This window comes from Pseudomonas sp. WS 5532, from assembly GCF_012985445.1.
Classification (GTDB): Bacteria; Pseudomonadota; Gammaproteobacteria; order Pseudomonadales; family Pseudomonadaceae; genus Aquipseudomonas; species Aquipseudomonas edaphica.
Window position 1 is genome coordinate 454,960 of sequence record NZ_JAAQWK010000001.1, and the last position, 57,142, is coordinate 512,101.

Genomic DNA, 57,142 nt, shown 5'->3' on the forward strand with positions numbered 1-57,142 from the left:
CCTGTTCTTCCTGATCGGGCCTTACTCGGCGGCACTGTTCTTTATCAGCGAGAGTTTCCCGACCAGCATCCGTGCCACCGGCGGCGCGATCATCCATGCCATGGGCCCGATTGGTGCAGTGGTCGCAGGGTTTGGCGCCACCCAGGTGTTGTCCGCCGGCAGTGACTGGCAGACCGCCGCGCTGTGGTTCGGCGCGCTGCCGTGCTTCTTGTCCGGTGCGCTGATGTTTGCCGCACGCCATGTGCGTCCGGAAACCGTTCAGTAAGGAGTGTTAGATGAGCCGTAAAGTTGCCTTGATTACCGGTGCCGCCAGCGGCATCGGCCAAGCCCTCGCCGTGGCGTATGCGCGCAGCGGCGTGGCGGTGGTCGGCGGGTATTTCCCGGCCGATCCCCATGACCCGCATACCACCGTGGCCCTGGTGAAAGAAGCCGGTGGCGAATGCCTGATGTTGCCGCTGGACGTGGGCAATAGCGCCTCGGTAGACGCCCTGGCCGAGGCCGCCGTGCAGCACTTCGGCCGCCTCGATTACGCCGTGGCCAACGCCGGTTTGCTGCGCCGCGCGCCGTTGCTGGAGATGACCGATGAGCTGTGGGACGAGATGCTCAATATCGACCTCACGGGGGTGATGCGCACCTTCCGCGCTGCAAGCCGGCACATGAAAGAGGGCGGCGCGCTGGTGGCGATTTCATCGATTGCCGGCGGTGTGTATGGCTGGCAGGAACACAGCCATTACGCGGCGGCAAAAGCCGGCGTGCCGGGGTTGTGCCGTTCGCTGGCGGTGGAGTTGGCGGCGTTGGGGATTCGTTGCAATGCGGTGATTCCGGGGTTGATCGAGACGCCGCAGTCGTTGGATGCGAAGAATTCTTTGGGGCCGGAAGGCTTGGCCAAGGCCGCCCGGGCGATTCCGTTGGGCCGGGTAGGGCGGGCGGATGAGGTGGCGTCGCTGGTGCAGTTTTTGACCAGTGAGGCGTCGAGCTATTTGACTGGCCAAAGCATCGTCATCGACGGTGGTTTAACCGTGCGCTGGCCCGACTGACGGTACTCGATCTAAACATGTGGGAGCTGGCAAGCCAGCTCCCACAGGAGACCGTGTTTGCCTTAGGAGATTTGTGTATGTCTCAATTGAACAACCGCCGCGCCGTGATCACCGGTGCCGGCAGCGGCATCGGTGCCGCCATCGCCCGTGCCTACGCCGCTGAAGGCGCACGCCTGCTGCTGGCCGACCGCAACGCCGTCAGCCTCGCTGAAACCGCGATCACCTGCCGCAACCTCGGCGCCGAGGTAGTCGAGTGCCTGGCCGATGTCGGCAGCGTTGAAGGCGCCCAGGCCAGTGTCGACCGCTGCGTCGAGCACTTCGGCGGCATCGATATTCTGGTCAACAATGCCGGCATGCTCACCCAGGCACGCTGCGTCGACCTTTCCATCGAGATGTGGAACGACATGCTGCGCGTCGACCTCACCAGTGTATTTGTCGCCAGTCAGCGCGCCTTGCCGCACATGCTGGCGCAGCGTTGGGGCCGCATCATTAATGTGGCCTCGCAACTGGGTATCAAGGGCGGCGCCGAGTTGACCCACTACGCCGCGGCCAAGGCTGGGGTGATCGGCTTCACCAAATCCCTGGCGCTGGAAGTGGCCAAGGACAACGTGCTGGTCAATGCCATTGCACCCGGCCCGATCGAGACGCCGTTGGTGGGCGGCATCAGCGAAGACTGGAAACGCGCCAAAGCTGCCGAGTTGCCCCTGGGCCGCTTTGGCCTGGCCGATGAAGTGGCGCCGACCGCTGTACTGCTTGCCAGCGAGCCGGGAGGCAACCTGTTTGTCGGCCAGACACTCGGCCCGAATTCCGGCGATGTCATGCCATGAGTGAGGTGTAGGCATGTGCGGACTCTGCGGCTTGCTCGGCGAAGACTTGCACTGGAGCGACCCCTTGGGCGATGAACTGCCCAGGCGCCGTGAGCGTCTGCGCCGCATTGCGGCGATCAATCAAGTGCTGGCGGTGTTCCGACTCAAGGTCGAAGACTTCCAGGGCGCGTCCTACCTGTTGTTGGGCGCGACCGGCAAACAGGCATTGGCCAGTGGCCTGGATCAACTGTGCCAGGCGGCGGAGACCATGCTCGGGCGCCCGCTGGACCCGCTGGACCCGCGTTTGCTCGATCATCTGGAGTCGTCATGAGCATCGCCCTTAATGTCATCACCGGCTTTCTCGGCAGCGGTAAAACCACCTTGCTCAAGCGTTTGCTGCAAGGCGAAAGCCTCGGTGATACGGCCCTCTTGATCAATGAATTCGGTGATATCGGCATCGACCATCTGTTGGTGGAAGAGGTCGCGCCAGACACCGTGTTGCTGCCCAGCGGCTGCGTGTGCTGCTCGATTCGCGGCGAGTTGAAAGACGCGCTGCTTGGCCTGTTGCAACGCCGTGAGCGCGGTGAGATCCCGGCGTTCAAGCGTGTGATCCTGGAAACCACCGGCCTGGCCGACCCGGCGCCGATCCTCGCCACCCTGAATAACGATGTGCAACTGCGTGGGCGTTTTCATATTGGCCTGGTGATCACCTTGGTGGATGCCAGCCACGCCCAATTGCAAGAGCGCCTGCACCCGGAGTGGCTGGCCCAGGTGGCGGCGGCGGATCGTTTGCTGCTGAGCAAAACCGACCTGGCCGGCGATTGCTCCGCGCTACGGGCGCACTTGCGGGCATTGAATGCCGGCACGCCAATCCTCGATACCCATGCGGTTCACAGCGGCGACCAACTGTTGCTCGGTGAGGGGTTGCGCAGCGCCGAGCCCGCGGTTGAAGTCAGCCGCTGGCAACTGCACCACACCACCACGGCGAGCCACGGCGCTGCCCAAGTCTGCTGCCTGACCTTTGAGCAGCCGCTGGATTGGGTGGGCTTCGGGGTGTGGTTGTCGATGCTGTTAAGATGCCACGGCGAACGAATCCTTCGCGTCAAAGGACTGCTTAACGTGAACGCAAGCTCGGCCCCCATTGTTATCCATGGCGTGCAGCATTGCCTGCATGCTCCGGTGCATTTGCCTGCATGGCCAGGCACCGACCGCCAGTCACGCCTGGTGTTTATCCTGCGCGGTCTCGACCCGGCGTTGTTGCAGCGCTCCTTTGACGTGTTCTCACGGCGGTTCGCGGCATGATCACATTGCGTGTCCTCGGTACTTCCGTGACCTTGCTGGAATGCCTGCGCGTGCGCGCCGAGCAAGAGCTGGGCATTCGCCTGGTGTACCAGGTACACGATGTGGAGCAGGCCCAGCGCATTGCGGTGATGCAACCCGAGAGTTACGACCTGTACGACCAGTGGTTTCACAACGTCGACTTCGTATGGCCGGCGCGGGCGATCCAGCCCATCGACACACGGCGTATTGCGTTGTGGCATGAGATCAATGACCTGCCCAAGCGCGGCCGGCTGTCGGCCAGCGACCGCCTGGGCAGCGGCAGCGTGCCCAGTGAGCGCCTGTTCGTGCAGCACGACGGCAGCCTCGGCAGCACGGTGACCGAGCGCATCAGCATGCTGCCGCTGACCCACAACGCCGATAGTTTTGCCTACCGCCCCGAGCGTTTGCCCGATGGCTTCAGCCACGGCAATGAAAGCTGGGGCTGGCTGCTCGACCCGGCCTGGCGCGCGCGTACCGCGTTGCAAAGTGACGCGGCGATTGGCGCGCTGGATGCCGCGCTGGCCGTGCAAGGCGCGGGGCTGGCGCAGTTCAAGGACATCGGCAATATGAGCATCGAAGAGATCGATGTGCTGGCCGACATCCTGGTGCGCAAGCAGAAGGAAGGGCACTTCGCCGCGTTCTGGTCCGATGATGAAGAAGCCGCGCAGTTGATGCTCAGCCCAAGCATCGATATCCAGAGCCTGTGGTCGCCGACCTTGATGCGCCTGCACCGTGCGGGGGTGAAGTACCGGTTGGCGGTGCCGCGTGAAGGCTATCGCGCCTGGTTTGGCGGCTTGTCGTTGTCACGCCATGCCCAAGGCCCGGTGTTGGATGCGGCGTATGCCTATCTCAATTGGTGGTTGTCCGGCTGGCCGGGCGCGGTGATGGCGCGCCAGGGTTACTACATCGGCAACCCGGCGCGCACCCGCGACCATTTGAGCAGCGCCGAGTGGGATTACTGGTACGCGGGCCTTCCGGCCCGCGAGGAGTTGCCGGGCAGCGATGGGTTGCCGTTGATCGACATCGGTGACGTGCGCGATGGCGGTTCCTACGAGCAACGCATGGGGCATATCGCGGTGTGGAACTCGGTGATGGATGAGCACAACTACCTGGTGCGCCGTTGGGGGGACTTTATGCGCGCGCGCAGCATTTAAGCCGGATATTTCCCACGCTCCGCGCGGGAGTGCCGCCCCGGACGCTACGCACGCCTTTACCGCCAATAAAATGACATTAAAGTCCCCGCTCCAATTGGGTGTACTTATCCCAAGTCCCAGCTAATCTGCTAAAACCAAATATTCAGTTTAAATGGATGTTTTTTTGACGCCAGATCAGCTTCGTCAGGGATGCGTATGACCAAGGAACCCAGTGGCACAGAGAGGCGAACGCGGCCGCAGGGTTCGGCCATGCAGTGGCGCCACACGTTCCAGACCCGTATCGCCGGGGTGCTGGCGCTGTTGTTGCTGGTGGTGGTGGCGGCCACTTACTTTGCGGTCAAGGCTGCTACCACTCGTGCCGTGGAGAACCAGGCCCAGGTTCAGCTCAGTACCGGCATCCAGGTCTTTGAGCGCCTGTTGGACCTGCGCGGGCGTCGCCTGCAATACGGCCTGGACTGGCTGACGGCGGACGGCCCTTTCAAACACGCAGTGATCGACGCCAAGGCTGATTCGATCCTGACTGCGCTGCGCCGGCATGGCACCGGTATCCACTCCACCGAGGTGTTTGTCCTCGACCTGGATGGCAAGGTGATGATCAGCACCTTGCCGGTGTTGGTACAGGGCGCGGTGTTTCCTTATGAGCAGGCCTTGCGCCATGCGCGGCGCAGTGGCCAGCAAATGTTCATCGTCGCCATGGACGGGCAGCCGTATTTGCTGGTGCAGGATGAAGTACTCGACCCGGAGCCCATTGCCCGCGTGGTCATGGGTTTCCCCATGGACAAGTTGTTCGCCAATGAATTGCGCTCCATGAGCAACCTTGAAGTGTCGTTCCTTGGTGAGCAGGACGGCCTTGTCGGCCAGTTGTTCAGCACCCAGCCTGAAGCCTATCAAGACACCGTCATCAGCCTGATGCGCGAAAGCCCTCCCAACCCTGAGGCGCAGATCAATGTGTTTCACGGGCAACGTGCACTGAGCCAGGTGCTGCCGCTGGCCAATACCGGCGATGGCGATCAAGTACGCGTGTTGCTGCAAAGCCCGCTGGACCATGCGCTGGAATCCTTTGCGCCGCTGGACCGGCAGTTCCTCGGGATTGCCCTGGCGGTGCTGCTGGTGTCATTGGCGGCGGCGTTGTTGCTGGCGCGCCGTGTGTCGCGCCCGCTCACTGCCTTGGTGGAGGCCGCTGAACGCATTGGCGCCGGTGACTACCGCACGCCAGTGCGGGTGCGCAGTCATGACGAATTCGGCTTGCTGGCCCGTGCCTTCAACGCCATGCAAAGCGGCATCGCCGTGCGCGAGCGGCAACTGGCGCATAACGCCTTGCATGATCCGCTCACCGGCTTACCCAACCGCGCCTTGGCCATGGAGCGCCTGGGCAGTGCGATCAGTGCGCGGCGGCCAGTGGTGTTGCTGTACGTGGGGATCGAAAACTACCGGGTGATCAACGAAGGGTTTGGCCCTCAGGGCGTCGAAGAAATGCTGCGTGAAGCCAGCCGGTGTTTGTCCATGAGCCTGTTGGCCAGCGACACCGCGGCGCGCATCGCTGGCAGTGAGTTCCTGCTGTTGCTGGAAAACACCGAGATCGACCGCGCCGTGGCCCGCGCCGATCGCCTTTACGGGCTGCTTACCGAACCCCAGCGTATCGGCAATGACGAAGTGCGCCATGAAGTCAGCATCGGCATCGCCGCGTACCCCACCGACGGCCAACAGGTCGAAGAGTTGATCAGCCGCGCGGCCATTGCCCGGCATGATGCGGCGAGCCTGCCGGGGCATTTGCAGATCTACCAGCAAGACCGCGACCTTGCACACCAGCGCCAGATCACCCTGATCCGCGACCTGCGCCGGGCGGTGGTCGAGGGCGAATTGTTCCTGTGTTACCAGCCCAAGCTCGACCTCAGGCACGGCCATGTGCGTCAGGCAGAAGCCTTGCTGCGCTGGCAGCATCCGACCCTTGGGCAGGTGTCGCCCACCGAATTCATTCCATTGGCCGAGCGCACCGGCAGCATGGGCAGCCTGACCTTGTGGGCAATCGAGGAAGCCATCCGCCAAATGGCCGAGTGGGCGCAACGGGGTTTGCACCTGCAACTCTCGGTCAATATCTCGGTGGATGATTTGGCTGATGATGACTTGGCCATACGCGTCACCGCCTTGTTGATGCAGTACAAGGTCTCGGCCGACCAACTGATTTTCGAGATCACCGAAAGCGCGATCATGCATAACCCGCAACAGGCCCTCAGTGTGCTGGAACAACTGCGTGGCTGCGGCATCAGCCTGTCGGTGGATGACTTCGGCACAGGCTATTCATCGCTGGCGCAATTGCAGCGTTTGCCGGTGCAGGAATTGAAGATCGACCAGTCGTTTATCCGCAACCTCGACAGCGCCAGTGGCGACGGTGTGATCGTGCGTTCGACCATTGAAATGAGCCACAACCTGGGGCTCAAGGTGGTGGCAGAGGGTGTGGAGTTTGAGCCCAGCTTGAAGTTGCTCAGGCAGTGGAAGTGCGACACGGCGCAGGGGTACTTGATCAGTCGGCCGTTGAATGCCATGGCATTTGAAATGTGGATGCGGCGCGAGCGGATGGTGTTGTAAATCGTGATCTCCAGGCATTCCTGTGGGAGCTGGCTTGCCTGCGATGGCGGTTGGGCAGACGACCTGAGTGTTGAAGCCGTGCTCGGTCAAAATGGTTTCCAGCAGGGCATAAAAAAGGCGGCTACCCATCAGGTAGCCGCCTTTGTTTTACCGCCGGTTCAGCTTAATCCGGCAATTTGAACGCCATCACATAGTCACCCTGTTTGGTGCCCAGCGAGCCGTGACCGCCGGCCATGACCAGCACGTACTGCTTGCCGTCCTTGCCGGTGTAAGTCATCGGTGTGGTCTGCGCGCCTGCAGGCAGGCGGCCTTCCCACAGTTGCTTGCCGTTTTTCACGTCATAGGCACGCAGGTACTGGTCGAGGGTGCCGCTGAGGAACGCGACGCCACCGGCGGTGGTGAACGTACCGCCCAGGCTAGGCACGCCCATGGTCAGCGGGATCGGAACCGGCGAGCTGTCGCGCACGGTGCCGTTCTTGTGCATCCAGATGGTCTGGTGGTTGGTCAGATCGACCGCCGCCACATAACCCCACGCTGGCGCCTGGCACGGCAGGCCTAAAGGCGACAGCAGCGCTTCGAGGATCACGCCATACGGCGCGCCTTTGTTCGGCTGCACACCTTCGGTTTCGCTGACGCGTGGGCCTTGCTTGGCAATGTCGGCCGCCGGGATCAGTTTCGATTTGAACGCCATGTAGCTCGGGTTCACGAAAGCGATCTGGCGAACCGGGTCAACCGAGATGCCGCCCCAATCGAACACGCCGAAGTTACCCGGGTAAACGATCGAGCCTTGCAGCGAAGGCGGGGTGAATGGGCCGTCGTAGCGCATGGATTTGAAATCGATACGGCACAGCATCTGGTCAAACGGGGTCACGCCCCACATGTCGCGTTCTTTCAGCGGCGGCGGCATGAAGTTGAGGTCGGACTTCGGCTGGGTCGGCGAGGTGTGATCACCGGCCACTGCGCCTTGCGGTACAGGGATTTCGTTGATCGGCACCACCGGCTTGCCGTTGCTGCGGTCCAGCACGTAGATGCTGCCTTGCTTGGTCGAGGCCATGACTGCTGGCTTGACGCCGTCAGCGGTCTTGATGTCGATCAGCGAAGGCTGGCCGCCCACGTCCATGTCCCACAGGTCATGGTGAGTGAACTGGAAGGTCCACTTCACGTGGCCGCTGTCGATGTCCAGAGCGGTCAGGCCGGCGCTGTATTTTTCCGAGTCTTCGGTACGGTCGCCGCCGTATTGGTCAGGCATCTGGTTGCCCATCGGCAGGTAGAGCATGCCGAGTTTTTCATCGACGCTGAACATGGACCACATGTTCGGCGAGTTGCGGGTGTAAGTCTTGCCCTCGGCCAACGGCGTGGTGTCGTCCGGGTTGCCGCTGTCCCAGTTCCACACCAGTTTGCCGGTGTGTACGTCGAACGCGCGGATCACGCCGCTAGGCTCGTCGGTGGAGACGTTGTCGGTCACGTGACCGCCGATCACGACCAGGTTCTTGGTCACGGCCGGTGGCGAGGTGGAGTAGTAACCGCCTGGAGCGAAGCTGCCGATGTTGGCACGCAGGTCGACCTGGCCTTTGTCACCGAAGTCTTCGCACATCTTGCCGGTGTCGGCGTCGAGCGCGATCAGACGGGTGTCGGCAGTCGGCACGAAGATGCGTTTAGGGCAGACAGCGCTGACAGGTGCAGTGCTGGCGCTGCCGGTAGGGCTTTGCGCGGAAGCGTAGACGGCGTCATCGTGATACGACACGCCACGGCAGGTCATGTGCGCCCAACCTTTGAAGTTCGCGGCACCCTGGCTGCTGATCTTCGGGTCGAAACGCCAGATTTCCTTGCCGGTGTCCGGGTCCAGGGCAATCACCTGGCTGTGCGGCGTGCACACATAGAGCATGCCGTTGACTTTCAGCGGGGTGTTTTCTGCGGTGGTTTCACCGGGATCGCCTGGGCCAGGGATGTCACCGGTGCGATAGGTCCACGCCGGCACCAGCTTGTGGGCGTTTTCCGGGGTGATCTGCGCCAGAGGCGAGTAACGATCACCGAAGGCCGAGCGGCCATAGGAATTCCAGTCGCCATCAGCCTGGGCCGGTGCAGCGCTGGCCATGCCAGGCGCGGCGTCGCGGTCCAGTTGGCCGGTCTTGACCATCTCACCCGGGTTGGTGAATTGGCTGGCCAGGGCCGCAGCGCCCGCCAGCACCACGGCTACGCTCAGCGCGCCAGTGCCCAGCGGCGCAGGTTGGCCACGCAGCAACGGACGGCGAAACCACGGCAGCAGCAGGACGATGCCCAAGGCGAACAGCAGGGCCAGGCGCGGCACCAATTGCCACCAGTCCAGGCCGACTTCCCACAGTGCCCACACGGTACTGGCGAACAGCACCAGTGCGTACAGGCCCAGCGCTGCGCGGCGGGTGGCCAGCAGCAACACGCCGGTGAGGGCGATGCCGATACCGGCCAGCAGGTAGTACAGCGACCCGCCGAGCATGCTCAGCTTGACGCCGCCAGCCAGCAAGGCCAGCCCCATGATCAGCAGCAAGACGCCTAGCAGCCTGGGCAGCAGGCGGCTTGGGCTTGAAGCACCATCAGTGCTCATAGTGTGTTTCTCCGTGACGTTGGAATTATGTAACCCCGTGCTTCACTGTAGATGACGATTCGGCGCGGGCTTGGTTCAGCGTTAAATTGGGTTTTTCTGGGGATAAGTCGGTTATCCACAGGCGGGCGATTGAACCCCACGCGCGGGTCGGTTTAAGACAGCGCTGTCTTTAAGGCAGGGAATATTCGGCAAGATGGGATCGACCGCAGGCGTGAAACGTTTCAGTTTGTTGCGGCAAGGATAAAGCGCCTTCTCATTTTGAGAAAGCGTAATTAGAGAGATGCATCATTTCAGATCTGGTAACAGTGACAGAACGTCGCTGCAGGAATGCCTGTAAAGCCTGGCTTCTGTGGGAGCTGGCTTGCCTGCGATAGCAGTTGTGGCGAGCAGGCTTGTCCTGCGTTGGGGCGCGAAGCGGCCCCGGTAAAGGCACTGTAACTTTCCTGAAGGAACTCAGCGTCTGGGTCTGGGGGCTGCTTCGCAACCCAACGCAGGACAAGCCTGCTCGCCACAGGAGAAATTGGCAGCCTTAAAAAGTGTGTAGATACCTATGGCTATCGCGGGCAAGCCCGGCTCCCACAGAAGCCGGCTGCCACAGGGGATTTGTGCTGCTGTTTAGAAGGTGGTGCGCACGCCGAACTGTACGCTGCGCCCAGGCGCCGGGGCGATATCGCGCAGGATCGAACTGGCATAGCGCACGGTCTGGTTGGTGAGGTTTTCGCCATTGACGAACGCCAACCACTGGCTGCCACCCACATTGAAGTGATAACCGGCGCTGGCGCCCAAGGTGGTGTAGCCGTCGGTGCCGCTTTCGTTATCCGGCACACGCCCTTGGCCCGCTGCGTGTTCCACGTCGATCCGCGCCTGCCAGCGGTCCAGTTCCCACAGTAAGCCGCTGTTCAAGCGCAGAGGCGCAATACGCGGCAAGGCTTCGCCCGTGTCCAGGTTGGTGGCGCGGGTGTAATCGCCCGACAGCTCCAGGGCGAACTTGCCGTAGGCGCTTTCGCCCAACTTCCAGTGATCCTGGGCTTCGAAGCCGGCGAAACGTGCGCGCACACCGGAATATTTGTATTCCGGGATACCGCCCGCGTCTTCTTCGCCTTCATCGTTCAGCGTGCGCCCTGTGCCCAGCAAGCCGATGTAGTTGGAGAAGCGGCTGTAGAACACGCCGAAACTGCCTTTGTGCGTGCCGTTGTCAAAGCGCAGTGCCAGGTCGCTGGACACGGCTTTCTCTTTCTTCAGGTTGGCGTCACCCAACTCGTAAGTGCCGGTGGCGACGTGGGCGCCGTTGGCGTACAGCTCGTAGAAAGTCGGTGCGCGCTCGGTGTAGCCCAGTGTCGCGGCCAGCGACCAGACCGGCGTGAGGCTGTATACCGCGCCGGACGACAGGCTGCCGGCGGTAAAGTCATTGGATTTATCGGCACCGGCAAAGCGCGCATTACCCTTGGCATTCGGGTCGACATTGGTGTGTTCCACACGCCCGCCAAGGCTGAGCTTGAGACGCTCGGTGGCCTGCATCTCTTCGAGAATAAACAGCGCGCCGGCGTTGGTGTCGGTCTGCGGTACAAAGGCCTCTTCACCCAGTGCCGAGAACTCATTGCGCGTCACTTGGGCGCCGACCACACCCTCGAACGGGCCGAGCGGCTGGTGGCGCGCTTCAACGCGGGCTTCATAGCCCTTGTTCTTGAAAATGGTGCCGGTTTCGCCGCCTTCGATTTCACGGTGCTCGTAATCGGTGTAGCCCGCGTCAAGTTTCACCGAGCTAAACGGGCCTTGCAGGTTGCGGATCTCGGACGCAAAGGCGTAGTGATCCTGCTTCATGCGGATGCGCACATCTTGCTCGGCGGGTGAACCGTAGTTGCTGTCATAGTTGCTGTAGGACAGCCCGGCATAACCGTCGTCCCAAGTGTAGGAACCGCCGACCGCGCCGCCATCCTGACGCCCGTCGCTGTTGCCCAGTCGACCATTTTTGCCGGGGCCATCCTCGGTCTCCGGGGCATGGCGGCTGCGGGCCTGGCCTGGGATTTTGAGGTCGTTGAATTCCCGCGCGTTCGCGTCCAGGTGCAAGGCGAAGGTGCCGTTGCCGGCTTCCAGTTTACCGGCGCTGCTGCGGGTGGTGTCGGCGCCGCCGTAGCGCAGTTCACCGGCACCGTGGATGCCTTCGATGGCTTCTGTGGGAATGCGGTTGTCGAAGGTGTTGACCACACCACCGATGGCGCTGCCGCCGTAGAGCAAGGCTGCCGGGCCACGTACGATTTCGATGCGGTCGACGTTGATCGGGTCCAGGGGCACGGCGTGGTCATAGGACAGCGACGAGGCATCCAGTGCACCCACGCCGTTGCGCAGGATGCGAATGCGGTCGCCATCCTGGCCACGAATGATCGGGCGGCTGGCGCCTGGGCCAAAGTACGACGACGACACGCCTGGCTGCTTATTCAGGGTTTCGCCGAGGCTGCCTTTTTGTTGCAGGGTCAGGTCATCGCCTTCCAGCACCGTGGTGGGCGAGGCGAGTTGTTCGCTGCCCAAGGGGTTGCCGGTAATGACTTGGGGTTGCAGTTCCAGGGCGTGGGCTTCGGAGCCGATCAACAGGGCGGCGGCAAGCGGGGTCAAGCGCCACAGAGTAGAGAGGGACATCAAACATTCCTTGGTAAAAGGCACAGAAAAGAGAAGGCTTAAAACGGTATCGATCTTGATAAGTATCGTTACAATATAACATCACTTTTTTGCCTGAAAAGGGGAACTTTTTTCCAGGGGCTATATTCAATGCAGTGCTTCCACCTCTACGCCCCGTCGGCTAAGGTGCGCGGCTGTGTTTCCTCTTTTTGCAAAAGGCCTGGCATGACCGCGACAAGCAACGACCCACTTCACGGCGTGACCCTGCAGCACGTGCTCACCACTTTGGTGGAACACTACGAATGGAGCGGTCTGGCCGAACGCATTGATGTGCGCTGTTTCAAGAGCGACCCCAGCATCAAGTCGAGCCTGACCTTCCTGCGCAAAACGCCGTGGGCGCGGGAGAAAGTCGAAGGTTTGTACGTCAAGCTGATGCGTACCAAACGCCCGCTGGATTGAGGCCATGAAGCGGTATGTGGCCACGGCGGCGCTGGCTGGCTGGACAGGGCTGGCGATTCAGCAATACTTGATTTTCTATTCGCGCTGGGAGGCCGGCGCGAGCCTGTTGGGCGGGCTGATCAACTTTTTCAGTTTCTTCACGGTGCTGACCAACACCCTGGTGGTCGTGGTGTTGAGCTATGCGCTGGTCAATCGCGAGTCGGCGGCAAAACGTTTCTTCCTGGCGCCCGCTGTCAGTAGCGGTATTGCCGCGAGCATCGTGGTCGTGAGCCTGGCCTACAACCTGTTGCTCCGACATTTGTGGAGCCCCACCGGCTTTCAATTTATCGCCGACGAGTTGTTGCACGACGTGATGCCGCTGCTGTTCGTGATCTATTGGTGGCGGTGTGTGCCCAAGGGCACGTTGCACTTCAAGCACATTGGCGGGTGGGTGATTTACCCGCTGGTGTACTTCGGCTATGTGCTGCTGCGCGGGCATTTGCTGGGGCAGTATCAGTACCCGTTCATCGATGTGGACAGCCTCGGTTATCCACAGGTGTTTGTGAATGCCGGGGGGATTTTGGCGGGGTTTGTTGGGATTGCGTTGGCGGTGGTGGGGTTGGACAAAATCTTGAAGACACCGGCGAACTAATGTGGGAGCTGGCTTGCCTGCGATTCAGGCACCTCGGTACATCAGGTACACCGAGTTGCTGTCATCGCAGGCAAGCCAGCTCCCACAGTTGAATCGCGTCAGTTTTTATTCTTCTTCGCTGCCCTCGGCACGCCAGTAACCCACGGCCTTGAGGAACTCCTCATTGACCTGGTGCGTGTCCAGCAACACGCGGCGCAGCTGGCGCGACAGTTTGGTTTCCGTCGCGACAAAGCTGTACAGCGAACCGCCCGGCAGGGTCAGGTTGCGCACCGTCTCCAGCAGGTCGTCGTGGCCGCGCACCACCCAAATCACCTCTACATCGGCAGCGCTGTTCAGTGGCTGCTGTTCGGCGCTATTGGCGATTTCAATCACCGTCAACACCTTGCGCCCGGCCGGCAATTCTTCCAGGCGACGGGCGATGGCCGGGATCGCGGTTTCATCACCAATCAGCAAATAGCTGTCGAAGATGTCCGGCACGATCATCGAGCCGCGCGGCCCGCCGATGTACAGGTGCTGGCCAACCTGCACCTGTTCGGCCCAGGTAGAGGCTGGGCCATCGCCGTGCAGCACGAAGTCGATATCCAGCTCGCCGATGCTCAGGTCGAAGCGCCGTGGCGTGTAGTCGCGCATGGCCGGTTGCGGGCCGTCGCCCTTGATGTTGAAGGTCGGGCTTTCCAGCGCAGCCTGCTCGGCGGCGTTTTGCGGGAACAGCAGTTTGATGTGGTCGTCACTGCCCAGGCTGATAAAACCGGCCAGCTCCGGCCCGCCCAAGGTGACGCGGCGCATGCGTGGGGTGATGTCGACCACCCGCAGCACTTGCAGGCGGCGGCGTTTGATTTCGTGGGTAACGCGATGGATAGCTTGAGTATTCATTGGTTTTTCCCGTCGGCAATGGCTTGAGCGGTGCCGTTGAGCAGCGCCGCGACACGAACGATTTCTTCCGGGCTCCAGCGCCCGTGGTGCGAATGCAAGGCGTGGCGCAGGTTATGCACCGCCTCGTGAATCTCGGGTGGGCGGTCGTGGCCACGCAGCGAGCGCTTGCTGACATCAATGCGCATGCGCACGCCTTCCAGGGCAACGGCTTGCTCGCTTAAGAAGAGACGACCGGCGTCGGTGATTGTGTAGCGTTTTTTTCCATTCTCGGCGTCGCCGCTGATCAACTCGCTCTCTTCCAGAAAGGTCAGCGTGGGGTAGATCACTCCGGGGCTGGGGCTGTAGGCGCCGTCGAACAGGCTTTCGATCTGGCGGATCAGGTCATAGCCATGGCAGGGCTGCTCGGCGATCAAGGCCGGTAGCAGCAGTTTCAGGTCGCCAGGGGCAAATACCCGAGGGCCGCGGCCGCCGCGTTTTTCAAATTCACTGCGATGCTCGTGTCGCATGGTCTGTCCTCCGTCCTATTTAGATATAACTTAAGATATATCTTATGGTGACGGTAGCCCGAGACGACCAACGGTCGTGAGCAGCGTCAAGCCGCTCACGTTCGAGGGGCATGGACGATAAAAGTATTTAGAGTTATAACTTTAATTAGAGTTTGTGCTCGAACAGGCGCGTTAACAGGTTGCTCTTTATAGCAGCGCTTGTGCGTGTAGTATTGCTCTTACAGCCCCTTCCCGTTATGACACTTATGTTCAAGTAGGCTGATTCTTACGACTATTTTTAAAGTTTTGGCAAAGTGCCATACTTTTCGTTCGCCCCTTGTTTCTAAAGGCTACTAGGCCGTGGGAAGCGACCTGCATACCGGTTGTTGATTTGAATTGATCATTGCTTGGCGTTGTGCGGTTCAACTAACCGTCTGCGTTATTCGTTGTTGAGAAGTTGCTTGGCGACGAATCAATCAATGTTGATAACTACAGGTATTGATCATGTTCAAGAAGTTTGCTGTCGCTGTTCCCCTGGCTGTTCTGGCACTGTCTTCCTCGGTAACAGCTACTGCTGCCGGTGAAGCCCGCCACACCGTCAATGTCCAGGCAAACATCCCGACCACCGTGTTCCACGCACAACCGCGTGATCCGAACTGGGGTCGTGACGAAACCATGACCTACAACCTGGTCAGCGGTGAGCTTGCTTCGTTGAGGGCCACCTACGACGTCAAGAACACCAACGGTTCGGTTGCTGCCTACATCGAAGGTGGCCCGGCCGTACTGTTCAACGGTGATGCCGCGCAAAACATCCCGGTCACCACCACCTTCAATGGTGTGATCTTGAGCGGCAGCCCTCAGGAAGTGGTCAACGAAGCCGACTCCACCCCGGGTATAGGGGCGGAAATGCACATCGCCGCGGCCAAGCCTACGGCCACTCAGCGTGGCTCCTACACAACCACGATCCCGGTAGTGTTCGACGCGGTACTGCCAGTCACCCCATAAGGCCAATGCGTGCTCGTTAACCACGGGCATCTGCTTGCAGGTCGGCTGACTTCCCTCCTCGGTCCGCCGGCCTGATTTTCTCTCCAGTCTTCTGGCATTCAGAGTGTTCCGTTCATGTTTCCGATGACGCCTATCGCGGCTGCGCTAGCGCTGCTGATGTGTACGAGTGCCCTGGCTGCACCTGCTTCTTCCGGTGCTTCAACCCCCGGCAGTCTGATTACTCAGGCGCAAGGCTTGCCCGCTGGTTTTACTGATCATTTTTTCGAGGTGCCGTTGGCGGTACGTGTGGACCTTGACCAGCAACTGTTGGGCGAGGCGCTGATTGTTTTGTCCCGCGATGACCGTGTCACCTTGCTTGAATTTACCGACACCGCCGACAGCAAAGTCCCGGCCGCCACCCGCGACACCTGGCAAGCGCTGCTGGAGAAAGGCGTGTCATTGGGTGCTTGTACCCAGTCCTGCCCGCAGAAAATGCTCTCGGCCTTCTACAACCTGGAAAGCTCCCAGCTGTCGATCCTCACCCAAGACGTCGAACTGAGTGGCGACATCCCGCGTTTCCATGAGCAGCCCGAAGGTGGCAGCCTCGGCTTGATCATCAACAACCAGCTCAACCTTAATGGCAGCCAAGAGGACAGCCTCGGCGGACGCTATGGTTTGCAAGCCAGTTCCAGTCTGGGTAACTGGAGTCAGGTGTTCAACCTGCAGCTGGCGCGCCAGAGCGGCGATGACGAGCCCATGCGCCATGCGATCCATGAGCTGTATACCCAGCGAGAACTCGAAGGGCAGTTTTTCCGCCTGGGCCACTTCACCCCCAATTCCGATGGCCTGACCCGCCAACTGCGCAGCTTCGGCGCCAGCCCCGATACGGCGCTGGGCCTGATGTATGGCAGCTCCGACAGCCTGGCCATCAACAACGCCAAGCCCAGCGTGTACCCGATCTATGTCACCGCCAACCGCCAGGCGGCGGTGGAGATTTACCGTAATGGCCTGTTGATTAACACCCAGGCCGTTGCGGCCGGCCTGCAAACCCTGGACACCCGGCCCTTGCCCGGCGGCATCTATGAAGTGGAAGTGCGCCTTATCGAAGACGGCCTGACCACCAGCACCACCCAGGAGCTGGTCTACAAACCCAGCAACTGGCGCAACGCCGAAGACCGCTGGCGCTATAACCTTTTCGCCGGGCGCGAGACCAAGTTGTTCAGCAACTGGGAAGAACAAGCTTCCGGCGCGGTGACGGCCGGTGCGTCGCTCAACTATCTGGTACACCCGCGCGTGATCCTCGGCCTGTCGGCCCGTCAGGTGCGCGAGCAGCTGCAATACGGCGGCTCGGCGGACTGGACGGTGGCCAACAATACCAGCCTGTATGCCAACCTCTACCAGACCCAGGAACACGGCACCGGCATGGACCTGCAAGGGCTCTATACCCTGGGCGCGACCAACCTGGTGTTCAGCCATAACCGCAGTTGGCTCGACACCCGCGACACCTATGAGACTATGCCCGATGGCACACGCCTGCGGCGCAACACCTTCGTCGGTGAAGCCAGCAACACGGCGTTGTCGGTCAACCACCGGCTGGATGCGAAAAACACCCTGAACATGCGCCTGTCCCACAGCGAAGGCAATGTGGAGGGGACCGGCGTCGACCTGGGTTGGAGCCGCCACGACAACCTGTTCGGCAGTGACGCCAACTGGCGCTTCTCAGTGTTCGACCGGCCCGGCAGCGCCGGCACCAACGACGCGCGCAACCGCGGCGTGGACGTGAGCGTCAGCGTCAACCTGGGCACCGAAGGCCGGCAGATTTCCGGCAGCATCGGCACCCGTACTGCCCGTGACGGTGGGCGCGACAACAACGCTTCGGTGACTTTGCGCCAGGACCTCACCGACCACTTGCTGCAAAGCGTCTCGGCCACGGCGATCACCGACACCTACGGCGTCGGCCTGTCGGGCATGGCCAGCTTCAATACGGACGCGGTCAGCGGTGACGGGTTTGTGCAACGCAGCTCGTTCAACGGCGACCTGAGCGGTGGCTTGAACCTCAACAGCACCTTCGTTGCCGGCGCCGGCCAGATGCTGCTGAGCAGCCAGTACCAGGGCAACGGTGCGGGCATGATCATCGACGTGGAAACCGACCTCGACGAAATCGCCCTGCGTGCCGACGACCTCGGCGGTGGCGGCGCGATCTTGCGGCCGGGGCGCAACTACGTGCCGGTCTCAGCCTACAAGAGCAGCAGCGTGAGCTTCGACTTTGAAGGTAATCACCCGCCTGCGGCGAATATCCAGCCGACCCGCGCCAGTTATCACCTGAACAAGGGCGGGGTCGACTACCGGAAAATCACCGTGATGAAAACCGTCACCGTGCTCGGCCGGTTGTTGGATGAGCGTGGTGCACCGCTCAAGGGCCATCACGTGATCAACCACGCCAGCCGTGGGGTCAGCGAAGTCGACGGGTTTTTCTCGATGGAAATGAGCGCCAGTTCACCGACCTTGCAAGTGCGCTACCAGAACCAATTGCTCTGTCAGTTCCGCCTGGACCCTGCCAATGCGCCGAGTGAGAGCGATGTGTTGATGATCGGCGATTTGCGCTGCACCAAGGACACCCTGGCAGAAGCAACCCACAACGCCGAAACCGCTGGTTGATGGCATGGACTGGATTTTTATGAACGTGAAAAACGTAACGAGAACCAGCTTGAAGCAGTGTGCGTTCGCGCTGGCGCTGGTCAGCATGAGCCTGCCTGCGCACGCGCTGGTGCAGAACATCACGGCGGTGTTTCGTCCTGACCCGTCGAACCCGATGGTGAATAAATTCGAAAACACCACGCCCCACAGTGGCGTCTGCGCGTGGCACGTACCGGCCAGGTGCGAGGCGTTGAATACCTTCAGTATCCGTCATGCGGCATTCAGGGCCGAGTCGGTAGAGCCGATCGAAGCCAACCATGAAGACCCTCGAAAAGGCGCCTATTTCAAAGTGCCTTCATCTTGGCGTGATGTACAGGTGGTCCATGTCGGTACGGGTGAGGTTGAAACCGTACAAATGCGCATTGCGGGTATTGGTACGCGTTGGGATGTGCCGCGTCCGCCTGGCGTCAGCGGGTGGGCTAACGGAGGAACCGGTTGGACCTACTATTGGAGTAACGGTGCGCCTCCTTGCCAGGGGGTTAACTATTTGGCGGCATCCGCCAGTTACGCACTGTTTTTCTGGATCGTCCCGGAGGGCGTGGGGGCTTGTACGGTAAACCCGGGCACCACTTTTGCGCGTTTGACCTACAGCCACTTGGAGTACGGCTACGAACTTAAAACCCCCAACCCGCTAGGCATGGCCAGCGGCGAATACCGCGGCTCCCTGACTTACAGCATCGGGCCGGGCGGGGATTTTGATTTCGGTGACGTGATGGCGTCCACCGAAAGCGCCCTGACGTTCAATTTTCAATTGGCTGTAGAGCATGAGCTCAAGGTCGATCTCCCACCGGGCGGCAACCGCATCGAGTTGCTACCCGAAGGCGGCTGGCAAGCCTGGCTTAACCGTGGGCGCCAACCGGCGCGGTTGTTCCGTGACCAGACCTTTGTCATTTCCGCCAGTGGGCGTTTCAAGATGCAGCTCGAATGCAGCCTTGCGGTGGGCAACACCTGTGGCTTGCGCAACGGCGCGGGGGATCAGGTGCCGTTGCAGGTTGCTGTCAGCCTGCCCTTTGGCTTGCAGAACCAGGCCGGGCAGGCGGTCAACAAGCAGCCCTTGCGCCTGGATGGCGTGGGCACCGAGTTGTTCCAGCCTGCGTTTTACGTGAACAACCGTGCTGGAACGCTGCACTTCGAAGTCGAAAAAGACCAGGTCAAGGACATGCTCGAACAGCCGGGCAGCACCTATTCGGGTGTGGTCACGGTGATCTGGGATTCGGAAGTCTGAGCGGATATTTGCCGCACGCCGGCCGCTGGGCTGGGTTCAATCAATAAGGCGTAATCAAACATGAAACATGCAGTGTTATCAGTGGGGCTGTGGCTGGTGTCTTTGGCGGTTCATGCGGGACCTGCTATCAACGTCGGCGTGGTCTACGACTACCTGGAAGGCGACCGCAGTTCTTACCTCAAGCGTGTCTACAACGGCGGCACCAGTACCGCGTTTATCAAAGTCAATGTGCTGGAGATCGTCTACAACGCCGACGGCACGTCCAGGGAAGTGCCCGTCGCGTCGATGACCGACGCCAAAGGCAGCACCACCAACCGCGACGGCCTGATGGCCAGCCCGGCTCGTCTGATCGTACCGGCCGGCGGGCGTCAGGGCACTCGGTTGCTGTACATGGGCCAGCGAGACAAGGAGCGCTATTTCCGTGTGCGTTTCATCCCGGTGGTACCGGAAAAGGAAGATGACTTTGCTGTCACCGATGCCGAACGCGCCGAATACAAGGACGCCCTGGCCGCCGGAGTCAACGTCATGGCCGGGTACGGCACGGTGTTCTTCGTGCGCCCGCAAGACACCCGTTTTGATACCCGGATCAGCGAAACCGCCAGCCAATACACCATGCGTAATGCCGGCAACAGCGTGGTGGTGCTCGATGAGTTCCGCGATTGTTCGGTGACGAAAAAGACCGAATGTGAGGCCACCACCAAGCACCACATCCTGCCTGGCCGCCAGTTGGTGCTGGAGAAAAAGCCGGAGCGTCAGTTCAACTTCCAGCTGATCGAAGGTCGCAACAAAAAAACGATGACGGTCAACAGTAACGGGTGATGACAATGTTCAAGCAACTGACGGTACTGGCTGTGCTGATGGCGCCTGTGTTGGCGGGTGACCAGGCGCAGGCATTTCAGGAGCGCCACAGTTTTGATGTATCGGTGACCATCCCGATCCATGAGGCCTATGTGCTGCCTTCCGAGTCCGATTGGATGGGCCAGGACCAAGTGCTGCCCTGGGACCTTGCGACAGCCCGGCTGGGCCGTCTGCGCAAGAACTTTGATGTGAAAAACATCAACGGCGGCGTGGCGGCGCGCCTCGGTGACACGCCTTATCTGTTGAGTGGCCGCAACCGTATCGATTTGCAGGTGTTGTTCAACCGGGTGCCGCTGACCCTCGATTCAACCCTGGTGATCAGCGCCGATGAAGCCCGCTCGGGCCGTCGCGCTGAACTGGAAATCACCGCCGTTGAACCGGAAGACGGCTACAAGGGCGGCGAGTATTACGGCACGGTACACCTGCTGTTTGATTTTCCGGCGCCTTGAGACATGCACTTTGCCGTTCGCGAAATCGGCGGCACAGGCAAGTTATAAGTTGCCTGGCCCACCGCTTTCGCAGCCTCGCTAAAGCTCGACAGCTCCCACAGGGGATCAGTGTTGCCAGCGCTAAAAATTAAATGTGGGAGCTGGCTTGCCTGCGATAGCAATAGTGAATTCACCACCGCCATCGCAGGCAAGCCAGCTCCCGCACAAACCCCATTTCACCCCAGGCGCTTCGGTCATGCCCCGTGGCACAGCAGGGTGCCGCTGCCTTGCAAGTACGGGGTCAAAATCGGCGCCATGCCTTTGAGCACCTGCACCGGCAGTGCCGAAGTGAACTTGAAGTTTTGCGCCGAACTGCCTGGCACAAAGGCGGTTAGGGTGCCGAAGTAGCGCTCGCCGATGTAGAACACGAACGTGGCGGTGCGGTTGATCGCTTTGGAGCTGATCACTCGGCCGCCGGCGCCCATCGCTTCGATGCGGTTGTCGCCGGTGCCGGTCTTGCCGCCCATGGCCATCGGCGTACCGTCGGCCTGCACGAAACTGCCGGAAACACGCTTGGCCGTGCCCGCGTCCACCACTTGCGATAACGCGCCGCGCAGCGCGGTAGCGACCTCGGACGGCATCACTCGTTTACCCGCATCGGACGTGTTGACCACGCGGGTTTCGTACGGCGTATCGGCGGCAAAGTGGAGACTGTCGATGCGCAGCACTTTGCCGCGCACGCCGTCGTTGAGGATGATGCCCATCAGTTCGGCGAGCGCGGCGGGGCGATCGCCCGAGCTGCCAATCGCGGTGGCCAGCGACGGCACCAAGTGGTCGAACGGGTAACCCACCGCCTGCCAGCGCTGGTGAATATCCAGGAACGCCTCGACCTCCAGTATGGTGCGAATACGACTGTCGCGCGCGCTTTGGTGACGGCTCTTGAACAGCCAGCTGTAGACCTCCTGGCGTTCAAATTGGCTGGCCTTGACCACTTCGCTGAAGGTCGCGTCGGGGTGGTTGAGCAGGTAACCGAGCAACCACAGGTCCAGTGGGTGGACCTTGGCGATGTAGCCCTGGTCGGGCAAATCATAGCGGCCCGGGCCGTAGTCGGTGTACAGGCGTTGCAGGCGTTCGTCGGTGAGTTTGTCGCTGGTTTTGGCATTCACCAGATGTGAACGCACGAAGCGATTGAAGGTGTCCTGGTCAGCCTCGGGGAACAGGTAGCGATGCACAGCCGCCATACGGATCGCCGTGGGGTGCAGCCCGTCAAGAAAGGTCTCAAGGCGCGCCTGGGTGTCTTTTTTCTGGTACTTCTTCCAGAACTTGAGCAGGAAGGTGGTGCCTTCGCGATCAGCGAATTGGGCCAGGTACTCTTGGCGCCGTGGGTCGTTATCATCCTTGAGCAATTGCGCACTGTTGTTGGGGCCTGCGTAAGTAATGTAGCGTTCCAGGTCGCGCATCAGCCGGATAAATGGCAGGTTGATCGACTCGCGCAAGGCGTCTCGCAGCGACGGGCTGCGGCCATTGTCCTGGTTGCGGAAGTTGTGGAAGTGGTGCATGCCGCCGCCGGTGAAAAAACCTTCGTTGGGGTTGGCCGAGTAAGTCCGGTCGAGGGCGGCATCGAGCATGTTGGCCAGGGACTTATCGGGATTCTGGATCAGGTAATCGACCGCCCACCGGCTGATGCGGTCCTGCTCGGCAATCTCGGTTTTTTTCAACGCGGCGGGTGTTTGCGCCGCGTAGCGATCATGCAGCTCGCTGATGATCTGCAGGTAAGTGGTGAGCACTCGCAGCTTGGCCGTGGAGCCCAGCTCCAGCTTGCTGCCCTCATTGATGTCGAAGGGCTGATCAGTGTTGTCGGTTTGCACGCGCACCCGCGAGCCGTCCGGGGTCAGTTCGAACAGGGTGAAGCTGTAGCGCACCTGGGGCGTGCTGGCGGGCGTGAGCAGGCGCTCGCCGAGCAGGCCCATTTTGCCGGCGAAGGCGGGGTCGGCCAGTTGCTTGAGGTAGTCGGTGGCCTGGCTTTGCAGCTCGGCTTGCAGGGTGCTGGTGGCCGACAGGTCCAGGCGGTCGAGGTCGTACAGCGGCCGGTTGAGCAGGGCGGCGAGACGGCTGCGGGCAACGCTGATGCCCTTGTTGGTGTCGATGGGCTGCACGGTCGGCTGTTGCTGCCAGTCGCGGTAAGTGACGTGGGATGCCAGGGCGGCCTTGAGCAACGGCGGGTCGATCACGGCGTTCTGCGCCAGCAGGCGCAGGTGGCTGTCGGTGAGTTGCGCCAGTTCATCGCGGCCGTTGGCCAGGTAATGAGACGGCCGGCGCTGAGCGATCATCAGCGACAGCACCTGGCGCAAAGCCAGGCCACGTTGCGCCACATGGACCGCATCATTTTCAGTGCCGTTAAGGGCCAGGTTCACCTGCTTGAAGTCAGCGCCGTACCACACGCGCAAACCCTCGGCCATGCCATGCACTTCGCCATGCCCCGGCACGGCGGACAGCGGCACGCTGTTGAGGTAGTCGCGCACGATATTCTGGCGTGCCACCTGGGTGTCAGGCCCAGGCTGGTAGGCGCGCACACCGGCGGACAGCATCTGGCGCAGTTTTTCACTGCCGGACAAGGTCAGGCCGTCGGGCGAATGCCGATATTTTTCCAGCTGGGTGGCCAGGGTACTGCCGCCGGCACTTTGACCGGGCAGGTGCAATACCTTTGCGACTTGCGACCAGGCCGCCATGGCAAAGCGCGGCCAGTCCACCGCCGGGTTGGCCTGGGGCTGGGCGGGGTCGAGCAGGTCACGGTTCTCGATGAACAACAGGCTGTGGACCACCAGCGGCGGGATGGCGGCAAAACTTGAGTACAGCTGCTGCGGGTACTCGAACTGGTACAGGGGCAAGGCGCGACAGTCGGTGATCGAAAGGCCGGCCTGGATTTTCTCCGGGTAAGGCACGAAGAGACCGTGGCCGGCGTAGCTCATTAGCGCTGGCGAAAACTGCACCTGGGACTGGATCACATAACCGCGCTTGAGCAGGCGCGGCAAAAAGGTGCCGAGGTCGCTGTAGCCCAAGCGGCGATCGAACGGGCCGGCGCCGGGGTAAACCATTGCCTGGCTGGGGCCGGGTTCCAGCCGGTAGGTGAGGTCGTGGGCCAGCCGGCTCAGTTGCCGGGCTTGCAGTGCGGATGTGCGTATCTCTTTGGCGGCGGTGAACCCCAGCGCAATCACCACCATCAACACAATCAGCCAGAACAGGCGACGTATGTAACGGGGCCTGGGTTTATTTTTGGGTAAAGGCGCTGGGTCCGAACTGCCTTGTAATTGCGCAGCCTTGGTCGATTCGGTTTGCCACAGTGCGCCCATAGTCGATTGATCCTGCACGCAGATTGATCGGACTTGCCTGAAGCTTAGTCGCTGGGCGACAGGTGTGAGGGAATTGTGGTTGGGTAGTCGGAATCTTCTTGGATGGCGTGTGAATGCAGGGTGGGTTGCGACGTTTTGTCGCTCAGTGCAGGTAATATGCTCCTGTAAAGTGGCTTTTTAGCCGGGTCTTTCACTGAATTGCATGGTTTTTATAGTGAAAGACCCTGGTCCCGGCTTTTTATACTGCACGTCCCGCTGATCTTGCCCGGCAAGAAGGGCCCGTCCATGAGGCGGCCCCGGTTTCAACAAGGGCACAGGCTTACCGGCCTGGCCCCGGAAACTCGACGGACAATCCAATAACAAAATGAGGTTGTTTCCCTATGCCTGTCGGCAAACCACTGCCCCCTGGCGAGACCGCTCAAGGCGGCCCGCTCAAACGTGAACTGGGTGAACGACACATCCGTTTGATGGCGCTCGGCGCCTGTATCGGTGTCGGCCTGTTCCTCGGTTCGGCCAAGGCCATCGAGATGGCCGGCCCGGCAATCATGCTCTCCTACATCATCGGCGGCCTGGCCATTCTGGTGATCATGCGCGCCCTTGGTGAGATGGCCGTGCACAACCCGGTAGCCGGCTCGTTCAGCCGTTATGCCCAGGATTACCTCGGCCCGTTGGCGGGCTTTCTCACAGGTTGGAACTATTGGTTCCTGTGGCTGGTGACCTGTGTCGCGGAAATCACCGCCGTGGCGGTGTACATGGGTGTCTGGTTCCCCGACACGCCGCGCTGGATCTGGGCCCTGGCGGCGCTGATCAGCATGGGCACGATCAACCTGATCGCCGTCAAAGCCTTTGGTGAGTTCGAGTTCTGGTTTGCGCTGATCAAGATCGTCACGATTATTGCCATGGTGATCGGCGGCGTCGGCATCATTGCATTCGGCTTCGGTAACGACGGTGTGGCCTTGGGTATTTCCAACCTGTGGGCTCACGGCGGCTTCATGCCCAATGGCGTGCAGGGCGTGTTGATGTCCTTGCAGATGGTGATGTTCGCCTACCTGGGCGTCGAGATGATCGGCCTCACCGCCGGTGAAGCACGCAACCCGCAGAAGACTATTCCAAGCGCCATCGGCTCGGTGTTCTGGCGCATCCTGCTGTTCTACGTCGGTGCGCTGTTCGTGATCCTGTCGATCTACCCGTGGAACGAAATCGGCACCCAGGGCAGCCCGTTCGTGATGACCTTTGAACGTTTGGGCATCAAGACCGCCGCAGGCATCATCAATTTCGTGGTGATCACCGCCGCACTGTCGTCCTGCAACGGCGGCATCTTCAGCACCGGGCGCATGCTCTACAGCCTGGCGCAGAACGGCCAGGCGCCGGCGACTTTCGGCACCACCTCCAGCAATGGCGTACCGCGCAAGGCGCTGCTGCTGTCGATCTTTGCCTTGCTGCTGGGCGTGTTGCTCAACTACCTGGTACCTGACCAGGTGTTCGTATGGGTGACCTCCATCGCCACCTTCGGCGCGATCTGGACCTGGCTGATGATCCTGCTGGCCCAGCTCAAGTTCCGCAAAGGCCTGAGCCCGGCCGAAGCGGCGGGCCTCAAGTACCGCATGTGGCTGTACCCGGTCAGTTCCTACCTGGCGCTGGCGTTCCTGGTGCTGGTGGTGGGCCTGATGGCGTACTTCCCGGATACGCGGGTGGCGCTGTATGTGGGGCCTGCGTTCCTGGTGCTGCTGACCGTGCTGTATTACGTGTTCAAGTTGCAGCCGACCAATGCGGCGGCACGCTCCGTAGCCTGACGGCCTGGCGCACAACAAAAAGCCCCTTGATCGGGGCTTTTTGTTTTCAGGCGGCGGCCATGCGTGTCGATTGGTCCAGCCGTTTGTTGAACTCCAGCCAGGCGCCCAACATCGCCATCAAGCCAGCGCCCACTAGCGCGGTAAAAATTTGCATGGCAAAGGCATCGCCGGCCATGGCGTTGACCATGTCCGCCAACGGCGCCAACAACACGCCAAGGCAGAACACTTCCAGCGAAAAGCGGCCCATCCGGCAGGTCTGCTGTGCCAGCCAGTTTTGCGTCCAGGCACGCCCCGGCAACAGTTTGGCGGTGACATAGGCCAAGGCCAAAAAATGCAGCAGACGCACCGGCGACAGGTCGGTCTTGCTGATCGGGTACAACAGTTCGCTGAGCGCGGACGGCATCAATGCGTCATGCACTTCGGGCCAACGCCAGCCGATCGTAATCACGCCGGCCATCAATGCGTAGCTCGCGGCCATCATGAACAACGGCTGCCGCAGCAGTGGCCGATGCTCCTGCGCGCGGGGTTGTTGCCCATGAATCGCCGCCGCGCCGCCCAGCACGAACAGGAACTGCCAGGTAACCGGGTTGAAATACCACACCCCGTCGGCAATCGCTGCCAGGTTCCAACCCAGGTGTGGCGCCAGCAGGTACACCGCCATCGACCCCGCCACCACCCACCAGGTTTTGCGCAAGAGCAACGGCAACACCAGCGGCAGGCCGGCCAGCAGCACGATATACAAGGGCAACGGGTCCATCAGGTTGGGCTTGAAGCGCAGCAGCAATTCATCCACCAACGCTTGCTGTGGTTGGGTGACAAAGTGCGTCAGGCCCATCTCCTGCACCAGATCGCGGGTTTCCACATGGCTGTTGGCGAAGAACACGATGCCCATCAGCATCGCCAGCAAGAAAATATGCACCACGTAAAGCACCCAGGTGCGCCGCAGGATCTTCAGGCAGGCCATCCAGTAGCCTTCGCGTTGCAAGACCTTGCCATAGGCCAGCACTGAGGCATAACCGGCAAGAAATACAAACACTTCAGCGGCATCGCTGAAACCGATATTGCGCAGGGTGATCTGGCCGAGTGGGTTGTGGGGGACGTGATCCCAGAAAATGAAGATCAACGCCAGGCCCCGAAAAAAATCGATGCGCGGGTCGCGTCCGTTCAGCATGGCAGCGGGCTCTTGAACAGGGGTTTAAGTCATGACAGGCGAATGCGCGTGTTGTCACACGCCGCACGTCGGGCGCGCGCAGGTTGGCGGTATTTGTAAGCAATTGCAAAGGCTGGGTATTACTGAATGTCTCTATACATCGATGATGACCAACGTGCCCCGGCTGCCGGGGCTTACAGCATGGGGAGTGCCGGCTTCTACGAGGTACATCTGGCCGGCAGCAACGCGTATTTGCTCGGTGCCAATGCTCAGGCACAACTGGCCGCTGACTACCAATAACCCCTCGTTGTAATCATGGGTTTCCTCTTTATAAGCTTGGTCATCCATACGCAACACCTTGATCCGCGCTGGGCCGACCTGGCCCAGGCGTGCGGATTGCCAGCTGTCGGGCAGTTGCGCCGCAATGGCGCTGAAGTCGAGTAACGGCATGTGAAGCTCCTTGTTTCAACGATGCCGTCGGTGGTCCGGTTCAGCGGTCAAGAGTATTCGGATATTTATGCGGCAGCCACTTCCTGCGGCTCAAAACTGTCCGCCCGTGCCATCTGCCACATGCGCGAATAGAACTCGCCGTTCACCTCGCCGGTGAGCAACTCGCCAGGCTTGAGGAACACATGCAGCTGCGAGAACAGTTTGATCTCGGTTGCCGACATGCGCCGCACCAAATGCTTGGCCGACAACTGCGACGGATGATCCAGGCCGGCCGCAGCGAGCATTTCCGCCAAGGCGTGCAGCGTGTTGCGGTGGAAGTTGAACACGCGCTGGGCTTTGTCGGGCACCACCAGCGCACGCTGGCGCAGCGGGTCTTGGGTGGCGACGCCCGTCGGGCATTTGTTGGTGTGGCAGCTTTGCGACTGGATGCAGCCGATGGCGAACATAAAGCCGCGCGCCGAGTTGGCCCAGTCGGCGCCGATGGCCAGCACGCTGGCGATATCGAAGGCGCTGACGATTTTGCCGCTGGCGCCCAGCTTGATCTTGTCGCGCAGGTTCAGGCCCACCAGGGTGTTGTGCACAAACAGCAGGCCTTCACGCAGCGGCACGCCGATATGGTCGGTGAACTCCACCGGCGCGGCGCCGGTACCGCCTTCCTTGCCGTCGACCACGATAAAGTCCGGGAGGATGCCGGTCTCGAGCATGGCCTTGGCGATGCCCATGAACTCCCACGGGTGGCCGAGGCAGAACTTGAACCCCACCGGTTTGCCGCCGGACAGTTCACGCAGTTGCGCGATGAACTGCATCATCTCGATCGGGGTGGAAAACGCGCTGTGGCGCGATGGCGAGATGCAGTCTTCGCCCATCATGATGCCGCGCGTCTCAGCAATTTCCTGGGTGACTTTGTGCTTGGGCAGAATCCCGCCATGGCCGGGTTTGGCACCCTGGCTCATCTTGATTTCGATCATGCGCACTTGCGGGTTCTGTGCCTGTACGGCAAAGCGCTCCGGGTCGAAACGGCCGTCGCTGGTGCGGCAGCCAAAGTAACCGCTGCCCAGTTCCCAGGTCAGGTCGCCGCCGTTTTCGCGGTGGTAGGGGCTGATGCTGCCTTCGCCGGTGTCATGGGCAAAGTTGCCGAGCTTGGCGCCTTGGTTCAACGCGCGAATCGCATTGGCGCTCAACGAGCCGAAGCTCATCGCCGAGATGTTGAAGACCGAGGCCGAGTAAGGTTGCGTGCACTGCGGGCCGCCGACCATCACGCGAAAGGCGCTGGGGTCGCTGAGCGGCGCCGGACGCATGGAGTGGCCGATAAACTCGAAGCCCGACTGGTACACGTCGATCAGGGTACCGAACGGCTTGTCGGCGGTTTCGTTTTTGGCGCGCGAGTAAACCAGCGAGCGCTGAGCCCGGGAGAAGGGCAGGGCGTCGCTGTCGGATTCGAGCAGGTACTGGCGGATCTCCGGGCGAATGGCTTCCACCAGGTAACGGATATTACCCAGGATCGGGTAGTTGCGGCGCACCGCGTGGGGGCTTTGCAGCAGGTCGAAAACGCCGATCAGGCTGAGGATGCCGGTGACCACGGTGATAGGCCACAGCCACTCATGTTCGATAAACGGAAGGCTGGCGAGGGTGAAAATGACGCACACGGCAAAGAAGGCGTAACGGCTTAGCAACGACAGGCTCATACGGGTTTCCTTGGGTTCGGACTCATCGGTCAGGCGTTTTGCGCCTGAAGAAAGATCGAGAACAGCTCCGACTGGGATTTGATCCCCAGCTTGCTGTACATGTGTTTCTTATGGACTTTCACGGTTTCAACAGAGATTTCCAGCTTACGGGCGATCTCCTTGCTGGAGCAACCGCTGAGCATCAAACGGCCTACATCCAGCTCACGGGCGGTGAGTTGTGCGCCCCAGCCATCATTTTGAATCGGCGGTTGCGGCGCGCTCACCTGGTTCAGTTCATGGGGCAGGCGCTGGCGCAGCAGGCTCACCACCCACGGCTGGATCAGTGACAGCAGGGCAATTTGCTGTGGGTCAAAACGCTGTTTCGAACCCAGCGACAGGCACAGGGTGCGCCCGTCCGGCAGGTGGCAATTGAACTGGATTTCATCGGCCACCACGTTCAGGCGAAAGTAGCGCTGGTAGTACTCGGTCAGCTCGAAATGCTCCGGCGCCACGTCCGCCAGGCGCAACAGGCCGGTGCGCGCGTGTTCGCGGCTGGCGATGTAGAACGGGTCGAGCAGGTACAGGCCGTTGAGGTAGTCCTGGAACAGAGGGTCCGGCGTGCCATCGGCGCCCGGGGATTCGGCGAACACCAGCGGGCGGTGCTGACTGCTGAACAGCAAGGCCACCCAACTGTCGGACGGCACGTATTGGTCCAACAGCCGCACAAGCTGGGTCCAGAAATTGGGCTGGTCCAGGGCGTCTATCATTTGCCCCACCGAACGGTGCCAGGCGATGTCTTGCAGCGTCATGCTCATCAATCTACCCCTATCGGGTTACCTCGGCCGCGTAATTCCCTGGCCGGTGTTGGCTGCGCATACTGCGACACGGATAAAGAACAAGGAATACCCATGAAGGTCGAATTTGCCCAATTGGCAGGCCGCGATAACGGTACAGCTTACAACCTTGAGCGCGCCTTGGCGGCCATTGCTGCGTGCGCCGCCGACACGCAACTGATCGTCTTCCCGGAAACCCACCTGATGGGCTTCCCGTCGGCCGAGACCGTCGCCACTATCGCCGAGCCGGTAGACGGCCCCACCGTACAAGCGGTTATCCAGGCGGCCCGTACGCGCAATATCGCCGTGGTCATCGGCATGGCCGAACACGACGGTGGCCAGTTCTATAACACCACCTTGCTGATCACCCCCGAGGGCATCGCCCTGCGTTATCGCAAGACGCATCTGTGGGCTTCGGATCGCGGCGTGTTCACCGCTGGCGATCGTTACGCCACATGCCTGTGGAACGGCGTGCGCGTCGGCCTGCTGATTTGCTACGACATCGAGTTCCCGGAAACCGCCCGCGCCCTGGCGCAACTGGGTGCCGAGCTGCTGATCGTCACCAACGGCAACATGGACCCTTACGGCCCCACGCACCGCACCGCGATCATGGCCCGCGCCCAGGAAAACCAGGCGTTTGCGCTGATGGTCAACCGGGTCGGAGAAGGCGACGGCGACCTGTTGTTCGCCGGCGGCAGCGCGCTGGTGGACCCGATCGGCACCTTGCTGTTTGAAGCGGGGCGTGAGGAAGGGCAATTCACCGTCGAGCTGGATCTTGACCAATTGGTGGCGGCTCGCAAGGACTACCGCTACCTGGATGACCAGCGCTTGAAATTGCCCGGCGAGGTGATTGAGCGCAGCGATGGGACGCGCGAATTGCTGATCCCCCACGTTTAAGACTGGCCCCTAGTGGCGAGGGAGCTTGCTCCCGCTGGGCTGCGCAGCGGCCCCAAAATCTTAGGGCCGCTACGCGCCCCAGCGGGAGCAAGCTCCCTCGCCACAACAGCAGCATCAATCATAAAAATAGTTTGCGCTTCACCGACTTCAGTTCTGCCATAAATCTAATAAATCAGCGGAGAATCGCTCATGGCTCGTTTGCAACGCACCCTGTCGTTAGGGTCGGTGGTGCTGTTTGGCATCGCCTATATGACGCCGATCATTGTGCTCGGCACCTTCGGCATCCTCGCGCAATCCACCGGCGGTATGGTCCCGGCCGCGTACCTGGCGGCCCTGGTGGCGATGTTTTTTACCGCCATGAGCTACGGGCGCATGGCCTCGGCATTCCCGGTGGCCGGTTCCGCCTACAGCTATGTGCGCAAGGCCATCAGCCCCAAGCTGGGCTTTATCGCCGGTTGGGCGGTGTTGCTCGACTACCTGTTCCTGCCCATGGCCATCTGGCTGATCGGCGCTGCGTACCTGCATTCGGCGTTCCCGGCGGTGCCGCAGTGGGTGTGGGTGCTGGCCTTTATCGGTATCACCACGGCAATCAATATCATCGGGTTGAAGCTCGCCAACGGCATCAACGCGCTGCTGATGCTGGTGCAATTTCTGGTGCTGATCGCGTTTGTCGCGCTGTGCATCCACTACATCGGCGGTGACGCGAGCAAGCCGCTATGGACCATCGCCCCGTTCTTCAACGGCCAGATGCACATGCCATTGATCATGAGCGGCGCGGCCATCGCCTGCTATTCGTTCCTGGGCTTTGATGCGGTCAGTACCCTCACCGAAGAAACCCGCGACCCGCGCCGTACCATCCCACGAGCAATCATGCTGATCACCTTGATCGGCGGCCTGATCTTCGTCGGCGTGTCGTACTTCGTGCAGATCGCCCACCCGTCGTTCGAATTCGCCGATGTGGATTCGGCGGCCTACGAGATTGCCCGCAACGTGGGCGGCGACCTGTTTGTGTCGATCTTCCTGATCGGCCTGATCGTCGGCCAGTTCGCCTCGGGGCTGTCGGCCCAGGCCAGCGGTTCGCGGCTGTTGTTTGCCATGGGCCGGGACGGTGTGTTGCCCAAGTCGTTCTTCGGCACCTTGCATGCGCGCTTCGGCACGCCGGTCAACAGCATCCTGTTGTGTGCGGTGGTGGCCTTGCTGGCGTTGAAGCTCGACGTGACCACCTCAACTTCGTTCATCAACTTCGGTGCGTTCCTGGCGTTCAGTCTGGTGAACCTGTCGGTGATCTTTCACTACTGGATCGGCGCCAAACAGCGCGGTGTGCGTGAGCTGATCCTGTTCGTGGTATTTCCGACCATCGGCTTGCTCGCGGACGTGTGGCTGATGGTCAGCCTCGATCACCTGGCGATTTACCTGGGCGCGGTGTGGTTGGTGATTGGCCTGGTGTACCTGGGCTTTCTCACACGCGGTTTCTCGAAACAACCCCCGGAAATGGACTTCCAGGAAGCGGCATAGAAGCAGTCGGCCTATTCTTATTGAAATCGGTTCTCGTTTGGGTGCATGATTTGTGTTACTGTATAACACTTGAATTGCACCCAGACGCCCCGGAGGCCTTATGAAAGCTGGTATCCATCCCGACTACCGCACTGTGCTGTTCCACGACACCGCCGCCGACGTGTTCTTCCTGATCGGCTCCACCGCCGACAGCGACCGCACCCATACACACAGTGACGGCAACACTTACCCGTATATCCCGCTCGATGTGTCCAGCGCCTCGCACCCGATCTATACCGGCCAGCAGCGCAAGACCCAGGTCGAAGGCCGGATCGCCGGGTTCAACAAGCGTTTCGCTTCGTTTGGGTCCAGCCCAAAAAAGGCGGATGCATAACCCCGACTCGGCGGCGTGCCCTACGCCGCCGTTTGCCGAATCGGCAGCACCACCCGAAAGGTTGTGCCCTTGCCCAACTCACTGCTGACCGAGATTGAGCCCCGGTGTTTCTTGACGATGCCGTAGGAGAGTGACAACCCCAGGCCAGTGCCTTCGCCGACGGGTTTGGTGGTGAAGAAGGGGTCGAAAATCTTCTGCACGGTTTCCGGCGCAATGCCACAGCCGTCGTCCGCCACTTCCAGCCAGATGTTCTCACCTTCCACGCCGTTGCTGATGGTAATGGTGCCGCGTTCCGGGCCCATGGCTTGTGCGGCATTGATTACCAGATTCATCACCACTTGATTGAGCTGCGACGCCAGGCACTCTATGTCCGGCAGCGGCATGTAGTGCTTGACCACATCAGCCCTGTACTTCAGTTCGCTGGCGACGATGTTCAGCGTCGAATCAATGCCTTGTTGCAGGTTGGTGAATTGCCAGGTCTGGTCGTTGTCCACCCGCGAAAAATTTTTCAGGTCTTTGACGATTTGCACCACGCGGCCAATGCCATCCTTGGATTCGCGGATCAGGATCGGGATGTCCTCCTTGAGAAAGTCCAGCTCCAACGTCGTGCGCAAAGCCTTTAGCTGGTCGCGCTGTGGTTGCGATGCGATTATTTCCTCGCTGTGTCGATAAGCTTCAAGCATCTGTTGCAGCTGGTTGAAGTAGCCATCAAGGGTGCTGAGGTTGGACGAAATGAAGCCTACCGGGTTGTTGATCTCATGGGCGACACCGGCGGCAAGCTGACCCAGCGACGCGAGCTTTTCCGACTGCACCAGCTGGCTTTCCAAGTGCTTGCGCTCGTCGATTTCCAGTTGCAGCGCCTGGGTACGTTGTTCCACCAGCTGTTCCAGGTGGGAGGTTTGCAAGGCGGCGCGACGGGCCATGTCCCACTTGTTGGCCAAGGTGTTGGCCATTTGCTGGACCTCAATGTTGTCGAAGGGTTTTTTCAGGATCAGCAAGCGGTCATGGGCGTGCAGGCGAAAGAGCAGGTCCTCCCAGGAGTAATCCGAGTACGCGGTGCACACCACCACTTGCAGGTCGGGGTCGACCTTCCACAATGCCTCGATGGTCTTCGCGCCGTCCCAGCCCTGGGGCATGCGCATGTCCACAAAAGCCAGCGCATAGGGCCGTTGTTCTGCCATGGCCGTGGTCAGCAAGCCCAGGCCTTCTTCGCCGCCGTACGCCGAATGCAGGTCGAATACCTGAGCCTGAGGCGTGGCGGCGGCGCCGAACAGCGCTGATTCCAGGTCGTCCAGTGCAGGGTTGGCGGCCACGCTCGGCATCAGAATCTTGCGAAAGTCTTCATGAATTGACGGTGTGTCATCAATCAACAGAATGCGCCGGTTGGGAGTCTGGTTCATGGGGCAGTTCCGGCAAGGGTAAGAGGAATCGTCAAGGTAAACACTGCGCCAAGGCCTGGCCCATCGCTGTGGGCGCTGAGTTGGCCGTGCATTTCCACGGCGGCCAGGGCGCAGCTGTGCAGGCCGAAGCCGTGGCCTTCTTTGCGCGTGGTGAAGCCGTGGGTGAATATCCGGGTCATGTTCTCGGCGGGTATGCCCTCGCCATCGTCCCTTACACTGATTTTCAGCGTCTCTTCAGCCGCCGGTTGCACGGTCAGGGTCATTTGCCGTGGCCGGTCACTGAGGTTGGACATGGCGTACTTGGCGTTGCTGATCAGGTTGACCATGATCAGCAACAGCCGGTGTTTGTCGCCCAGAATCTCCGGTACTTGCGCGTACTCCTTGACCACCGTGACGTGATGACGGCTCAACGCGCCGGCGTTCATGCGCAGGGCGTCTTCCATCAACGCGCTGATGTTGACGGGTTCGAGCAGTGTGGAGGCGCCGGCATAGGATTGCTGGGTCGAGACGATGTCCTTGATGTGGTCAACGCTTTTGCTCAGTTGCGTCAGTTCCTCGCTCATGTCTTGCTGTTCGACTGCAATCGCTTCGACCAATTGGTTCAGGTAGCCCGGCAGCAACTTGCCCTTTTCATCCTCGCTGAGGAAGGTGCCCAGGTCGCCCTGATGCGCGTTGATCAATTGCATGGCTTTGCCCAGGCCCTGGGCCTTGCTGTTGCGCAATTTGCGCCCCACCAGGTCGGCGGAAATGTTCACACTGTTGAGCACGTTGCCGACGTTGTGCAGCACGTTCGTGGCGATTTCCGCCATGCCCGCCTGGCGGGCGCTGTCCATCAGCTCGCTCTGGGCGTCCTTGAGTTGTTGCGTGCGCCGCTCCACCCTTTGTTCCAGGGTTTCGTTGGCGGCCTGCAAGGCACGATTGATCCGGTTGATCTCGGCGAAACTGCGCAACAGGCGTACCGCCAGGTACAGCAGCAACACCACCAGCAAGGTTGAGAAAATCAACAGATAGCGGTGGTATTGATGATCAATGAGGTCGGCCGCCTGCTGGTCCTGGTTGAGGTGGGTGGTCAAGTCATCCAGGCGCTCGGCCACGGGCACTGCGGCAATTCGTTCGAGGAGGCTGTTGACCACCGGTTGCTCGCGCAGGATCAGCGAAATGTGGTTGCTGAGGATCTCGACCGGGGCCTGGAACTCAATGGGCAGGCGTTCCTTGTTAATTTCCAGTTTGCCCAGGCCCACCAGAATATCGGCGGCGCGGTCGTCGCTGGTGACCTGGGCGAACTCCAGGCTGCTGAGCAGCAGGTCGTAGGTGTCGGTGGCCACGCTTTGCAGTTGCAGCCGCCCTCCATCGTCAACACGATTGAACTGGGCCTGGATATCGTCTTCAGCGGTCGGCAGAAACGCCAGCGAGTTGCGCAGCACCGCATTGTGGGATTTGAACCGGTCTACCAGCCGCGCCTTTTCCTGGATGGCGGTTTCATACGCTAGCTGGATGGTGCGCCAACGGGGCAGGTCGACGCTGTTGTGGTAGGTGCTGCGGCTGCTAAGTTCGGCCCATATACGCGTCATTTCGGTGAGCGGTGTCACCAGCGGATCGTAGTTGTGGGTAATCGCAATCCGGGCCTTGAGCACTTCGCTGTCCCATTGTGCGTTGAGTTGCTGGAGCTGGCGGATCAGGTCCCGTGACTGGGTGTAGCTGGCTGTTTGGTCGCGGGAGGACATGAGGTACAAAAAGACCAGGGTCGAGGCCAGCAGCAGGGTCATCAACCCCAGCAACAGCTGACTGATACGACGGCGGGAAAGGCTCGGCAGTCGGCTCATAACGGCTTGCCCGCCCATTGGCCAGTCAGGGTCTTGAGAAACAGGATGATCAGGTCCTTGTCTTCCTGGGTCGGAGTGCGCCCCAGCTGATACTTGAACATCACGTCCACAGCCTCTTCCAGGCTCTTGGCCGAAGCGTCGTGAAAGTAGGGAGCGGTGACCGCCACATTACGCAGGCTGGGCACCTTGAACACATAGCGGTCCTCTTCATCCTTGGTCAACAGGTAACGCCCCAGGTCCGACTCGACCGGGTTGCCGCGGTCCTTGAAGTAGTCAGCCATCACGCCGAATTTTTGAAACATGTTGCCGCCGATGTTCACACCCTGGTGGCAGGCGATACAGCCGTAATCTTTGAAACGCTGGTAGCCGTACTTTTCCTTGAGGGTCAGGATCTCCGTATTGCCCTTCAAGTATTGGTCAAACCGTGAGTCGGGCGTGAGCAGCGTGCGCTCATAGGTGGCCAGGGCGTTTTGCACATTGGCTGCGGTGACCCCATCGGGATAGGTTTGCTGGAATGCGCTCTGGTAGGCGGGCACGGCGGCGAGGTTCTGCACCACGGTTTTCCAGTCGCTGCCCATTTCTGCCGTGCTGGTGACCACGTGTTCGACTTGCGCCTCCAGCGTGTCGACACGACCATTCCAGAACTGTTTGAAATTCAGGCTGGCGTTGAACACCGATGGGGTGTTGACCTCTACCGGTTTGCCGTCAAAACCGATCGAAAACGGCTTGTCGTCGGCGCCGCCGGACTCCAGGCGATGGCAACTGGCGCAGGACAGGGTGTTGTTGGCTGACAGGCTTGGCTCATTGAACAGTTGCCGGCCCAGTTCGACTTTGGCCGGGTCCAGCGTCGGCACGCCCGGCAAGGGTTTGAGTGCCTCGTCCAGCGGTGCGGCTGCCAGTGGCAGACTCGCGCCTAACCATAAGGTGAAAATGAGCCCTTGGGTTGATACTTCGCTCAAGCGAGCACTCCTTGCAATCGGCTATTGATCGGGCATCAGGGCAGGGTGACCGGCTTGCATCAACTGCGCAAAATCCTTTGGGGGCACGGCTTTGCTGAATAGAAAACCCTGGCCTTCTTCGCACCGCTGAGCTTGCAGGAAGTTCAGTTGTTCGATCGTCTCAACGCCTTCGGCAATGATGCTCATGTTCAGACTTTTGCCCATGCCGATGATAGCGCTGATCAGTTGCGCGTCCTGGCTATTTACGCTCATGCCGCGTACGAAAGATTGGTCGATTTTCAGCACGTCGATGGAAAAGCGCCGCAGGTAGCTGAGGCTGGAATAACCGGTGCCGAAGTCATCCAGGGCCAGACGCACGCCCATGGCCTTGATGGTGTTCAAGGTGGCGACGGTGTCGTCGACATTCTGCATCAACACGCTTTCGGTGATTTCCAACTCCAATTGGGCAGGCGGCAGGCCGGTCTGTGTGAGTATCTCGGCCAGGTTGTCGGTAAAGTCCCGCTGGCGAAAGTCGATGGCCGAGACGTTCACCGAGATGCACAACGGGCTCAAGCCCATGGCGCGCCAGGCTTGCCCTTGCTCGCAGGCCCGGCGCAGTACCCACTGGGTCAAGGGCACTATCAGCCCACTGTCTTCGGCCACCGGAATGAACTCAGACGGACTGACCCATCCGGCGCGCGGCGCAAACCAACGTATCAAGGCTTCGGCACCGACGATTTTGCCGGTTTTCAATTCCAGTTTCGGTTGGTAGTGCAGCACGAACTCGTCACGCTCCAGGGCCTGGCGGATCGCGCTTTCCAGGCCTTGCTGATGTTGCGCGCGCAGGTTCATGGTCTCGGTATAAAAGCTGAAATCACCCGGGCCGCGCTCCTTGCTGGTGTGCATGGCGGTTTCGGCATGTTTGATCAGTTCCACCGCCGTGCTGCTGTCATTGGGGTAAATACTGATGCCTAGGCTGGCGGTGACGCTCAGGTCGTGCCCGGCGACGTGGCGGGTTGTGCGCACGGCCGTGAGCAACTTTTGCGCAATATGCTGGGTTTGTTGCGGGTGCTGGATATCGTTGAGCAGAATCACAAACTCGTCGGCCCCGTAGCGAAACACTGAATCCGAGTCTCGCACCGTCGCCACCAGGCTCTGGCTGACCTGCTGGAGCACCTCGTCGCCCGCCGGATACCCCAAGGCATTGTTGATGCGCTTGAAGCGGTCGAGCCCGATAAATATCACCGCCAGTTGTGTGTCATGCCGTCGGCCCAAGGCGATGGCCTGGGTCAGGCGGTCACCCAGCAACGTGCTGTTGGGCAACTGCGTGAGCGCGTCGTATTGCAGCAGGTGCGACACTTTGAGCAGTTCCTGCACGCGTTCTTCAATGGTGCGCTCCAGGCCCAGTACCTTGAGGGCGACGTCTTGGGCGAGCTGCCATTTCCAGGTCAGGGCGCTGGCCATCTGGCGGATTTCCAGGTGGTCAAAGGGTTTTTTCAGGATCAGTAGCTGGTCGTTGTACTTCAATCGCGCTTCGATGGCCTCAAAGGAGTAATCGGAGTAGGCGGTGCACAGGGCAATCTGCAGGTTGGGGTCGACGTTCCACAACTGTTCGATGGTGTGCAGGCCATCCCAGCCGGGCGGCATGCGCATGTCGATAAACACCATGGCGTAGGGCGCACCGTCCGCCAGGGCTTTGTTCACCAGGGCAAGGGCCTCCTGGCCCTGATAGGCCGAATCCAGCAAAAACGCCTGGCGCACCGGCGCCGCGGTGCCGAACAGGGCTTCTTCCAGGCTGTCCAGTGAGGGGGCATCGTTGGGATTGGCGCACAGAATCTTGCGGAAATCTTCGTGGATAGAGGCGGTGTCATCCACGATCAGAATGCGTCGGTTGGCCCGCCCTGAATCCGGCTTCATGGCGCACTCTGCATTGGCAACAGGGTTGATGGCATAACACTTCCTTCCTTGGTTTGACATCCGGGAGGAGTACGTACCGGTTGAGACAGCATAGTTGAGTTCCCTTGAAATCGACGGCAAGTTGGCGTCAAATCAGCTGCGTGGCTGCGTGCATCAAGCGCAGAAACGCGGCGGGATACCAGGGTTCAATTTAGCTCTATTACGTTTATTTTTAAGGCGCAGTAACCATGGATGAACAGCTTGCGACCCCACCCACGATTCTGCTGGTTGATGATGAAGAATCGATCCTCAACAGCCTGCGCCGCCTGTTGCGCGGCCAACCCTTCAATGTCGTACTCGCCGGCAGCGGCGCCCAGGCCCTGGAGATCATGGCGGCCCAGCCCATCGACCTGGTGATGAGCGACGCGCGCATGCCCGGCATGGACGGCGCGCAGTTGCTGGCTGAAGTCCACCGGCTGTACCCGGCCACCAGCCGCATCCTGTTGACCGGCTATGCTGACCTTGCGACGATCATCAAGGCGATCAACGAAGGGCAGATTCACCGTTACATCAGCAAACCCTGGAATGACGAAGAACTGCCGCTGGTGTTGCGCCAGGCCCTGGAGCATCAGCGCCTGGAGCGCCTGGCCCATGAGCAGAATGATCAGCTCAAGGTGTTGAACGCCAACCTGGAAAAGCGCGTGGCAGCCCGTACCAGCGAGCTGCAACAGACCGCCGACATGCTCGATCTGGCCTACGACGAGCTCAAGCGCAGCTACGTGACCGGTACCGAAGTGTTTTCGCTGTTGGCCAACCTGCGCTTGCCCAAGGACAAACAGACCAACCGCGCCTTGATCGAACTGATCCGGGTCTACTGCGCGGCCCAGTCCATCGACGAAGCCAGCACCCGCGACCTGACCATGGCCGCTGCGCTGTACAACATTGGCAAGCTGAGCTGGAGCGACAGCATGATGGTTGCGCCGTCGGACAAGCTGCACAGCACCGACCGTGGTCTGTATCGCGAGTACCCGACCCAGAGCGAATCGCTGCTGATGACCCTGGAACCGATGAAGGATGCGGCGCGGATCATTCGCCACCACCAGGAGCGTTGGGACGGTACAGGGTTTCCCGATCACCTCAAGGGCGATGCGATCCCGCCCGGCTCGCGCCTGCTTAAACTGGCAGTGGACTTCATCGAACTGCAAAAAGGCTTGATCCTTGAACGGCATCTGAACAGCGACGAAGCGTTGCTGTATATCCGCAAGTACGCCGGGCGCCTTTACGATCCGGAGCTGGTGGAAGACTTCGTGCAGGCCTGCGCGGCCTTCCTCAGCGATGTGACCTTGGGCGACCCCAGCGTCAAGGTCCTCTCCACCCGAGAGCTGGAAGCCGGCATGGTGCTGGCCCGCAACCTCAATGCCGATAACGGCATGCTGTTGCTTAACGCCGGCAAGGTGTTGAATCTGCCGCTGGTGGACAAGCTGATTGCGTTCGAGGCGATGGAAGGCGCGAAATACAGCGTATTTATCAAACAACCTGAAGAGACACCGATCCTTTCATGAGCATTTCCACTATTCGAATCGCCGCCGCCCTGCTGATCGGCAGCGACGGTCAAACCCTGCTGGTACGCAAACGTGGCACCCAGGCGTTCATGCAGCCCGGCGGCAAGATCGACGCCGGTGAGCAACCCGCCGAGGCGCTGGCCCGTGAGCTGTACGAAGAACTGAACCTGTGTATCAAACCGAGTGACGCCGTGTACTTGGGCCACTTCTCGGCGCCTGCCGCCAACGAACCGGGTTTTACGGTGCACGCCGAGTTGTTCCAGGTGCACATTGATGTGCCGGTAGCGCCCGCTGCCGAGATTGAAGAAGTGCGCTGGATCGACCCGGCTGGTGACGGCGGCTTGCAACTGGCGCCTTTAACGCGGGATTTGATCCTGCCGTTTTACCGAAAGTCGCTCACCGCATGCTGATTCGCCCACTGGGTGCCCACGACGCCGAGGCATATCGAGCGCTGATGCTTGAGGCCTACGGCGCCTATCCCCAAGCGTTTACCTCCAGCGTCGCCGAGCGCGCGCGGATGCCAATGAGTTGGTGGGAAAAGCGCCTGGACAATCCGTTGGACCGGGTACTCGGCGCGTTCGCGGCTGACACCTTGGCCGGGATTGTCGGCCTGGCCTTCGAACCCCGGGAAAAGGCCCGGCACAAAGTCACGCTGTTCGGCATGTTCGTGACCGAGGCTTATCAGCGCAAGGGCCTGGGCCGTGAGTTGCTGGAGGCGGCGCTCGATGCCGCGCGACGCCAGCCCGGCGTCAAACTGATCCAACTGACCGTCACCGCCGGCAACGACGCAGCCTTCGCGCTGTACCAGCGCTGCGGTTTTATTCAATACGGCCTGGAGCCGTTGGCGGTGCGGGTGGGGATCGAGTACTTCGACAAGGTCCACATGTGGCGTGAACTCAAAGGCGACTGAAATTCCATAGGGGAACCATAGTTCTGTGTGGGAGCTGGCTTGTCGAATCGTCCCACCGCTGCGATAGCATCAACTCTGTGTACCTGACACACCGAGGTGTCTGCATCGCAGCGGTGCGACGATTCGACAAGCCAGCTCCCACATTAGAGTCCTCATTGTGTTCACCTTTGTGCGTGATTAACGCACGGCGCTGACCCCATCCAAAGTTGAAAACGAGGTGTCCTTGGCGGTCAGCAAGAAGTCGCGCATATACGGCGCATCCAGCATGTCCGCACGGATCCCCGCATACAACGTCGCGAACAAGCCTTTTTCGCCCAAACGCTTGGCCTTCACATACCCACGCGCGCTGTATTCATGCAGCGCCCAATGGGGCATGCCGCACACGCCACGGCCGCTGGCGACCAATTGCATCATCATCACCGTCAGCTCCGAGGTGCGCACCTGGGCCGGCTCCACGTCGGCCGGTTCCAGGAAGCGCGTGAAGATGTCCAGGCGGTCGCGCTCAACCGGGTAGGTGATCAGGGTTTCGCTGAGCAAGTCTTGCGGCACGATGTACGACTTGTTCGCCAGCGCATGCTGGTTGGCCACGGCCAACATGGCTTCGTAGGTAAACAAGGGCACATAGGTGATGCCCGGCAGTTCCAGCGGGTCGGAGGTCACCACCAGGTCCAGGTCGCCACGGGCCAGGGCCGGCAGCGGCGCGAAGGCAAAGCCTGAGGCCAGGTCCAGTTCGACTTCCGGCCAGGCATCGCGGAACTGGTCGATGGTCGGCATCAGCCACTGGAAGCAGCTGTGGCATTCGATCGCCATGTGCAAGCGCCCGGCGGTGCCACCGGCCAAACGCGCAATGTCACGCTCGGCGCCGCGCAACAAGGGCAGGGTGGCATCGGCCAGTTGCAGCAGGCGCAAGCCGGCGCTGGTAAAGCGCAGCGGTTTGGTTTTGCGCACGAACAGCGGCATGCCCAGGCGCTCTTCCAGTTCTTTGAACTGGTGGGACAGCGCCGATTGCGTCAGGTGCAGGCGTTCGGCGGCTTCGACCAGGCTGTCGGCTTCGCGCAATGCGTGCAGGGTCTTGAGGTGGCGGATTTCGAGCATGGGCGCTCCATGAAGATAATTTGTGATGATTAGATATATCGTGAGTGTGTCTCATGTTGCCAGTCATGTCGACCATGACCGTTGGGCGCACTTCATCAAACTGTCACGCAACTGTGGCAGCGCGCTTGTACAAACTTCATCAGACTCGCGCTCTACTGGGGTTCTGCGTTTCGGTGTTTTTCATGCGCGTGTTGTTTTTATTGGCCGCTCTAGTGTTCGGCCTGCCGTCTTTTGCGGCTTCTCGATGTGATGTCAATGTCCCGACCCAAACGGTCGACCTGGAAAAAGTCAGCATCGCCTATCAGAGCATCGGCCGAGCGTCGGACCCGGCGTTGCTGTTGGTCATGGGCCTGGGCGGGCAGTTGATCCACTGGCCGGATGAAGTGGTGGTGGCCTTGTGTGAACAGGGTTTTCGCGTGATCCGCTACGACAACCGTGACGTTGGCCTGTCTACCTGGCGCCAGGCTCCCGCCAGCGCCAACCTGACGTTCGAAGTGCTGCGTTACAAGCTCGGTTTACCGGTGGCGGCGCCGTACACGCTGACCGACATGGCCGACGATGCATTGGGCTTGATGGACGCGCTGCAGATCCAGCAATTCCACGTGCTGGGCGCGAGTATGGGCGGCATGATCGCCCAGCACCTGGCAGCCATGGCGCCACAGCGGGTCGAAAGCCTGACGCTGGTGATGACCAGTTCCGGCGCCGAAGGCTTGCCGGCGCCCAATGCGGCGTTGGTGCAGTTGCTGTCGCGGCGCAGCGCGCCAAACCGTGAAGTGGCGCTGGAGCAACAAGCCGATTTACTCGCAGCCCTGGGCAGCCCCAACGTGAAAGATGATCGCCAGGCGCTGCTGCACCAGGCCGCGCTGTCCTACGACCGCGCCTTCAACCCGGACGGCGTGAAGCGTCAGATCATGGCGATTTTGGCTGAGCCGAGCCGCGTGCCTTTGCTTAACCAATTGCGCGTGCCGACCCTGGTGGTGCACGGCACCGCCGACCCGTTGTTGCCGGTGATGCACGGCGTACACCTGGCCGCGCATATCCAGGGCAGCCAGCTGAAGCTCATACCGGGCATGGCCCACCGCTTCCAGGAAGCCTTCAAGGCACCGCTGCTGACGGCTGTGCTGCCGTATCTGAAAGCCCATCGCGAAGATGCCGCGCATTGGGCGCAGATTGATCTGGGCGAGCCTTCGAAGGTGCTGTGAAGTTGGTGTATGGTGCAACCTTTATGGCGCACATTAATGCCAGCGAGGTTGCCTACTATGAGTACTCCCCTGAAAATCGATTTCGTCAGCGACGTGTCTTGCCCCTGGTGCGTCATCGGCCTGCGCGGCCTGACCGAAGCCCTCGACCAACTGGGTAGCGAGGTGCAGGCCGAGATTCATTTCCAGCCGTTTGAGCTGAACCCGAAGATGCCGGCCGAAGGGCAGAACATCGTCGAGCACATCACCGAAAAGTACGGCTCCACCGCCGAGCAATCCCAGGCCAACCGTGAGCGTATCCGCGACATGGGCGCGGCGCTGGGCTTTGCCTTTCGCACGGACGGGCACAGCCGTATCTACAACACCTTCGATGCGCACCGGCTGCTGCATTGGGCGGGGCTTGAAGGGTTGCAGTACAACCTCAAGGAAGCGCTGTTCAAGGCGTATTTCAGTGATGGGCAAGACCCGTCCGACCACGCGACGCTGGCGATCATCGCCGAAAGTGTTGGGTTGGATATCAAGCGCGCGGCTGAAATTCTGGCGTCTGACGAGTACGCTGCTGAAGTCCGTGAGCAGGAAGAATTGTGGATTACACGCGGTGTGACTTCAGTACCCACCATCGTGTTCAACGACCAGTACGCGGTCAGCGGTGGGCAGCCGGCTGAAGCCTTTGTCGGGGCTATTCGTCAGATCATCCAGGAAGCCAAGGCCTGATGATCGTTCCCTTGCTCTGCGTGGGAACGCCGCCCCGGACGCTCCGCGTCCTGCCCTTGAAGTTATGACGCAGAGCGTCACAGGATGCGTCAGTCGAACTTGTAGCTGATCGCCGTCTGGACCTGGCCCTGGTTTACCTTGCCGGTCTCTTTGACGATGGTGCTGTTCGCCGCCGACCCCACCAGGCGAGTCCAACTGGCGCTGGTCAACAATGACCAGTGGCTGTCCAGTGGGAATTCGAAGCTCTCGGTCAGCGTCAGGTTCTGAAAGCCTGCGCTGGCGTTATAGGTGCGGATGCCGGACGCAACGGACTCTTTATCATCAACGCCAAAAAACGCCTGGGTCTGGCGCGCATCAGCAAAATGCGCCATCAAGCCAGTGCTGCCGATAATACCGCCGCCCAGCGGGTAGCCCAACTCGCCGCCCAGTTTGCCGAGCACGCCACTTTGGTCACGCGAGCCGCCGACGGCTTGGCCAACCTGGGCGTATACGCGCCAGAACTCGGCCGGTGAGTACTGGACGAACCCCCCGACTTCGGCCATGTCCGGCACATCCCGCAAGCCACGCAGTGAACCGTTGGCCGTGCGGCCCGGCAGGTAATTGATATACGGGCCGGCGGTGAAACCGTTGGTATTGAGTGCGCTCCAGGTCAGGCCGTCGTCGGTGCCCAGGCTCACATTGCCCCAATCCAGATCGAAATAAGGAATCGGCCGGGTTTCGTAGCGGCTGCCTGTCGGGTCATGGGGCTCATAGCTGACGCCCGCGCCGACTTCGCCGGTAATACCTTCGGCCAATACCGAGCTGGAAAAGCTCCACAGCCCCAGCAAACCGGCGAATACAGCAGAAGTAACCTTGAACATGGAGCGTTTCCTTATCTGAACCTGCGCGCATTCACGCGCGAAGAGCGTCCCTGAGGCAAGCACTCATCTTGTTTGTAGCAAGCTACAAAAATTGTAGCTCCTGCGACACAAATCACCCTGTTTATCGACCAAAACCCCAGCCCCGCTGGGCTTTGGCCAGTTGGCACAGTCTCTGCAATACCCCTGGCACAAGCGCACAGAGCGCTCCTCTTCCAGGTAAACGCAATGATCCAGTGGCATATCGTGTGCGACTTCGACGGGACCATCACCCCCACCGACGTCATCGACAACGTCCTCCAGCGCTTCGCCGGCCCTGAGTGGGAAACCATCGAACAGGAATGGCTGGATGGGCATATCGGTTCCCGCGAATGCCTGAGCCGTCAACTGGCGCTGATCAAGGCCACCCCGGCTGAACTGCTGGCGTATTTCGACAGCGTTGAAATCGACCCGGACTTCCCGGACTTTGTCGATCACGTTATGGGCCTGGGCGCGACCATCGAAGTGGTCAGCGACGGCATCGAGCAAGGCATCGCGCGCATTCTGTCGCGCAACTACGTGACCTTGCTGCCGATCCTCGCCAACCGCCTGCGCCAGGTCGACCAGAACAGCTGGCGCATCGACTTCCCGTATTCCAGCGATGCCTGCCGCGCCGCCTCCGGCAACTGCAAGTGCAAATCCACGCCGCGCAACAAGCGCGTGCTGGTGATCGGCGACGGCAAGTCCGACATGTGCGTGGCTTCAACCGCCGACTTCGTCTTCGCCAAAGGCAGCCTCGCCAAGTACTGCGAAGCCAACAACATTCCCCATGCGCGCTTCGACACCTTTGCCGAATTGCCCGCACTGCTGACCGCTTTGCCACAAGGCATCGCCGCTAACTCCGGCACCTTTGCCGCCGACCTCTCTGTTGAAAATCAGGAACTCTTCCACCATGTCTGATATTCGTATCGCTACCGCCGAAGACCAGATTCTTCTGGATAAAGAAGCCAAATACTGCTCCTACGGCGACACCGTTCACTACATCGAGCCGCCGCGTATTTTCAGCCGTTGCGAAGGCTCCTACGTGTGGGACACCGAAGACCAGGCCTACCTCGACCTGCAAATGTGGTACTCGGCCGTTAACTTCGGCTACGCCAACCCGCGCTTGAATAACGCGCTGAAACAGCAGATCGACACCCTGCCGCAAATCGCCAGCCAGTACCTGCACAAAGGCAAGATCGAGCTGTCGGAAATGATCGCGGTCGATGCCAAGAACAAATTCGGCCTCGACGGTCGCGTGCACTTCAACGTCGGCGGTTCGCAGTCGATCGAAGACTCGCTGAAAGTGGTGCGTAACGCCTCCAACGGCAAGAGCCTGATGTTCGCCTTCGAAGGCGGCTACCACGGTCGTACCCTCGGCGCTTCGTCGATCACCTCGAGCTTCCGCTACCGTCGCCGCTACGGCCATTTTGGCGAGCGCGCCAACTTCATCCCGTTCCCGTACCACTTCCGCGGCCCTAAGGGCATGACCAAAGAAGAATACGGCAGCCACTGCGTGCAGCAATTCGCGCGGCTGTTCGAGACCGAATACAACGGCGTCTGGGACCCGAAAACCAACCAGTGCGAATACGCAGCGTTCTACGTCGAGCCGATCCAGGGCACCGGCGGCTACGTGATCCCGCCGATGAACTTCTACCGCGAATTGAAGCAAGTGCTGGATCAGCACGGCATCCTGATGGTGTCCGACGAAATCCAGATGGGCTTCTACCGTACCGGCAAACTGTGGTCGATCGAACACTTCGACGTACAGCCGGACGTGATCGTCTTCGGTAAGGCGCTGACCAACGGCCTCAACCCGCTGGGCGGCATCTGGGCGCGTGAAGAACTGATCAACCCGAAGGTCTTCCCGCCAGGTTCGACCCACTCCACCTTCGCCTCCAACCCACTGGGTACGGCGGTAGGCCTGGAAATGTTCAAGATGACCAGCGAAGTCGACTACGGCGCAATGGTCATGGCCAAGGGCAAATACTTCCTGGAAGGCCTGCAAGACCTGCAGAAACGTTTCCCGATCATCGGCGACGTCGATGGCCTGGGCCTGGCCCTGCGCTGCGAAATCTGCGGCCCGGATGGCTTCACGCCGGATAAGGCGACCCTGGACTACATGGTCGAAGAAGGCATGAAGGGCGACATGATCGTCGATGGCCAGAAACTCGGCCTGATCCTCGACGTGGGCGGCTACTACAAAAACGTGATCACCCTGGCACCGTCCCTGGAAATCAGCTACCCGGAAATCGACCTGGGCCTGAAGCTGCTCGAGCAATTGCTGGTGCGAGCGACTAAACGGTGAACAGCGTTGGGATCGACCTCGGCGAGGGTGATGCCGGCTTCGTTCTCGGTGAAGGTCCGGTCGGGATCCTGTTGATCCACGGCCTGACCGGCACCCCGACGGAATTGCGCCAGGTCGCCAAAGGCCTGGCCAAGGCGGGTAACTGCACGGTGTATGTGCCCACACTCGCTGGGCACTGCGGCGATAACAGCGACCTGCAGGCCACCGGCTGGCTGGACTGGTACGAAGGCGTGCGCAAGACCTTTGCGCAGGTCAAGCAGCGCCATGAGCAGGTGTTTGTCGGTGGCTTGTCCATGGGCGCGGTGATGTCGATGTACGTGGCCGCCGAGCACCCTGGGCAAGTGGCCGGGCTGCTGATGTATTCGACCACCTTGAAGTACGACGGCTGGAGCATTAACAAGCTGGCGTTTTTGACGCCGTTGCTGATGAAGATCCCGTTCGGCGTGCACATCTGTCGCTTCGAAGAGAAGCCGCCTTACGGCATCAAGAACGAGCGCCTGCGGGCGATCGTCGAGCGTCAGATGAAGGAAGGCGAAAGCAGTGAGGCCGGTTTACTGACCATGGAAGGCATCACGGTGCGCGAGTTGCACCGCATGAACGCGGTGGTCAAAAAGCGCATGCCCGAGGTCAAGGTGCCGGCGCTGGTGCTGCACTCCATCGAGGACGACATCACCAGCCGCTGGAACGCTGATTATGTCGAGCGCCACCTGGGCGGCCCGGTGACCAAGATCCTGCTGGATAACTGCTACCACATGATCACCGTCGACCTGCAATACCGCCGAGTGATCGAGTTGAGCGCAGAGTTTGTCGAGCAACACGCCGCCCCGGCTGTGCAGGCGCCCGTGGATTATCGACAGCGGGCCTCAGCCTAAGGACTAGACGTGATCACCGCCCAAGCCTTCTCGACTATCCGGGCCATCCCGCGTTGCGCCTGGAATGACTGCTTTCCCGCAGCCCTGGAGGATTGGGATTTTTACGTTGCCGTGGAAAACGCCGCGATCGATGATTTCAAGTGGCGTTACCTGGCCGTCTACGACGATGAAACGCTGGTGGCCGTTGCCGCCGCGTTCATCACTTATTATCGCCTCGACACCACGGTGTCGGGCGCCGGCAAGCGCTTTACCGAGCGCCTGGAGCGACTGTGGCCGGGTGTTTTGCGCTTGCAGTTGTATGCCATTGGCTCGCCGGTGGCCGAGCGTTGCGATGCGGGCATCGCCAGTCACGTGCCCCAGGGGCAGCGCCGACTGTTGATCAAGCATTTGCTGGAGGCGGCACGCGAGGATGCCACTACCTTCGGGATTGGCCTGGTGGCGGTCAAAGACGTGCCGACCAGTGACCTGGACTGGGCAGAAAATTGCCGCCAGGCAGGCTTTCAGAGTATGCCAAGCTTACCCAGGGGTTGGTTGACGGTGCCTTACGGCTCGGTTGAGGCCTACCTGGGCTCGCTGTGCAAGGCGACCCGCAAAGACTTGCGCCGCAAGTTGCGCGCGCCAGGCCCACGGGTCGAGTGGCGGCACACTATTGATGATGTGTTGCCCGAGGTGATGCGCCTGTACGAAGACACGCTCAGCCGCGCCGATTTGCAGTTCGAACGCCTGCCGGCGCGTTATTTCACCGGCATTCTTGAACAGCTGCAAGGGCGTGCGGTCTGTGCTCTTTACTGGGTGGATGAGCGTCTGGTGGCGTTCAACCTGGTGCTGTTGGACCAGCATCGGCTGATCGACAAGTTTTTCGGGCATGACCGTGAGTTCAGCCGTGCGTACAGTTTGTACTTTCGCTACTGGTTGACCAATGTCGACTACTGTATTGCACACAAGATCCCGGTGTACGAGTGCGGTCAGGAGGGCTATGCCAGTAAGCTGCGCCTGGGGTGCGAGTTCCAGGGCAACAGCATGTTCTTCCGTCACCGTAACCGGCTGGTCAACGGCCTGCTCAAACTCGTGAAAATGTACATAAGACCGGACCGTTCCGACCCTGCCATGGCTGCTGCGATAAGCGAAACCTGATGATCACCAAGACCCGCCCAAAAGCCCGCCCCTTTGCCATTTCGCGTTGGAGCGTCCAGCGCAAGCTGGTACTGGCGTTCTGGCTGGTCAGCGTTATCCCGACCATGATCGCGGCCGAACTGGCGGCGACCACGTTGTCGCAGATTTTTGACAGCAACGTGCGCATCTGGCTGCAAGAGTCGACCAAGATCGTCAAGGACGAAATCGGCGACATCCTGCATGACAACGCGCGCATGGCCAAGCTGTTCCTGCGCTACACGGCTCCGCCGTTGAACAAACAAGCCGCCAAGCATGACCGGCTCACCGCCGATATTGCCGAGGCCACCGATATCGACGTGGTCTCGCTGATTCGTGTCAGTGACCACAAGATTGTGTTCAGCACGGCCCCTGACGATGTCGTCAAGCAGATCAACCTGACCAGCAACGCAGTGTTGCAAACCATCCAGGTGGCCGGCGTGACGACGGGCCTGGTGGTCTCAACGTTCGAAACCACCCAAGAGGGCGTCGACTACGTGCTGTTGGTGGCCACGTACCTGGACAGCAGCTTCCTCACCAGCGTGGCCGATGTGCACTCCCTCGACCTGCGCCTGTACCTGGCCAACCCTACGGGGTTTTCCGAGATATTCTCGACCCAGCGCTTTGAGAATCATCCCTCACGCATTCCCACGAATGTTGAAACGGCGATGCGCGCCACCAAGCAACCGAGCGAGCAGTTCACCAATAACTACAGCGGTTTGTACTGGCCGATCTTCAATGATGGCGGCGAACTGCAAGGCGTGATTTTCAGCGGCCTGTTGCGCCATACCAGCCTGGTGGGGCTGGTGAACCAGAGCAACCTGTTCGTGCTGATCTTCTTGCTGAGTTCGGCGTTGTCGCTGGGCGCCGGTGTCTTGGTGTCACGCCGCCTGACCAAACCGTTGCGCGATTTATCCCAGGGCGTGGACGCAGTGATCTCGGGCAATTACGAGCATCGCGTGCTGGTCAGCGGCGGCGATGAGCTGGCGCAACTGAGCAGCACCTTCAACCACATGACCGAACGCCTGGGCGAGTTGCACCACCTCGAGGCCCAGCTGCGCCGCCGCGACCGGCTGCATGCTTTGGGCGAAGTCGCCATGGGCCTGGCACACGAGATTCGCAACCCGCTGGGCATCATCAAGACCGCCACTCAACTGCTGCACCGTCGCGTCGACCTGCCGGACACCGACAAGCGCCACCTCGAATACGTTATCAGCGAAGTCAGCCGCATCAACGACCTGATCACCGAGTTTCTGGATTTCGCCAAACCCAACCCGCCCCTGCGTGTGTTGCAGGCGGCGCGCCCGGTGGTGGAAGAGATCCTCGGCTTTTGCAGCCCGGAGCTGGCCACCCATAACATCGATGCGCACATCGATGACCAGGCGCCCGGCGCGACGATTTATGCCGATGCCAAGCAACTCAAGCAGGCATGCCTGAACCTGATCCTCAATGCCATTGATGCGATGCCCGAAGGCGGGCGCCTGACCTTGGGCATTCGCAGTGTGGACGGCAATACGGTGATCAGCATTGCTGACACCGGCCAAGGCATTCCGGCCGATATGATCGAGCGGATCTTCACGCCATTCGTCACCACCAAGGCCTCGGGCACGGGCCTGGGGCTGGCTAAAGTCTATTCGATCATGGAAAGTCATGACGGCAGCATCGAATGTGCCAGTGAGAAAGATGCCGGCGCCACCTTCAGCCTGTACATTCCGGCCCATGGCGAAGACGACGGTGACGATGAGGAAGTTCATGACGCATAACGTATTGGTAGTCGACGACGAGCCCAAGCTCTGCGACTTGTTGTCATCGGCCTTGAGCCAGAACGGCATCCAGGTATTTACCGCCGGCAATGGCCTGCACGCGCTCAAGGTGCTGGAGCAGGAAGACATCGACCTGGTGATCAGCGACTGGCGCATGCCAGGCATGGACGGGCCGGCGCTGTTGGCGGAGATAAAAGTGCGCTTTCCGGAGTTGCCGGTGATCGTGATGACCGCCTACAGCACGGTAAAAAACGCCGTGCAGTCGATGCGTAATGGCGCCTATGACTACATTGCCAAGCCGTTCGATATCGACGAGCTGGACATCACCGTGGCCAAGGCCCTGCAGTTTCGCGACATCATGCGCGACAACGCACGCCTGCGCGCCGAGCTGGATCACCATGCGCAGTTCGACAGCCTGGTGGGCGACAGCCCGGCGTTTCGCCAGGTGCTGCACGCGGTCGATTCGGTACGCGACAGCAACGCCACCATCCTGCTGACCGGCGAAAGCGGTACCGGCAAGGAAATGGTCGCCCGCGCGATTCACAAACATGGCAGCCGCGCCGACAAGCCGTTCGTGGCGGTCAACTGCGCGGCCATCCCCGAAGGCTTGCTGGAAAGCGAGATGTTTGGCCATCGCAAAGGCGCCTTTACCGGTGCCGTGGCCGATCGGGTAGGGCGCTTTATGCAGGCCGACCAGGGCACTTTGTTTCTGGATGAGGTGGGCGATATGCCGTTGGCGTTGCAGGCCAAGATATTGCGGGCCTTGCAGGAGCGGGTGATCGAGCCGGTGGGCGACTCGCGCGAGCGCAAGGTGGATGTGCGCGTGATCGCCGCCACGAACAAGAACCTGCTGGATGCGGTGGCCAATAAAGAATTTCGCGAGGACCTGTATTACCGCCTCAATGTATTCCCGATCCCGTTGCCGGCCTTGCGCGAGCGCGCCGAAGACATCGTGCCCCTGGCCCGGCACTTCGCCCAGACCCTGAGCGCTACCGCGGGCAAACGCATCACCGGCTTCAGCCCCGAGGCATTGCAGGCGATGGCGGCTTACCACTGGCCGGGCAATATTCGTGAGCTGCAGAACTGCGTGGAGCGGGCGACCATCGTGGCGGCTTCGCCGGTGATTGAAGACATTGACTTGCCGGCTTATCTGTTTGCGTCCAAACCTGCCGAGGACGGCGTTACGGCGCTGCTCGGTGACACACCGGGCGTGCCTGCCGACCTGGATGCGGCGCTGGCTGAGGTCGAGAAAACCTACATCATGGCGGCGTTGAACGAGAGCAACGGCGTGCAGGCTGCAGCGGCGGCGAAGATCGGGATTTCCGAGAGGAGTTTTTGGTATCGGCTGAAGAAGCTGGGGATTCAGGTCGAGAAGATCATCCGCTGATCTATCAGGCTCACCATGAACCCCAATGTGGGAGCTGGCTTGCCTGCGATAGCGGTATGTCTGTGCCAGATAAGTTGGCTGATACACCGCCATCGCAGGCAAGCCAGCTCCCGCAGGTTTAACCGCGGTGTGTCAGGCGTGGACGCGTACCCACACTGTCACCAACACCGTCGCCGCCATCAACCATGCCACTGCCGCCACGGCGAGTGAGGCCTCCAGGCGCATGCGGTCGACCATCACATACAGCGTCGCCAAATACACAAAATACGGAATGATCGACCACATCCCAAACAGGATGGTGGTCTTCAAGTCGTCCACCGAACGGCCCTTGCCGACGATGTAATGCGCGATCAGCGCGAAGGTCGGAAACAGCGGCACCAGCCCTGCGATATAGTAATTTCTGGTCTTGGCCAGCGCCGCCAGGATCAGCACCACCGCCGCGCCCAGGGCGGCTTTCAAGAGTAAGTCCATCAGTGGCTCAACCCGTATTTCTTGACCTTGTCGAACAGCGTGGTCTTGGCCATTCCGAGTTCCAGGCTCGCCTGGGTGAGGTTGCCGCCGCTGCGTTGCAGGGCGTCGTTAAGCAGGTTGCGCTCGAAGGCTTCCACCGCTTCGGTAAAGGCCAGGCCGTGGTTGCTGCTGCTGGCGCCGCTTTTCTTGAAGGCTGGCAAGCCCAGCGCAAAGCGCTCGGCGACGTTGCGCAGTTCACGCACGTTGCCTGGCCAGTCGTGGCTCATCAGGGTCGATACGGTCTGGTTGTCCAGCTCCGGCACACTGCGGTCAAAACGCAGTGACGATTGCTGCAGGAAGTGTTCGAACAGCTGCAGGATGTCTTCACGGCGCTCGCGTAACGGTGGCAATTCCAGAGTCACGACGTTGAGGCGGTAGTAAAGGTCGCTACGGAATTGGTTGGCGCGGCTCAGTTCATCCAGGTCGGATTTGGTCGCGGCAATGACTCGGCAATCCACCGCCACACTCTGGTTCGAACCCAGGCGTTCCAAGGTGCGTTCCTGCAACACACGCAGCAGTTTGATCTGCAGGTTGATCGGCATGCTTTCCACTTCGTCGAGGAACAGCGTGCCCTCATGGGCGTGTTCGATCTTGCCGATGCGCCGCTTGCCCGCGCCGGTAAAGGCGTTGGCTTCGTGGCCGAATATTTCGCTTTCGAACAGGTTCTCCGGCAGGCCGCCGCAGTTCAGGGCAACGAACTGATGGTCGTGGCGTCGGCTGAAATCGTGCAAGCAACGCGCAACCAGTTCCTTGCCGGTGCCGGTTTCGCCTTCGATCAGCACGTTGGCCGAGGTATCAGCGACGTTGGCGATCAGTTCGCGCAGGTTTTGCATGGCGGGCGAGCGGCCGATGATGCGGCCTTCCAGCGAGTCGCGCTCGGCCAGTTGGCGGCGCAGCGACCAGACTTCCCGCGCCAGCCCACGTTGCTCGAGCGCGCGGCGCGCCACATCGACCAGGCGCTCGGGGGAGAAGGGTTTTTCCATGAAGTCGTAGGCGCCGTTACGCATGGCACCGACTGCCATCGAAATATCCCCGTGGCCGGTGATCAGCACCACCGGCAGGCTTTTATCCAGGGCCTTGAGGCGGGTGAGCAGCTCCAGGCCATCGATGCCTGGCAGGCGAATATCGCTGATGACGATGCCGGCAAAGTTCTCACCGATGCGCTTGAGCGCTTCCTCGGCACTGCCCACACCCACGCTGTGAATGTCTTCCAGCGCCAAGGCTTGCTGGCAGCCGAGCAGCACATGGGGGTCGTCTTCGACGATCAGAACGGTGAGGTCTTTAGGATCGGTACTCATCATGTCGACTCAGCTTTTTGGGTGCCCACCAACGGCAGGCACAAGACGAAGGCAGTACCACCACTGGCCGGGTGTTCCACGGCGAGGTTGCCGCCGGTGGCCGCCGCCAGGCTGGCCGAAAGTGTCAGGCCCAGGCCCAGGCCTTGTTCGCCAGGTTTGGTGGTGAAGAACGGTTCAAATAAATGTTTGCGCGCTTCGGGGTCGATGCCGTGGCCATTGTCGCGCACTTGCAGGCGGTACTTGCCCTCGCTGCTGTGGCCGTCCAGCCATAGTTCGGGGGCCGGTTGTGCCTGCATGGCGTCGAGGGCGTTGCCGATCAGGTTGACCAGGATCTGTTCCAGGCGGGTCTGGTCGATCTGCAATTGCGCGCTGACAAAGTCACGGTGCACGGTCAACGGCAAGCCGTCCAGGCGCGCGCCCAGCACCTGGAAGGCGGCGTCCACGGCTTTGCCCAGGTTGGCCTCGCCCTGATCATCGCCGCGCCGGGCAAACGAGCGCAGGCTGGCGGTGATGCGGCCCATGCGGTCGATCAACTCGTTCATGGTCTTGAGGTTGGCGCTGGCGGTGTCGAGGGCGCCACGCTCCAGGAAGCGCACGGTGTTACCCGACAGCGTGCGCAATGCCGCCAGCGGCTGGTTGAGTTCATGGGCAATGCTGGTGGACATCTGGCCGATGGCCGCCAGCTTGCCGGCCTGCACCAGTTCATCCTGGGCGCGGCGCAGGGTTTCTTCGGCCTGGCGGCGTTCGCGGATCTGGCCCTTGAGCCGTTCGTTACTGGCGCGCAGGTCGGCGGTGCGTTCGGCAATTCGCCGTTCCAGCTGGCTGTTGGCTTCCTGCAAGGCTTCGCGCGCAGCGAGGCGGGTGGCGATGACTTTGCGCCGCTCGTTCCAGGCAATCAGCAGGAACGCGACCAGGCCAAATGCGACCGCCACCAGAATGCCCTGATTGATCGCGGCGCGACGCAGGTCGTTAAGTGGAGTCAGCAGGGTGAAGTTCCACGGCGTGTCGCTGAGCGGGCGGGTCTGGGCCAGGTAGCTGACTTCGCGCTCGTCGTTGACCACTTCGCTGTTGGCCGGAAAGGTGAGTTTCTCGGTACCTTCGTTGAGACGCTCGCGGGCCAACGGCTCCAGCTCGTTCAATGTCGCCCAGTAATATTGCAGGCTGTGGGCCAGGCGTTCCTTGGTGTCATCGCTCAGCGGGCGCACGGCCTTGAGACGCCGGGCCGGGTCGCTGGAGAGGATGATGATGCCGTTCTCATCGCTCACAAAGGCTTCGAGACGCGCGCGCTGCCAGCGTTCTTCGAGTGCTTCAAGGCGCACTTTGACCACGGCCACGCCGATGATCTTGCCGTGCTCTTCGAGGCCGTGCGCCAGGTAGTAACCGGGTTCGCCGTTGGTGCTGCCAATGCCATAGAAACGGCCGGGCTGGCCGCGCACGGCGTTTTGGAAATAGGCACGGAAGGACAGGTCTTCACCCTGGTAACTGTCGGCATCGCGCCAGTTACTGGTGGCCAGCACGCGGCCGGTGGTGTCCATCACGTAGATGGCCCGGCTGCGACTGCGTCGGTTCAGGCCTTCGAGGTAATCGTTGACCGTTTGCCGGGTTTCCTGGCTGGGGTCGGCCAGCAGCCTGGAGACGCTGGATTCCAGCTCCAACAGGCTGGGCAGGTAGGTGTATTTGCTCAGTTCGCTTTCGACGGTACGGGCATGCAGCTCCAACTGGCGTTCGCCGTTGTCGCTGAGGGTGCGGATGCCATAGTACTCACTGACCCAGAAGCCGATGTAACCCAAGCCGATCATCAGGGCGATGATCAACGGCGGCAGGAACAGTTGGCGAATCAGACGAGGTTTCACGGCAAGTGATGGCGGTGCGGCGCGAAATTGGTTGGGGTCGCATTTCATCACAGATGCCTTGGGTCAACCAGCGCTGTCAGCCCTGTTGCGATCCCGGTTGTGTGGGCAATTTGATTATGTGGGAGCCGGGCTTGCCCGCGATGCAGGCGCCTCGGTGTATCAGTTGCACCGAGGTGATGCTATCGCAGGCAAGCCAGCTCCCACACAAGCCGTCTTCCACACAAGCCCGGTTCCCACAGGGAGAAAAGTGCTGCTTTTTAGTGCTGCAGGATTTTCTCAAGGAAGTGCTGCGCGCGTTCGGAGCGGGCGCTGATATCGCCGAAGAACTCCTCTTTCGGGCAGTCTTCGATGATCTTGCCGGCGTCCATGAAGATCACTCGGTCGGCCACTTTGCGCGCGAAGCCCATTTCGTGGGTCACGCACATCATGGTCATGCCTTCGTGGGCCAGTTGCACCATCACGTCGAGCACTTCGTTAACCATCTCCGGGTCGAGCGCCGAGGTCGGTTCGTCGAACAGCATGACGATCGGGTCCATGGCCAGGGCGCGGGCAATGGCCACACGTTGTTGCTGGCCGCCGGAGAGCTGGCCAGGATGCTTGTGGGCGTGCGCCGACAGGCCCACACGGTCAAGCAACTGCAGGCCCTTCTTGGTGGCTTCTTCCTTGCTGCGGCCCAGCACTTTGATCTGTGCGATGGTCAGGTTTTCGGTGATGGTCAGGTGCGGGAACAGCTCGAAGTGCTGGAACACCATGCCCACGCGCGAGCGCAGTTTGGGCAGGTTGGTCTTCGGGTCGGCGATGGAGGTGCCGTCGACCACGATGTCGCCC

Annotated in this window: 48 protein-coding genes (2 of these 48 running past the window's edge); 29 read left to right on the forward strand and 19 right to left on the reverse strand. The window is 60.8% G+C overall.

From position 1 onward, the window contains the following. From HBO23_RS02140 to HBO23_RS02170, 7 genes are all read left to right on the forward strand, one after another. Positions 1-265: the final stretch of an MFS transporter gene (locus tag HBO23_RS02140; protein WP_069786160.1), read on the forward strand. The gene continues 1,076 nt to the left of window position 1, outside the view; only the last 265 of its 1,341 coding nucleotides appear in the window; its start codon lies beyond the left edge, outside the window; the stop codon is at positions 263-265. Positions 266-275: 10 nt separating this feature from the next. Continuing rightward, complete coding sequence (locus tag HBO23_RS02145) at positions 276-1,037, forward strand: SDR family NAD(P)-dependent oxidoreductase (protein ID WP_099548488.1); 762 nt, start codon at positions 276-278, stop codon at positions 1,035-1,037. 77 nt (positions 1,038-1,114) lie between these two features. Next, the gene (locus HBO23_RS02150; RefSeq protein ID WP_170036344.1) at positions 1,115-1,864 is read left to right on the forward strand and encodes an SDR family NAD(P)-dependent oxidoreductase; all 750 of its coding nucleotides are present in this window, start codon (positions 1,115-1,117) and stop codon (positions 1,862-1,864) included. A 13-nt stretch (positions 1,865-1,877) separates the two neighbouring features. Then, positions 1,878-2,174, forward strand: coding sequence for a hypothetical protein (locus HBO23_RS02155; RefSeq protein ID WP_170036346.1), 297 nt, complete (start codon positions 1,878-1,880; stop codon positions 2,172-2,174). Further along, positions 2,171-3,145 carry a GTP-binding protein gene (locus HBO23_RS02160; protein ID WP_170036348.1) on the forward strand — a complete coding sequence of 325 codons (975 nt, stop codon included), beginning with the start codon at positions 2,171-2,173 and terminating at the stop codon, positions 3,143-3,145. Before HBO23_RS02155 ends, HBO23_RS02160 begins: the two co-directional genes overlap by 4 nt. After that, the gene (locus HBO23_RS02165) at positions 3,142-4,317 is read left to right on the forward strand and encodes a PotD/PotF family extracellular solute-binding protein (RefSeq protein ID WP_017136314.1); all 1,176 of its coding nucleotides are present in this window, start codon (positions 3,142-3,144) and stop codon (positions 4,315-4,317) included. The genes HBO23_RS02160 and HBO23_RS02165 overlap by 4 nt, the downstream gene beginning before the upstream one ends. 249 nt (positions 4,318-4,566) lie before the next feature. Continuing rightward, positions 4,567-6,903 carry a GGDEF domain-containing protein gene (locus HBO23_RS02170; RefSeq protein ID WP_099548492.1) on the forward strand — a complete coding sequence of 779 codons (2,337 nt, stop codon included), beginning with the start codon at positions 4,567-4,569 and terminating at the stop codon, positions 6,901-6,903. Positions 6,904-7,066: 163 nt separating this feature from the next. On the opposite strand, the gene HBO23_RS02175 is transcribed toward HBO23_RS02170, so the two are convergent. Then, positions 7,067-9,484: a glucose/quinate/shikimate family membrane-bound PQQ-dependent dehydrogenase gene (locus tag HBO23_RS02175; RefSeq protein ID WP_170036350.1), complete on the reverse strand. Its 2,418-nt coding sequence runs from the start codon at positions 9,482-9,484 to the stop codon at positions 7,067-7,069. 615 nt (positions 9,485-10,099) lie between these two features. Continuing rightward, on the reverse strand, positions 10,100-12,118 hold the full coding sequence (locus tag HBO23_RS02180) for a TonB-dependent receptor (RefSeq protein ID WP_099548494.1): 2,019 nt from the start codon (positions 12,116-12,118) through the stop codon (positions 10,100-10,102). Between the two features lie 204 nt (positions 12,119-12,322). Here HBO23_RS02180 and HBO23_RS02185 point away from each other — a divergent pair, with 204 nt between their 5' ends. Together HBO23_RS02185 and HBO23_RS02190 are read left to right on the forward strand one after the other, a co-directional pair. Beyond that, a complete protein-coding gene (locus tag HBO23_RS02185) occupies positions 12,323-12,556 on the forward strand; it encodes a VF530 family protein (protein ID WP_010212838.1) in 234 nt (77 codons plus the stop codon). 4 nt (positions 12,557-12,560) lie between these two features. Further along, positions 12,561-13,187: a Pr6Pr family membrane protein gene (locus HBO23_RS02190; RefSeq protein ID WP_170036352.1), complete on the forward strand. Its 627-nt coding sequence runs from the start codon at positions 12,561-12,563 to the stop codon at positions 13,185-13,187. 105 nt (positions 13,188-13,292) lie between these two features. On the opposite strand, the gene HBO23_RS02195 is transcribed toward HBO23_RS02190, so the two are convergent. Together HBO23_RS02195 and HBO23_RS02200 are read right to left on the reverse strand one after the other, a co-directional pair. Beyond that, positions 13,293-14,060 carry a siderophore-interacting protein gene (locus tag HBO23_RS02195; protein ID WP_169985302.1) on the reverse strand — a complete coding sequence of 256 codons (768 nt, stop codon included), beginning with the start codon at positions 14,058-14,060 and terminating at the stop codon, positions 13,293-13,295. Continuing rightward, positions 14,057-14,566 carry a PadR family transcriptional regulator gene (locus HBO23_RS02200; protein WP_017136320.1) on the reverse strand — a complete coding sequence of 170 codons (510 nt, stop codon included), beginning with the start codon at positions 14,564-14,566 and terminating at the stop codon, positions 14,057-14,059. Before HBO23_RS02200 ends, HBO23_RS02195 begins: the two co-directional genes overlap by 4 nt. A 483-nt stretch (positions 14,567-15,049) precedes the next feature. Here HBO23_RS02200 and HBO23_RS02205 point away from each other — a divergent pair, with 483 nt between their 5' ends. The 5 genes from HBO23_RS02205 to HBO23_RS02225 all read left to right on the forward strand — a co-directional run bounded on the left by HBO23_RS02205 (position 15,050) and on the right by HBO23_RS02225 (position 20,758). Beyond that, a complete protein-coding gene (locus HBO23_RS02205; protein ID WP_170036354.1) occupies positions 15,050-15,550 on the forward strand; it encodes a CS1 type fimbrial major subunit in 501 nt (166 codons plus the stop codon). A 114-nt stretch (positions 15,551-15,664) separates the two neighbouring features. Further along, a complete protein-coding gene (locus HBO23_RS02210) occupies positions 15,665-18,187 on the forward strand; it encodes a CS1-pili formation C-terminal domain-containing protein (protein WP_170036356.1) in 2,523 nt (840 codons plus the stop codon). A gap of 19 nt (positions 18,188-18,206) precedes the next feature. After that, positions 18,207-19,451 (forward strand): hypothetical protein, encoded by a 1,245-nt coding sequence (locus tag HBO23_RS02215; protein WP_170036358.1) that lies wholly within the window; start codon positions 18,207-18,209, stop codon positions 19,449-19,451. 60 nt (positions 19,452-19,511) lie between these two features. Then, positions 19,512-20,270 carry a molecular chaperone gene (locus HBO23_RS02220; RefSeq protein WP_169985310.1) on the forward strand — a complete coding sequence of 253 codons (759 nt, stop codon included), beginning with the start codon at positions 19,512-19,514 and terminating at the stop codon, positions 20,268-20,270. Positions 20,271-20,275: 5 nt separating this feature from the next. After that, complete coding sequence (locus tag HBO23_RS02225; RefSeq protein WP_017136325.1) at positions 20,276-20,758, forward strand: CS1 type fimbrial major subunit; 483 nt, start codon at positions 20,276-20,278, stop codon at positions 20,756-20,758. Positions 20,759-20,991: 233 nt separating this feature from the next. On the opposite strand, the gene HBO23_RS02230 is transcribed toward HBO23_RS02225, so the two are convergent. After that, a complete protein-coding gene (locus tag HBO23_RS02230) occupies positions 20,992-24,087 on the reverse strand; it encodes a transglycosylase domain-containing protein (RefSeq protein WP_170036360.1) in 3,096 nt (1,031 codons plus the stop codon). A gap of 380 nt (positions 24,088-24,467) precedes the next feature. Here HBO23_RS02230 and HBO23_RS02235 point away from each other — a divergent pair, with 380 nt between their 5' ends. After that, on the forward strand, positions 24,468-25,880 hold the full coding sequence (locus HBO23_RS02235) for an amino acid permease (protein WP_099548500.1): 1,413 nt from the start codon (positions 24,468-24,470) through the stop codon (positions 25,878-25,880). A gap of 46 nt (positions 25,881-25,926) precedes the next feature. On the opposite strand, the gene HBO23_RS02240 is transcribed toward HBO23_RS02235, so the two are convergent. From HBO23_RS02240 to HBO23_RS02255, 4 genes are all read right to left on the reverse strand, one after another. Then, a complete protein-coding gene (locus HBO23_RS02240) occupies positions 25,927-27,051 on the reverse strand; it encodes an OpgC domain-containing protein (RefSeq protein WP_170036362.1) in 1,125 nt (374 codons plus the stop codon). A 132-nt stretch (positions 27,052-27,183) separates the two neighbouring features. Further along, the gene (locus HBO23_RS02245) at positions 27,184-27,480 is read right to left on the reverse strand and encodes a cupin domain-containing protein (RefSeq protein WP_170036364.1); all 297 of its coding nucleotides are present in this window, start codon (positions 27,478-27,480) and stop codon (positions 27,184-27,186) included. A gap of 65 nt (positions 27,481-27,545) precedes the next feature. Continuing rightward, a complete protein-coding gene (locus tag HBO23_RS02250; protein WP_169985314.1) occupies positions 27,546-29,165 on the reverse strand; it encodes an FMN-binding glutamate synthase family protein in 1,620 nt (539 codons plus the stop codon). Between the two features lie 29 nt (positions 29,166-29,194). Next, a complete protein-coding gene (locus HBO23_RS02255) occupies positions 29,195-29,959 on the reverse strand; it encodes a LuxR C-terminal-related transcriptional regulator (RefSeq protein ID WP_170036366.1) in 765 nt (254 codons plus the stop codon). Positions 29,960-30,052: 93 nt separating this feature from the next. Between HBO23_RS02255 and HBO23_RS02260 the strand changes: the two genes are divergently transcribed. From HBO23_RS02260 to HBO23_RS02270, 3 genes are all read left to right on the forward strand, one after another. Beyond that, entirely contained in the window at positions 30,053-30,874 is an 822-nt protein-coding gene (locus HBO23_RS02260; RefSeq protein WP_170036368.1) for a carbon-nitrogen hydrolase family protein, read from the forward strand. Positions 30,875-31,063: 189 nt separating this feature from the next. Beyond that, positions 31,064-32,389, forward strand: a complete 1,326-nt coding sequence (locus HBO23_RS02265; protein ID WP_170036370.1) for an APC family permease — start codon at positions 31,064-31,066, stop codon at positions 32,387-32,389. Positions 32,390-32,489: 100 nt separating this feature from the next. Continuing rightward, positions 32,490-32,762 carry a type B 50S ribosomal protein L31 gene (locus tag HBO23_RS02270; RefSeq protein WP_017135901.1) on the forward strand — a complete coding sequence of 91 codons (273 nt, stop codon included), beginning with the start codon at positions 32,490-32,492 and terminating at the stop codon, positions 32,760-32,762. 20 nt (positions 32,763-32,782) lie between these two features. Here the strand turns inward: HBO23_RS02270 and HBO23_RS02275 are convergent, their stop codons facing one another. Genes HBO23_RS02275 through HBO23_RS02290 form a run of 4 tightly spaced genes read right to left on the reverse strand, consistent with a single transcriptional unit; the run spans position 32,783 to position 38,840 of the window. Beyond that, positions 32,783-34,162, reverse strand: coding sequence for an ATP-binding protein (locus tag HBO23_RS02275; RefSeq protein ID WP_138452482.1), 1,380 nt, complete (start codon positions 34,160-34,162; stop codon positions 32,783-32,785). Beyond that, positions 34,159-35,985: a DAHL domain-containing protein gene (locus tag HBO23_RS02280; protein WP_032865483.1), complete on the reverse strand. Its 1,827-nt coding sequence runs from the start codon at positions 35,983-35,985 to the stop codon at positions 34,159-34,161. Before HBO23_RS02280 ends, HBO23_RS02275 begins: the two co-directional genes overlap by 4 nt. After that, complete coding sequence (locus HBO23_RS02285) at positions 35,982-36,944, reverse strand: cytochrome c peroxidase (RefSeq protein ID WP_017135904.1); 963 nt, start codon at positions 36,942-36,944, stop codon at positions 35,982-35,984. Before HBO23_RS02285 ends, HBO23_RS02280 begins: the two co-directional genes overlap by 4 nt. A 21-nt stretch (positions 36,945-36,965) precedes the next feature. Then, a complete protein-coding gene (locus HBO23_RS02290; RefSeq protein WP_170036371.1) occupies positions 36,966-38,840 on the reverse strand; it encodes a GGDEF and EAL domain-containing protein in 1,875 nt (624 codons plus the stop codon). 227 nt (positions 38,841-39,067) lie between these two features. Between HBO23_RS02290 and HBO23_RS02295 the strand changes: the two genes are divergently transcribed. The 3 genes from HBO23_RS02295 to HBO23_RS02305 are packed head-to-tail and all read left to right on the forward strand — an operon-like array spanning position 39,068 to position 41,291. Next, entirely contained in the window at positions 39,068-40,381 is a 1,314-nt protein-coding gene (locus HBO23_RS02295; protein ID WP_017135906.1) for an HD domain-containing phosphohydrolase, read from the forward strand. Continuing rightward, positions 40,378-40,791 carry an NUDIX domain-containing protein gene (locus HBO23_RS02300; protein WP_169985324.1) on the forward strand — a complete coding sequence of 138 codons (414 nt, stop codon included), beginning with the start codon at positions 40,378-40,380 and terminating at the stop codon, positions 40,789-40,791. The genes HBO23_RS02295 and HBO23_RS02300 overlap by 4 nt, the downstream gene beginning before the upstream one ends. Next, positions 40,785-41,291, forward strand: coding sequence for a GNAT family N-acetyltransferase (locus HBO23_RS02305; RefSeq protein WP_099548509.1), 507 nt, complete (start codon positions 40,785-40,787; stop codon positions 41,289-41,291). Before HBO23_RS02300 ends, HBO23_RS02305 begins: the two co-directional genes overlap by 7 nt. Before the next feature lie 177 nt (positions 41,292-41,468). On the opposite strand, the gene metR is transcribed toward HBO23_RS02305, so the two are convergent. Next, complete coding sequence (gene metR / locus HBO23_RS02310) at positions 41,469-42,386, reverse strand: transcriptional regulator MetR (protein ID WP_017137016.1); 918 nt, start codon at positions 42,384-42,386, stop codon at positions 41,469-41,471. Positions 42,387-42,568: 182 nt separating this feature from the next. Here metR and HBO23_RS02315 point away from each other — a divergent pair, with 182 nt between their 5' ends. Together HBO23_RS02315 and HBO23_RS02320 are read left to right on the forward strand one after the other, a co-directional pair. Beyond that, positions 42,569-43,588 (forward strand): alpha/beta hydrolase, encoded by a 1,020-nt coding sequence (locus HBO23_RS02315; protein ID WP_099548510.1) that lies wholly within the window; start codon positions 42,569-42,571, stop codon positions 43,586-43,588. A 57-nt stretch (positions 43,589-43,645) separates the two neighbouring features. Continuing rightward, positions 43,646-44,299 carry a DsbA family oxidoreductase gene (locus HBO23_RS02320; protein ID WP_170036373.1) on the forward strand — a complete coding sequence of 218 codons (654 nt, stop codon included), beginning with the start codon at positions 43,646-43,648 and terminating at the stop codon, positions 44,297-44,299. Positions 44,300-44,388: 89 nt separating this feature from the next. Here the strand turns inward: HBO23_RS02320 and HBO23_RS02325 are convergent, their stop codons facing one another. After that, positions 44,389-45,159 (reverse strand): MipA/OmpV family protein, encoded by a 771-nt coding sequence (locus HBO23_RS02325; protein WP_026013708.1) that lies wholly within the window; start codon positions 45,157-45,159, stop codon positions 44,389-44,391. Between the two features lie 225 nt (positions 45,160-45,384). Here HBO23_RS02325 and HBO23_RS02330 point away from each other — a divergent pair, with 225 nt between their 5' ends. The 6 genes from HBO23_RS02330 to HBO23_RS02355 are packed head-to-tail and all read left to right on the forward strand — an operon-like array spanning position 45,385 to position 52,653. Then, on the forward strand, positions 45,385-46,095 hold the full coding sequence (locus HBO23_RS02330) for an MtnX-like HAD-IB family phosphatase (RefSeq protein ID WP_017137020.1): 711 nt from the start codon (positions 45,385-45,387) through the stop codon (positions 46,093-46,095). Next, positions 46,088-47,482, forward strand: a complete 1,395-nt coding sequence (locus HBO23_RS02335) for an aminotransferase class III-fold pyridoxal phosphate-dependent enzyme (protein WP_017137021.1) — start codon at positions 46,088-46,090, stop codon at positions 47,480-47,482. Before HBO23_RS02330 ends, HBO23_RS02335 begins: the two co-directional genes overlap by 8 nt. Further along, a complete protein-coding gene (locus HBO23_RS02340; protein ID WP_017137022.1) occupies positions 47,479-48,354 on the forward strand; it encodes an alpha/beta fold hydrolase in 876 nt (291 codons plus the stop codon). Before HBO23_RS02335 ends, HBO23_RS02340 begins: the two co-directional genes overlap by 4 nt. Before the next feature lie 9 nt (positions 48,355-48,363). After that, positions 48,364-49,488 carry a GNAT family N-acetyltransferase gene (locus tag HBO23_RS02345; RefSeq protein WP_170036375.1) on the forward strand — a complete coding sequence of 375 codons (1,125 nt, stop codon included), beginning with the start codon at positions 48,364-48,366 and terminating at the stop codon, positions 49,486-49,488. Next, the gene (locus tag HBO23_RS02350) at positions 49,488-51,266 is read left to right on the forward strand and encodes a HAMP domain-containing sensor histidine kinase (protein WP_017137024.1); all 1,779 of its coding nucleotides are present in this window, start codon (positions 49,488-49,490) and stop codon (positions 51,264-51,266) included. The genes HBO23_RS02345 and HBO23_RS02350 overlap by 1 nt, the downstream gene beginning before the upstream one ends. Further along, complete coding sequence (locus tag HBO23_RS02355; protein ID WP_017137025.1) at positions 51,256-52,653, forward strand: sigma-54 dependent transcriptional regulator; 1,398 nt, start codon at positions 51,256-51,258, stop codon at positions 52,651-52,653. The genes HBO23_RS02350 and HBO23_RS02355 overlap by 11 nt, the downstream gene beginning before the upstream one ends. Before the next feature lie 132 nt (positions 52,654-52,785). On the opposite strand, the gene HBO23_RS02360 is transcribed toward HBO23_RS02355, so the two are convergent. The 4 genes from HBO23_RS02360 to HBO23_RS02375 form a co-directional block, all read right to left on the reverse strand. Then, a complete protein-coding gene (locus HBO23_RS02360) occupies positions 52,786-53,124 on the reverse strand; it encodes a GlpM family protein (RefSeq protein WP_017137026.1) in 339 nt (112 codons plus the stop codon). After that, positions 53,124-54,461, reverse strand: a complete 1,338-nt coding sequence (locus HBO23_RS02365; protein ID WP_017137027.1) for a sigma-54 dependent transcriptional regulator — start codon at positions 54,459-54,461, stop codon at positions 53,124-53,126. Before HBO23_RS02365 ends, HBO23_RS02360 begins: the two co-directional genes overlap by 1 nt. Continuing rightward, positions 54,461-56,362: an ATP-binding protein gene (locus tag HBO23_RS02370; protein WP_170036377.1), complete on the reverse strand. Its 1,902-nt coding sequence runs from the start codon at positions 56,360-56,362 to the stop codon at positions 54,461-54,463. Before HBO23_RS02370 ends, HBO23_RS02365 begins: the two co-directional genes overlap by 1 nt. 209 nt (positions 56,363-56,571) lie before the next feature. Continuing rightward, positions 56,572-57,142: the 3' portion of an amino acid ABC transporter ATP-binding protein gene (locus tag HBO23_RS02375; RefSeq protein WP_017137029.1), read on the reverse strand. Its footprint extends 164 nt past the window's final position; 571 of the gene's 735 nt are visible here — the last part of the coding sequence; the start codon falls outside the window, past its right edge — the gene reads right to left on this strand; it ends in the stop codon at positions 56,572-56,574.

Excerpts from the sequence above, each read along its gene's own strand:
- HBO23_RS02225 (WP_017136325.1), top strand. The coding sequence starts at position 20,276 with ATGTTCAAGCAACTGACGGTACTGGCTGTGCTGATGGCGCCTGTGTTG.
- HBO23_RS02240 (WP_170036362.1), bottom strand. The coding sequence starts at position 27,051 with ATGCTGAACGGACGCGACCCGCGCATCGATTTTTTTCGGGGCCTGGCG.
- HBO23_RS02265 (WP_170036370.1), top strand. The coding sequence starts at position 31,064 with ATGGCTCGTTTGCAACGCACCCTGTCGTTAGGGTCGGTGGTGCTGTTT.
- HBO23_RS02180 (WP_099548494.1), bottom strand. The coding sequence starts at position 12,118 with ATGTCCCTCTCTACTCTGTGGCGCTTGACCCCGCTTGCCGCCGCCCTG.
- HBO23_RS02295 (WP_017135906.1), top strand. The coding sequence starts at position 39,068 with ATGGATGAACAGCTTGCGACCCCACCCACGATTCTGCTGGTTGATGAT.
- HBO23_RS02365 (WP_017137027.1), bottom strand. The coding sequence starts at position 54,461 with ATGAGTACCGATCCTAAAGACCTCACCGTTCTGATCGTCGAAGACGAC.
- HBO23_RS02220 (WP_169985310.1), top strand. The coding sequence starts at position 19,512 with ATGAAACATGCAGTGTTATCAGTGGGGCTGTGGCTGGTGTCTTTGGCG.
- HBO23_RS02360 (WP_017137026.1), bottom strand. The coding sequence starts at position 53,124 with ATGGACTTACTCTTGAAAGCCGCCCTGGGCGCGGCGGTGGTGCTGATC.
- HBO23_RS02210 (WP_170036356.1), top strand. The coding sequence starts at position 15,665 with ATGTTTCCGATGACGCCTATCGCGGCTGCGCTAGCGCTGCTGATGTGT.
- HBO23_RS02215 (WP_170036358.1), top strand. The coding sequence starts at position 18,207 with ATGAACGTGAAAAACGTAACGAGAACCAGCTTGAAGCAGTGTGCGTTC.
- HBO23_RS02205 (WP_170036354.1), top strand. The coding sequence starts at position 15,050 with ATGTTCAAGAAGTTTGCTGTCGCTGTTCCCCTGGCTGTTCTGGCACTG.
- HBO23_RS02235 (WP_099548500.1), top strand. The coding sequence starts at position 24,468 with ATGCCTGTCGGCAAACCACTGCCCCCTGGCGAGACCGCTCAAGGCGGC.
- HBO23_RS02355 (WP_017137025.1), top strand. The coding sequence starts at position 51,256 with ATGACGCATAACGTATTGGTAGTCGACGACGAGCCCAAGCTCTGCGAC.
- HBO23_RS02160 (WP_170036348.1), top strand. The coding sequence starts at position 2,171 with ATGAGCATCGCCCTTAATGTCATCACCGGCTTTCTCGGCAGCGGTAAA.
- HBO23_RS02370 (WP_170036377.1), bottom strand. The coding sequence starts at position 56,362 with ATGAAATGCGACCCCAACCAATTTCGCGCCGCACCGCCATCACTTGCC.
- HBO23_RS02230 (WP_170036360.1), bottom strand. The coding sequence starts at position 24,087 with ATGGGCGCACTGTGGCAAACCGAATCGACCAAGGCTGCGCAATTACAA.
- HBO23_RS02260 (WP_170036368.1), top strand. The coding sequence starts at position 30,053 with ATGAAGGTCGAATTTGCCCAATTGGCAGGCCGCGATAACGGTACAGCT.
- HBO23_RS02275 (WP_138452482.1), bottom strand. The coding sequence starts at position 34,162 with ATGAACCAGACTCCCAACCGGCGCATTCTGTTGATTGATGACACACCG.
- HBO23_RS02250 (WP_169985314.1), bottom strand. The coding sequence starts at position 29,165 with ATGAGCCTGTCGTTGCTAAGCCGTTACGCCTTCTTTGCCGTGTGCGTC.
- HBO23_RS02185 (WP_010212838.1), top strand. The coding sequence starts at position 12,323 with ATGACCGCGACAAGCAACGACCCACTTCACGGCGTGACCCTGCAGCAC.
- HBO23_RS02195 (WP_169985302.1), bottom strand. The coding sequence starts at position 14,060 with ATGAATACTCAAGCTATCCATCGCGTTACCCACGAAATCAAACGCCGC.
- HBO23_RS02330 (WP_017137020.1), top strand. The coding sequence starts at position 45,385 with ATGATCCAGTGGCATATCGTGTGCGACTTCGACGGGACCATCACCCCC.
- HBO23_RS02245 (WP_170036364.1), bottom strand. The coding sequence starts at position 27,480 with ATGCCGTTACTCGACTTCAGCGCCATTGCGGCGCAACTGCCCGACAGC.
- HBO23_RS02280 (WP_032865483.1), bottom strand. The coding sequence starts at position 35,985 with ATGAGCCGACTGCCGAGCCTTTCCCGCCGTCGTATCAGTCAGCTGTTG.
- HBO23_RS02155 (WP_170036346.1), top strand. The coding sequence starts at position 1,878 with ATGTGCGGACTCTGCGGCTTGCTCGGCGAAGACTTGCACTGGAGCGAC.
- HBO23_RS02300 (WP_169985324.1), top strand. The coding sequence starts at position 40,378 with ATGAGCATTTCCACTATTCGAATCGCCGCCGCCCTGCTGATCGGCAGC.
- HBO23_RS02175 (WP_170036350.1), bottom strand. The coding sequence starts at position 9,484 with ATGAGCACTGATGGTGCTTCAAGCCCAAGCCGCCTGCTGCCCAGGCTG.
- HBO23_RS02290 (WP_170036371.1), bottom strand. The coding sequence starts at position 38,840 with ATGAAGCCGGATTCAGGGCGGGCCAACCGACGCATTCTGATCGTGGAT.
- HBO23_RS02150 (WP_170036344.1), top strand. The coding sequence starts at position 1,115 with ATGTCTCAATTGAACAACCGCCGCGCCGTGATCACCGGTGCCGGCAGC.
- HBO23_RS02255 (WP_170036366.1), bottom strand. The coding sequence starts at position 29,959 with ATGAGCATGACGCTGCAAGACATCGCCTGGCACCGTTCGGTGGGGCAA.
- HBO23_RS02270 (WP_017135901.1), top strand. The coding sequence starts at position 32,490 with ATGAAAGCTGGTATCCATCCCGACTACCGCACTGTGCTGTTCCACGAC.
- HBO23_RS02320 (WP_170036373.1), top strand. The coding sequence starts at position 43,646 with ATGAGTACTCCCCTGAAAATCGATTTCGTCAGCGACGTGTCTTGCCCC.
- HBO23_RS02145 (WP_099548488.1), top strand. The coding sequence starts at position 276 with ATGAGCCGTAAAGTTGCCTTGATTACCGGTGCCGCCAGCGGCATCGGC.
- HBO23_RS02190 (WP_170036352.1), top strand. The coding sequence starts at position 12,561 with ATGAAGCGGTATGTGGCCACGGCGGCGCTGGCTGGCTGGACAGGGCTG.
- HBO23_RS02335 (WP_017137021.1), top strand. The coding sequence starts at position 46,088 with ATGTCTGATATTCGTATCGCTACCGCCGAAGACCAGATTCTTCTGGAT.
- HBO23_RS02165 (WP_017136314.1), top strand. The coding sequence starts at position 3,142 with ATGATCACATTGCGTGTCCTCGGTACTTCCGTGACCTTGCTGGAATGC.
- HBO23_RS02325 (WP_026013708.1), bottom strand. The coding sequence starts at position 45,159 with ATGTTCAAGGTTACTTCTGCTGTATTCGCCGGTTTGCTGGGGCTGTGG.
- HBO23_RS02170 (WP_099548492.1), top strand. The coding sequence starts at position 4,567 with ATGCAGTGGCGCCACACGTTCCAGACCCGTATCGCCGGGGTGCTGGCG.
- HBO23_RS02200 (WP_017136320.1), bottom strand. The coding sequence starts at position 14,566 with ATGCGACACGAGCATCGCAGTGAATTTGAAAAACGCGGCGGCCGCGGC.
- HBO23_RS02315 (WP_099548510.1), top strand. The coding sequence starts at position 42,569 with ATGCGCGTGTTGTTTTTATTGGCCGCTCTAGTGTTCGGCCTGCCGTCT.
- HBO23_RS02350 (WP_017137024.1), top strand. The coding sequence starts at position 49,488 with ATGATCACCAAGACCCGCCCAAAAGCCCGCCCCTTTGCCATTTCGCGT.
- HBO23_RS02305 (WP_099548509.1), top strand. The coding sequence starts at position 40,785 with ATGCTGATTCGCCCACTGGGTGCCCACGACGCCGAGGCATATCGAGCG.
- metR (WP_017137016.1), bottom strand. The coding sequence starts at position 42,386 with ATGCTCGAAATCCGCCACCTCAAGACCCTGCACGCATTGCGCGAAGCC.